Origin of the sequence: Undibacterium sp. JH2W, from assembly GCF_049340425.1 — a bacterium.
GTDB lineage: Bacteria > Pseudomonadota > Gammaproteobacteria > Burkholderiales > Burkholderiaceae_D > Undibacterium.
In genome coordinates this window covers 1-57,671 of the sequence record NZ_JBMPOT010000020.1, presented here as the reverse complement: position 1 = coordinate 57,671, position 57,671 = coordinate 1, and the positions used below count along the sequence as shown (strand labels likewise).

The following is a 57,671-nucleotide window of genomic DNA, read 5'->3' as shown; positions in this document are numbered from 1 at the left end:
GAGCTGCGTGCCTGTCTGTTCGTCGGCCTGTTCTTTGCATCGATACTGATCGTGCCCAGGGCTGGCTTGTTCGGCTTGCCGCGTTATGATGTGCTGTTTGTGATTGCGCTGCTGATACAGGCTGGCATGGTGTGGAGCAAGCTGGAAACCTTGGATGAACTGAAGGCCGTGACCCTGTTCCACATGGTCGGTTTTGCACTGGAAGTGTTCAAGGTATCAGGCCAGATACAAAGCTGGGCTTATCCTGAATTTGGCTATACCAAGCTATGGGGTGTGCCGCTGTTCAGCGGCTTCATGTATGCCAGTATAGGCAGCTATATCATCCAGGCCTGGCGCTTGTTTGATTTGCGCATACGCCATCATCCGCCTTACTGGATGGCTGGCCTGATAGGCATACTGATTTACCTGAATTTTTTCACTCACCACTATATCGGTGACTATCGCTGGTATCTGGCCGCTTGCACGCTGGGCCTGTATGCGCGTTCGTCGGTGGTATTCCGGCCGTTGGACCGTGACCGCAGCATGCCTCTGCTGCTGTCCTTCGTGCTGATCGGCTTCTTTATCTGGCTGGCAGAAAACATGGGGACTTTCTTTGGTATCTGGCGCTACCCCAACCAAATGGGCGCCTGGTCCACCGTGCATTTAGGCAAATGGAGTTCCTGGTCTTTGCTGGTCATCATGACCTTCACCATTGTTGCCCATCTCAAGCATATCAAGCGGCATATCCATATCGCTGAGTGAATCACTTCGCTGATTTCAAAAGTTTCCAGGCAAAAAAATAGCCCGCTATTCGCGGGCTTAAATCCAAACCTTAGGAGGTGTTGGAGGAGACAGGTACTACTTTAATGCGCCGCAACATATTTGTATGCTTTATTATGTAAATATCAGATATTCATTATTTGAATATCTCTTTAGTCTTGCAGACCACTCCATTTAATTTCCTCTATCACAATCAAGAAACTTAAATACCAGTGATACTTTCGCCATGATTAGAGCAGACACTCAAATTTTCTATGGACGAACTTGGCTGACACATCGCTGCTCTCAGACACAGCTTGTACGTCTGTGTCCGAGGTCCATAGGCTTTATTGACGGCCAGGCATACTCTTCAAGAGCAGCAGATCTCCCTGTTTGATGCAGCTGTCGACTATATGCTGGGCCCAGGCGCTGGTCACCAGATAAGTACTGCCATTCATCTGTTCTTCTGTAGCAACTACGTCAGTCTTTAAATCTATCCTGGCTTTGTGATGCAGCCAGGACAATCCTGGTTTATCAGACGGATACTCAAAAAACTGCAGTATCAAGATGGATTGATCTTCTTTCCAGTAGGCATACAAGCCTGTTTCGCCATTCTCCATTTGCACATTGGCGATATGAATATGCTGTAGTGCACTTTTTGTATTTCTTGCGTAGCGAGTAACAAACTGCTGCAAGGCAGTTCGCATGTCTTTTTCTATTTGCAGCTTGTGAATCGGCTTTTGCCTTTGTACACCCGGGGGTGCATCCGTCGCACTTGCGTGCCAGCAAATGGAAGCAAGCAAACTTAAGAGACAGGCACGAAAAATACCCAGTTTTTTCAAACTCATAGAGGCAGGCAGTTTAAGTGAGGAGGAAAGCCAAATATTCATGCACACTGAGTATTTTTACAAGCTGTCAGGAAAATGGCAGGGAGTAGCATCTGCATCAACCTATCCCAAATTGGCAAAAAAAAACCCGCAAAATTTGCGGGTTTAAATCCAAACCTTAGGAGGTGTTGGAGGAGACAGGTATAACTATATCGCAGCGCAACAAATTCACCAAGATCTATTTTGGCATATCCATTATTCATAAATCACATATCGATTGTCATAAATATTTCCTTGCAGAAAAATAAATATAGAAATCACATTAATATTGTGAATGAAGTCAAAAAAAAACCCGCGACCTTGCGGTTGCGGGTTAAATCCAAACCTTAGGAGGTGTTGGAGGAGACAGGTACTACTTTATCGCAGTGCAGCAAATAAATCTTCTTTATTTTTGGTATACCAGTTATTACCAAGACGCATATCTTTGCAGCTTTTGCTTACTTCTTGCCATATCTACCGTGCTGTTTTCGCATACAGCAGGTTTCGCTTCCCATGCACCCCATAAATGCGCAGCAGAATTTATCCGTTTACAATGACAAGATTGAAATTTTTCTTTCATGAAAGATTTCCCCAACATTCAGGAAACCTGGCCATATGTCATCAAGATCATTTCGTGTTTCAAGTTTGTGGTTTCAGCAAATCTGCAAACCATTTCTCCACAGTGGTCTGGTGCTAACTATATGTGGTCTTGCATCTCTCGCCAGCGCAAATGAGCTGGCTATGAAAAATCCTGGTTTTGAAGAATGGCAGGCAGATCAAACACTACCCACAGGCTGGAAAGTCATGGTGACAGCGCATGCCATCAGCGCTGATTGCCAAATCGCCAAAGAAGGCAAATATTCAGTCAGGCTTGAAAGCAATCCACAAACATCAAAAGATAGCATGACTGCTATGGCGCAAACCCTGATCGCCAGTACGATAGACGGCCACCCGCTTATCTTGTCTGGATGGATAAAAACCCAGGATGTCAAAGGCCAAGCTGAAATCTTTCTCCAGGTTGATAGCAAAACAAAGAGTGCAGTCGCTGAATCCTCACTCAACAAACTGGCACCGGCAGGCACCCAGGACTGGCAGCGTTTTAGCATCAAAGTGCCGGTTGCCGCCAATGCTGCAGTAGTACATTTTGGTATCGGCCTCAAAGGCACAGGTACGGCCTGGTTTGATGGCCTGGCGCTCGAAGTCGATGAAAATACTAAAGTAGCTGAGCTGCCAGAAGTGAAACGACCAGCACGACCACAAAAAAACTCACAACTCGATGATGACCACAGCATGGCTCTGGCTGCCGACCTGATACCGAAAATCAAAGCTGAGTGGCAAGCAGGCATACAGCAAGACGCGCATGGCCTGCGCTCCATGTTCAGTGAAGATTTCAGTGACCTGCAATTCCTGAAACCGCTATTAAAAGGCAAAAGGCTTGTGCAGCTCGGTGAAAGTGGCCATGGCATTGCTGAATTCAACTGGATGAAGGTGCGGCTGGTCAAGTTCCTGCATCAGGAAATGGGCTTTGATGTCATCGCCATGGAAGCATCGATGACGACCTCGGATGCAGTGAATCAAAATGTCGCTCAGATTTCAGCGGGCGAGGCCATGACCAGCAGCCAGTTCGCCACCATAGGCACGCTGGAAACCCTGGACTTGTTTGAGTATGTAAAGCAAAGCCAGGCAGGCAAGCATGGCTTGATACTGGCGGGTTTTGATAATCAAAACTCTGGCTGGAAATCCAGCATCGCTATTACTGCCAGATTCAAATCCTTGCTGAGTCTGATAGATACTGATCTGGCAGGACAAATTGATGGCATGGAAAAAGAACTGGAGAATTTGAACAGCAAGAAAAAAATGAGTATGTCAGCAGAGGAGTTGGCACAGCGTTATAAAGCCGTGGCTGACAAACTCGATAGTGAGCGTGCAAAACTCCTGGCCCATGACACAAGCAAGCATGCCGAAGTCTTGATGAGCATACAGGAAGCCAGGGCCAGGGTGAAACTATGCCAGCAACTGGCTACTCCCGGAATGAATAAAACAGGTATGGAAATTCGTGATCTGGCGATGGCAGACAATTTGAATTTCCTGCTTGAGACGATCTATCCACAAAAGAAAATCATGGTATGGGCACACAATACCCACATCGCCAACAACTGGATAGATCAGGAGAGTCCTAAAACCATGGGTGTCTGGATGGCAGAGAAACGCCGTAAAGAGATGTACACCATAGGTCTATATATGGGGCGTGGCACCCTGGGTAGCTACGGCAAGGATACCTATTCAGAAATCGATGCGCCGTCCGCAGGCAGCATGGAAAGTATACTGGCCAATGGCGGTCTCAAAATGAGCTTTGTCGACTTTTCACAGGCAAAGCCCAGTGCAACGAATAGCTGGATGTTTGCCTCCATCAATGCCCGGTTCTGGGGCAGGAACCCGGAAGTCATCGTCCCAGCCAAGGCCTATGATGCTGTGATCTATATTGATACTGTCACGCCTTCAGAGTATTGGAAATGAGATTGAACAAGAGATTAAAAACGAGGCCTCAGGCAGAGCAATCCCCACCGCCTGAACCATAATCCGCAGAACCAGCCGCGCTACCGCCATCAAAATAAAAGTAGTCACTATCACCACTTTGCGGGCGGGGTGCACGTCTGGCCAACTGTTTTTTAAGCTCAGCCGCCAATTCCTCTTCCTGACGCTCGCGCTTCTGGATGGCGAGCAATTCCGGCTTGGGCATGACCAGGGTATCAGGCAGCGCGATGCCACATTTTTCACACTTGGGATAACGCCGGTTAAAAATACCAAAACCACATTTTGGACAAACAGCGGGCTTTTGTAGTGACATGAATAAACCCCGTATAAAGATAGACCACACTAATTTTTACTGCTGCCAAGACGACGCAGCAGCCACTCCAGCGGCCCTTGCCTGAACTTGAGCCGCCATAAATGAGAGCATATTAGCGCAATAAAAAAGAAGCTGCCCGCAGCGGTGATTGCCATGCCCAAGGTCTGGCCTTCCAGATAGCCCAATTCTTCCAGCACGACCATGCCTATCAGCACATGGGCCAGATAAATACTCAAGGCCAGTTGTCCCGTATGCACCAGGGCGCGCAAGCTGAGGGTATCTGCAAATTTTTCTGCGAGGTAAATGCTCAGGATAATGACTATACAGGCACTGCCAGTGGCAGAAATCATATACACGGGCAAGGGTGGCATGGGCTCGGCTTTGCTGAACAGATAGCGCAGACTGGCAGTCAACTCCCAATTGCCGAGAATATAAAACAAGGCCCAGGCCAATACTTGGGCAAGGACTATCGCTGCCACGCCAGCCAGCAAAACCCGCTGCCGCACGACAGGAACATGCATATCCAGACGCCCTATCACTATACCCACCAGCAAGTAGCCCGCCCAGGGAAAGAAAGGGTGGAAGCCATTGAAAAACAGATTCAACAAAAATCCGCGAGCAGTCCAGAAATTTGAATAATGCAGCAAATCCCAGTTCCAGTTCTGGCTATAGTTAAAGCTGAAAAACAGGGCCGTGAAAATCAGGCAAAAAGCTGCCGCCAATATCAATAGCAGGCGGGAAGAGACTGTCAGCAAGACTACTGCCCATGCAATATATAGCCCATAATAATGGAGGATATCGGCAGGCCATATCCAGATATACAGCAAACCAAAACCAAACAAAAAAGCAGCGCGTTTCAACAAACTTATTCTATGTTGACGCAGAGCGACTGTATCTCCCGCCAGCCTGGCGGTATTCGTCATGAGACTGATACCAACACCAGCCAGTATCACAAACAATGCCGAGGCACGGCCATCAAGATGGGCAAAGATGCTGATCCACCACGGTTCTTGGCCCTCTTTTGCAGCTTGCGCATGCATGACGACTTTGAAATTCACGATAATCATGCCCAGGATGGCAAGAGCACGCGCCAGATCGTAACCCAGGATTCTTTGCTGCTTCACCTGCATCCCATTCACTGCTGAAAGCGTAACAAGATAACAATCAAAGATTCAGATGGCAAGCTGAAAAATGCAAGGGAGCAATTTCTCTAAGTTCTGGCTGCTCTGCCACGCACCTGGGCATGGCATGTGGGCAGCGTGGATGAAAATGGCAGCCAGTCGGCGGATTTAGCGGGGAAGGGATTTCCCCCTTGATGGCGATGTATTCCATCTTGCGCACTTCCAGCCTGGGGGCAGATGCCAGCAAAGCTTGCGTGTAGGGATGGTTAGGCCGTTCAAAAATTTCTGCAGTCGCGGCCGATTCCACCACGCGGCCCAGGTACATGATGAGTACGCGGTCAGATACATGCCTGACGACACCGAGGTCATGGCTGATGAACAGGTAAGTCAGCTTCAGTTCGTCACGCAGTTTGATGAACAGGTTCAAAACCTGCGCCTGTATCGACACATCCAGCGCCGCGACTGCCTCATCGCACACCAGCAGTTCAGGCTTGACGGCCAGTGCCCTGGCGATGCCGACACGGGCTCGCTGGCCGCCAGAAAATTGATGCGGGAAACGTTTCAGCACAGCCGGGTCCAGCCCTACTTTTTGCAACAGGTGTTCTACATATTCCTGCTGTTCTGCTGCCTTGATGATGCCATGTACGACCGGTGCTTCACCGACGATGTCTTGCACACGCAGGCGCGGGTTCAGCGAGGCATACGGGTCCTGGAATATCATTTGTACGGCCAGTTGCATTTGCCTGCGTTTGGCATTATCCATGTCTGCCAGGTTTTCACCACGCCACCAGCGAGTACCATCCGACAAACCGTGCAGACCCACGGCCATGCGCCCTAGTGTAGATTTGCCACAGCCGGATTCACCGACCAGGCCGACGACTTCACCTGCTTGCAGACTCACATCGACCTGATCAACGGCGTGGACGATTTGCTGTTTGCTGTCAGCACCGAATAGCTGAGTCAGCTTGTCAGTCAGTGCCACAGGTTTGGCAAAACGCTTGCTGACCTGGCGCAGTTCCAGCAAGGCTGGCTCGCGTATATCAGTCATGCATCACCTCAGCCACGGTTTGCATAGGGTGGAAGCACAATACATTGTGCCCGTCCAGGCTTTCCACCACCGGGTCTTGTTCGCAAACAGAGGTCGCACGTTCACAGCGCAGGCGGAATGCACAGCCTTGCGGCAAGTTCAGCAAGGATGGGGTTGCCCCCGGTATCTGGCGCAGGCTTTGCCCATGCAGATTGCGTGATGGTGAAGAAGCGATCAAGCCGTGGGTGTAGGGGTGCCAGGCCTGTTCCAGTACTTGTTGTACGCTGCCGCTCTCGACTATCTTGCCGGCATACATGACGGCGACCGTATCAGCCAGGCCAGCCACCACGGACAGGTCATGGGTGATCCAGATCAGTGCCGTGCCAGATTCGCGGCAAAGCTTTTGCATTTCATACAGGATTTGTCCCTGTATGGTCACGTCGAGTGCAGTGGTCGGTTCGTCGCAAATAATCAGTTCTGGCTCATTCAAAAGTGCAATGGCGATTGCCACCCTTTGCCGCATGCCGCCAGAAAACTGGTGCGGATAGGCCAGCAGTCTTTCATCTGGCGAAGGTATGCCAACCTTGACCAGGGCTGCGCGTGCCATGTCGCGTGCTTTTTCGCGACTCACATCTTGATGAGCAAAGATGGTTTCCATCATTTGTGTAGCTATGCGCAAGACAGGGTTCAGGGTCATCATCGGGTCCTGGAATATCATGGCGATGCGGTTGCCACGGATTTTCCGCATGGCTTCTGCCGACAGGCTGCGCAAGTCCTGGCCCTTGAACAAGACCTTGCCCGCTGCGACTTTGCCGGGTGGGTCGATCAGGCCCAAGATGGAATAAGCCGTCATGGATTTACCAGAACCGGATTCACCCACCAGGCCCATGATTTGGCCGGGCTGCACGCTGAAGCTGACATTATTCACCGCACGCACAGTACCGGCACGGCTGGCAAATTCAGTCTGCAGGTTTTGTACTTCCAGAGTCGCGATTGTCATGATGTCTGTTCCACCTGTTCCACCTGTTTCACCTGTTGCACCTATTGCGTCTGCAAGCGCGGGTTGAGTACATCGCGCAAATGGTCAGCCACCAGATTGATGGATACCACCGTCAGCAACAAGGCCAGACCGGGATAAAAGCTGATCCAGTATTTACCAGACAACAGGTATTGATAGCCATTGGCGATCAGCAAACCCAGTGAAGGTTCTGTGACCGGCAAACCCAGGCCCAGGAATGAGAGCGTCGCTTCCAGTGAAATCGCCGATGCCACCTGCAAGGCAGCGATGACGATCAGCGGCGGCAGGCAATTCGGCAGCAAGTGACGCCAGATAATACGCGCCGGTGACAAGCCCAGGCCGACTGCGGCTTCTATATATTCTTTTTGTCTTTCCACCAGTGCCGCACTGCGGGCCGTGCGCGCATAGTAGGCCCATTGCACCAGCACCAAAGCGATAATGATCTTGCCCACGCCCTGCCCTGTCAGCGCCAGTAAAATCATGGCAATCAGGATGGCGGGGAAAGATAACTGTATGTCGGCGATACGCATGATGATGGTTTCGACACGACCACCCAGATAACCAGCGAGCAAGCCCAGACTCAAGCCGATTGCCAGCGCAATCGCGGTGCTGGAAAAACCAACGATGAGGGAGATACGCAAGCCGTAGAAGATGGCCGACAGCATATCCCGCCCCTGCTCATCCGTGCCTAGCAAAAACCTGTGCTGGCCATCGGCAGAGAGTTTGCCGGGTTCCAGGCGTGAATCCATGACATCCAGTGCCATCAGGTCATAAGGATTTTGCGGCGAAATCAGTGGTGCAAATATCGCCAGCAAGACCAGTAGCAATAAAATCAAACTACCCAGACTGGCGATACGGCTGGCAAAGAAGTCGCGCAAGAAACGCTGTAAGGGCGTTTCAATTTTTGCGCTGATAGCTTCTGTCGTCGTCAAATTCGCCATAACATCAACCCCGGCTTTCTGACAGACGCACGCGCGGGTCCAGCAATGAATACAGCACATCCACCACCAGGTTGATGAGGATAAACAGGCTGACGATCAACAGCAGGTAGGCAACGATGACTGGCCTGTCCAGCACGCGTATGGAATCGATAATGAGCTTGCCCATGCCGGGCCAGGCGAACACCGATTCAGTGACAATCGCAAAAGCGATGATGGAACCAAATTGCAAGGCAATCACAGTGACGATAGGGATAAGGATGTTCTTGAGTACATGCACGCCTATGATGCGGCTATTGCGCAAACCCTTGGCGCGGGCAAAACGCACATAGTCTTGCAGCAGCGCTTCTTGCGCACCTGAGCGCGTCAGGCGTATCACCATGGCGATGTTGAAAAGCGCCAGGTTAAGTGCCGGCAAGAGCAAATGTTTGAGGCCATCGAGACTCAAGAAACTCACGGGCACACCCAGCAAGAGTGTCGTCTCACCACGCCCGCTGGAAGGCAACCAGCCGAGTTGCACGGCAAACACCATGATCAGCATCAGCCCCACCCAGAAGGTAGGCAGGGAGAAACCCAGTATCGACACCGCCATGATGCTTTTTGCAGCAATGCTGTCTGGCCGCAAGCCAGCCAGCAAACCCAGCGGTATGCCCAGCATGATCGCAATCAAGATGGCAAACACGGCCAGCTCCAGCGTGGCTGGCATGCGTTCTATGATCAGGCCCAGGGCAGGAGTCGCATAAGCAAATGAGCGCCCCATGTCACCAGCCAGGGCATTTTTGAGGAATAACCAGTATTGCTGCGGCAGGCTCTGGTCCAGGCCAAATGCAGCGATGATGCGCGCGCGTTCTACCTGGTCTGCCTCAGGGCTGATCAGGATATCGATGGGATTGCCTATTGCATACACACCGGCAAATACCAGCAGTGACATGAGCAGCAAAACAGCCAGGCTTTGCAGCAGGCGGCGCAAGATGAATCCTGGCATGTATCAGGCCTGCCTTGAGAATATCTGTAGATACAGGGAATCCGCCTGGGCTGGCCCGTGGCTGGTTTTCCGACATGAAAGTTTCATGAGTATCTTCATTGCTTGCTTTTGCGTGGGTTTGTTGAAGTTTTAGCGAATTTTACAGGCTTTGCCACGGACTCGTGCAGGCTGTTGGTCTGCTACACTAGCTCATCGGCGGACTGTGTCTGCAAATCACCTGGCTTATCTGAACTTCCATGTCCGTCATCAAGCGTATTGCCCTGCATGCTTTCCTGATATCAGTCGTGCTGATACTGCCACCTTTGGTTTACGACTCTCTCAGTCATACCAGGCTGGGCTCTGTCCCAGGTATGCTGATGCTCGGTGGCCTTAGTTACCCGACGTATTTTTCCTACCTGGTAACAGGTTTGCAGAGCGCACGTGCACGCTTTATCTGGCTGCACCTGATCGCCTTGCTGACTATCTCTTTCTTTGCGCTTGAGGCCAGTGATCGCTCCACCCCACTGCTCGTGGCCTTGTTACCAGCCATTCTTGGTTTGATCACATTACCCATGGCGGCTATTGCCAAGCTACGCCAACAAAGGCCACTTGCGACCACCTGTCTGTTCAGCAGTCTGGTTTCTGGGCCTACAGGCCTGGTCCTGAGCTTGCTGGCCATCTATAGCATGGGTATGAGTGCCATGTCTGGCATGCGCTGGTAAGATAAGCCTTAACGATAAGTCAGTCAAAGCAGTTTTGGTAGTAAGGATATGAGGAGCGCGGCTGGCAGTTTGCCCGGAATCTGGTATCTTTCTCTATACTGAAGAAAACTGTAGTTAGTGCAGGTATTAAAACAGATACAGCGCTGGCTAGCAATTTTCTTATCATCGGGATAACATCCTAAAAAGAATAGTTTGCACATATTTGCTACTGGCTCACTGCCAGCGCAACGATGCCAGGCAATCCGGAGACAAAAAATGAATCTGATCGACCCTATCGTCCAATTCCAGGCAGAAATCCAGCAAATCCGGCGTGATATCCATGCCCACCCTGAGCTTTGCTTTGAAGAACATCGTACTTCTGAAGTCGTTGCGCAAAAGCTGGAAGCCTGGGGCATACCCATCATCCGCGGCCTGGCTGGCACAGGCATAGTCGGGGTACTCAAGAATGGTAGTAGTGAACGGGCCATAGGTTTGCGTGCCGATATGGATGCCTTGCCCATGCAGGAAATCAATACCTTTGCCCATACCTCAAAACATGATGGGAAAATGCATGCCTGCGGCCATGATGGCCACACGGCCATGTTGCTGGGGGCGGCGCATTATTTGTCCAAATACAAGGAATTTGATGGCACGGTTTACCTGATTTTCCAGCCTGCCGAAGAAGGCGGTGGCGGCGCGCGTCGCATGATAGAAGACGGCATGTTCGAGAAATACCCCATGGATGCAGTCTTTGGCATGCATAACTGGCCAGGCGTCGCGGTAGGCAGCTTTGGTGTCACCCCTGGCCCCATGATGGCCTCATCAAATGAATTTGAAGTCATTGTCAGAGGCAAGGGTGCTCATGCGGCGCAACCGCACAAGGGCATAGACCCTATCATGGTCGCGATACAGATGGCGCAAAGCTGGCAAACCATCGTCAGCCGCAATGCCAGCCCGCTGGAATCAGCTGTTTTGTCGGTCACGCAAATCCATTCCGGCAGTGCCACCAATGTCATCCCGGATGAAGCGACACTGATAGGCACGGTGCGTGCCTTCAGCACCGAGATGATCGATCTCATAGAAAAACGCATGCGTACCATTGCAGAACACACTGCAGCGGCTTTTGATGCCCAGGTGGATTTCCACTTCAAGCGCAATTACCCACCCCTGATCAACCATGCCAAAGAAACTGCCTTTGCTGCCGAAGTCATGCGCAGCGTGGTAGGGGCAGACAAAGTCGATGACCAGGTAGAACCCACCATGGGCGCGGAGGATTTTTCTTTCATGCTGCAGGCCAAACCGGGTTGCTATGCCTTTTTGGGTAATGGCGATGGCGACCACCGGGACATGGGTCATGGCCTCGGACCTTGCAACTTGCACAACCCCAGCTATGACTTTAATGATGATTTGCTGCCGATAGGTGCAACTTATTGGGTCAGGCTGGCAGAAGCCTACTTGAAAAAAACTGCCTGAGCAGCCATCTAAACAGCCTGGAATGACCTAAAATCATCCCCTACATTTACCGAAACTCAACCAGATTAGATAAGAAGACTTTCATGGCCGACGAAAAAGAGAATAACGAAGCACAACAACGTAGCCCCTTCCTCGAAGAAAAGGCCTTTAAATCCCGTACTGTGCTGGTATTTGGCACGATCAACGACAAACTGGCATCAGAAGTCTCCCAGCGCCTGATCGCCTTGTCGGCAGAGTCCAAAGAACCTATCACCATCCTGGTCTCGTCACCTGGCGGCCATGTGGAATCTGGCGATGTCATTCATGACATTATCAAGTTTATCGATGCACCAGTGAATATCGTTGGCACGGGCTGGGTGGGCAGTGCTGCTGTGAATGTGTTCCTGTCGGTACCTAAGGATCGCCGTGTCTGCCTGCAAAATACCCGCTTCTTGATCCATCAACCGAGTGGCGGTTTTGGTGGCCAGGCATCGGATATCGCTATCCAGGCGCGTGAAATCGTCAAGATACGCGAGCGTATCGCCGCACTGATCGCCAGGGAATCTGGCCAGACACTGGAAAAAGTCACTGCCGATATAGACCGTGATTACTGGATGAGTGCCACCGAAGCGATGGAATATGGCCTGGTCTCCCGCATCATCGTCAAACAAAGCGAACTGTCTTAAGTTTTCAAAGCTTAGACTTACAAAAAATGCCACAGTAAGCTGTGGCATTTTTTTCAGCAGGGAAAATCAGGCTTTGCTAAAACTCTTCCCAGTCATCTGCCGCGGCCGCCACAGGTTCTTTTCTGGCTGTTGCCGGTTTTCCGGTTTTAGCCGCGGGCTTGGGCAAGGCGCGTACCAAAGGTTTTTCACTGGCCGTTCTTACCGGTGCTGATTTGCTCACAGGCACAGGTTTGCTGGCGGCAATCGGGGTGTGATCAAGTTTGAAGACACTGACAATACGGCTCAAATTTTGCGCCTGATCTTGCAGAGCACCTGCTGCTGCGGCGGCCTCTTCCACCAGGGCAGCATTTTGCTGTGTCATCTCATCCATCTGCGTCACAGCAACATTGATCTGCTCTATGCCTGCACTTTGTTCTGTACCCGCTGCGGTGATTTCGCTGATGATATCGCTGACACGCTTGACACTGTCGACCACCTCCTTCATGGTTTCACCAGCCTGATCGACCAGGCGTGTACCCTGCCCTACTTTATCCACAGAATCATTGATCAATTCCTTGATTTCCTTGGCGGCACTGGCCGAGCGTTGCGCCAGGTTGCGCACTTCGGATGCAACAACAGCAAAGCCGCGCCCCTGTTCACCGGCACGAGCAGCTTCAACCGCCGCATTCAAGGCCAAAATATTGGTCTGGAAGGCAATCCCATCAATGACGGCAATGATATCGACAATCTTTTTAGAAGACTCATTGATGGACCCCATGGTATCGACCACTTGCGAGACTACATCGCCCCCTTTTTGCGCCACTGCAGAAGCAGAATGTGATAACTGATTGGCCTGGCGCGCATTATCACTATTGTGCTTGATAGTGGAAGTGATTTCTTCCATGGAAGAAGCGGTTTCTTCCAGCGAGCTGGCCTGGTTTTCTGTGCGGCGGGACAAATCCAGATTACCGTTCGCAATCTCGGTAGTGGCTGTGGCAATTTCATCTGTACCCTGACGCACTTCGGTCACCACTTGCAACAGGCTCTGATTCATTTCCTTCAGGGCTTGTAGCAACAAACCGGTTTCGTCACGGGTAGTGGATTGAATATTACTGGTCAGGTCACCAGCAGCCACAGTCTGTGCCACTTTGACTGCATCTTGCAAGGGACGAGAAACAATACGGGCAATGGTATAGGCCAGCAACATGCCCAGGGAAACGCTCACAATGAGGATAGTAATAATCAGCGTACGTGAAGTTTGATAAGACTCCATGCCTTTGGTATAGGCATCAATGCCACCATCCACATTGATCTTGACCATCTTGTCGACTATGTCCCGAATTTTGGAATTGAGTTTGGAAGAATCTGTGCGCATCATCGCCATGGCGTCCTTGCCATTACCGTCATGCGACATCGCCGCCATTTTGTCGCTGATCTGCAAATACTCTGTCATGGATTTACTGTAGTCCTCAAACAGTTTTTTCTCTTCGGACTCAGTAATCAGACGCGCATACTCGGCCTCATGTTCTTTCAGTCCCTTGACTGCCTCCTTGACCCGGCCCACGTACTTATCCGCCTCTTCGACATTTTCTGCAGATACCATCTGCGCTTCCTGTGAACGTATGCGCGAGACTCTTTCTTTGATTGACATGGCGGCATTCACACTGGGCATCCAGTTGGTGCCCAGCTCATAGGCATTTTGATTGACCTTGGCCAGCATGGTGATGGAAAACACACCGAGAAAAACTGTCAGCAACAAGAGCAAGCCAAATCCAACAAATAGCTTGGCCGAAATTCTTAGGTTATAAAACATTCTCATGACAGTTCCTTGGAAAAGGCTGACAAAGTACAAATACCAAAATTCAATCCTGCTTAGCGAACAGCGCTTTTAAAACTCTTCCCAGTCATCATTGGTCTTGGCCAGCTCCCTTTCTTTGGTGGCGGCTTTCACAGGTGCAGCCTTGCGTATATTGCTGCTGGTGGCGGCAGGTTTGGCCAGTTGCTTGCTGACAGCCCTGACTGGCCTGGTTGGTGAATTTGAGGCGGGATGACTATGTATCAGCTTGAACACGCCGACCACACGACTCAGATTGGCGGCCTGCTCTTGCAAGGCACCGGCCGCAGCAGCAGCCTCCTCCACCAAAGCTGCATTCTGTTGTGTAACCTGGTCCATCTGTATGATGGCGGTATTGATCTGGTCTATGCCCGAGCTTTGTTCAGCACCGGCAGCCGTAATTTCGGAAATAATGTCGCTGACACGTTTGACGCTTTCCACCACTTCTTGCATGGTGGCACCTGCCTGGTCCACCAAACGTGTACCAAGATCGACTTTCTCTACAGAATCATTGATGAGTGCCTTGATTTCCTTGGCGGCACTGGCTGAACGCTGTGCCAGATTGCGTACCTCGGAGGCCACCACGGCAAAACCGCGACCCTGTTCACCGGCACGGGCAGCTTCTACCGCCGCATTCAAGGCCAGGATATTGGTCTGGAAGGCGATACCATCAATGACGGCAATGATGTCGACGATTTTTTTCGATGATTCACTGATGGAACCCATGGTATCGACCACTTGCGACACCACGCTACCACCTTTTTGCGCCACCGCAGAAGCAGAATGCGATAACTGATTGGCCTGGCGCGCATTGTCACTATTGTGCTTGACGGTGGAAGTCAGCTCTTCCATGGATGAGGCCGTCTCTTCCAGTGAGCCTGCCTGGCTTTCCGTGCGTGCCGACAAATCCATATTGCCATTAGCAATTTCTGTCGATGCTGTGGCGATCAGATCCGTGCCTGTCCTGACTTCACTGACAACCGATAACAGACTGGCATTCATTTCTTTCAATGCCTGCAAGAGCTCCCCGGTTTCATCTGTAGTCTTGACTTCGATATCACTGGTCAAGTCACCTGAAGCCACGGTCTTGGCCACCCTGACGGCTTCTTGCAAGGGGCGGGATACCACCCTGGCTATCCAGTAAGCCAATAGCAGGCCCAGGGCGATGGTGACGACAATCAGGCCGAGTATCAATATTCTGGAATTAGCATAGATTTGCTCACCCATATGGTATTCGGCGATACCGCCGTCGGCGTTCACCTGCACCATCTTGTCGGCCAGTGCCAGCATGTCTGCATTCAGTCTTGATGACTCGCCGCGCAAGGTCGTGCGTGCTTCTTCCATATTGCCGGCAGCTGCCTGGGCTGTCAGTTTTTTTGCCTCGACTACATACAGTTCCCATAGTTTGCTGTAGTCGGCAAAATACTTTTTTTCTATTTCTGTGCTGATGAGTTTGACATAGTCGACCTCATATTTTTTCAGCTCGACAGTATAGTCTTGCCAGCGCTGTTCATATTTTTTTTGAGCAGCCTCATCCCCGACAGATAAGACAATTTGCATTTCCTGGGTACGAAGACGAGATATCCTTTCCTTGATACCCATGGCAGCATTCACACTAGGCATCCAGTTGGTACCCAATTCCAGTGCAGTGCTATTGACCCTGGATAGTTGATAGACTGAAAAACCTCCAAGAAATACAGTAAGTAATAGCAGTAAGACGAAACCAACGAAGAGCTTGGCCGAAATCCTCAGGTTGTAAAACAATTTCATGGTAAGTCCTTTATTAAAAAGAACAACAAAATTGCAGGGACAGGGAAATCAGGAGGGATACTATGAATATATATCTAGTTTTAGATGGATTTGTTGCAGATTGCAAATTTCTCACCAGTAATTTGTATATATCTGGCAAAAGCGTGGCAAAAAAAAAGAAAGCCGACCAGAGGCTTTCTTTTCGGCAATGCAAACTGGAAAATTTCAAGGTAATACAGTTACTACTTTGACAGTCGCATCAACAGCCGAGCGCTCTATATAGCCTATGCCGGTAGGATTGGCCGCTACGGCTTTTTTTACTTCTGCATTGTTGTGCATTTCTTTCGGCGCCGTACCCTTGCCGGTGAATACCAGCTTGGACCAGATAGTCTTGACTTCGGACAAATCCTTGTCGGCCACCTTTTTGTAAAACTCCGCACGCAGGGGAGAGCTTTCTGGTAAATCCACAGGCGTGAACATGGGAGATTTACCCAGGAAAAACTGAGATGCCTGCGCAGCTGTCATGGCAGTTGCCGGATTCGCTGCATTGACGATGACCACCAGTTCCACGGCATTTGCCATGCCTACACCAGTCATGACAGCGGTGGCCAATAATAAATGTGTCAATAGTTTATTCATCACGCCTCCCCTATCAAAATACAAAATCAACAGCTGCTGCAAACACCGTCACCGGGCCTTTGAAACCAGGCTTGGCGTTAATGAAGACGCCTGGGCCATTATCGGGTGACATTCTGTCGAGTTGCAATTTCAGGGCAGCTGACTTATGGAAATCCCAACGTACACCTATGCTATTGCTGCTTTGTATAGGTGAGGAGGATGCCAGTGAATTTGCACCCAGGGTGTAAGGCAACAAAGGACCGGCAGTTGGCAGGCCAGCCACAGTGCGCGGACTATCCTGAGTGGCCGAAGCATGCACCACATAGGGCAGGAAGGCCCCCATGCGGTAGCCAAACATGGTGTACCAGGACGTGCTGTCAGCGATAGACAGGCTGGCAGATTTGCGCTTGCCATATTCAGCCTGCACGACCATGCTCTTCCAGTCCACACCCAGGCCGACAGAAGTGAAGGAAGCCTTGGTATCATTCACGGCAATCGCATTCGCGCCTGAGACAAAACCAAACTTCGTCAAGCCGGCTACCAGGTTAGTCAGGTTGGTGGAATTGTCGACGGTAACATTGGCATCGACGCGTCCAAAACGGAGAGTGAAAGGCCCATTTTCAGCAACGATATTGATGCTCGATACTTTCTTGAACTTGGCAGTAAAGCCACCACGATTGTCAGAATCAGTCACCCCATAGGCAACTTGCGCGGTGAATGCGGTGTCACCCACATTGGTCTGGTAAAGTACATCGGCACCATCCAGGCTTTCCAGCGTGACCTGGGTATACATTTCTACCGGTGGACGCAACATGGTATTGGCATAGCCTACATTGCGATAATCAGAAATCATATACACCGGCAAGCCGACGCGACCCACGCGTATGTTGAGGTTTTCAGATACCTTGGCTTTGGCAAAGGCCCAAGCCAGCTCTGCACCAAAATTGTCCGTGACGTTTTTACGCACCAGACCCTGGCCAGTGAAAGACAACCAGTCATTCATTTTTGCCGTCACCTGCAAACCAAGATTGGAATCCACCCCGGTTTTTGCACCGCTGGTGACACCTGCCAATTGATTTGGACGGGCAAATTCTGCGTCGGAAGTGTTACTGCGTGTCAATGCAGCAGTGCCAAATCCACTGACTGTGACATTCGACGTGTCTTCAGCCCAGGCGGCTGATACTGCGGAAGTCATCGCCAATAAAGTGATAAAAGGCTTCAATTTCATGCTATCTCCTTGAAAGTTTCTTCATTGTAAGTTTTATTTATTAGCCAGATTTAGACTATTTCCTCAAGGAAATCATCAAAACAATTACACAATAACAATTCAGTAGATAGCAATAAAATATGGATTTTTTGATGGTCTCCTAGGCGATGCCTGATAGAAATAGAAATCTCAAGCAGTCTTTTCAAGTTAGATGATGGTCAGACTTACAAAAAGTCATTTCACCATTTCTTGCATATTCCGTGGCGAATTGCAGACAATTTCCATATAAAAAAGCAAAAATGGCAGACCCTCCGGGCCTGCCATCACCAAAACTGTGCACGTAAATTATGTCTAGAAATCCGCTGTCACCGAAAAACTCCAGCTACGTGCGGGTACAAACGTATATTGATCAAAGGCTACACCCTTGCTATTAGGGGCGATGGAAGTAACGTCTTGCTTATCAAACAAATTATTGATACCAAACTGCGTTCTCACATTTTTCAGCATCAAGCCTTCTGTTTTGAGGCGATAGCCAACCGTCAAATCTGTCGTCGTATAAGCAGCTATTTTGTAGGCAGCAGGTTCACCATCCTTGGCATATTGCTGGCCCGTGGTTTTCGCAATCAATGAGCCATACAAGCCATTGGCTTTGTACAATACACCTAAAGCAGACGTAGATTCTGGTGCTTTGGCGACTTGCAAGCCTGTATCTTTTGCCTTGGCACTATTCAAAGAGGCATTTGCATGCAGGGAAAAACCGCTGCCCAGGTAATACGTGGCAGCAGCTTCTATGCCTTTATAGATAACGCCGCCCTGGTTGTAATACACCACATCATTGCCCGTACCAGTAGAAGCAATCTTGTTATTGAAGTCTATGTAATACACATCAGCATCGAGACTCAGGTCTCTGGATTGATGGACCACACCCAGTTGATAATTGGTGGATGTCTGAGGCTTGGGTGTACTCAGGCTGGGTGTGTTGACATAGAACATGGACAAATCAGGCGCCAGGAAACCACGGGCGATTTGTGCATAGGCAGATAATTCCTTGTTGACACTGTAATTAGCAGTCAGGAAAGGCAAGGTCGTCGTATAGGTTTGCTCGGCTGTGGTGGGGATGCGTGTGGTTTGGTTGACTTTGGCATCGAGCGAGCGCTGGAAGCTCACATATTTCAAGCCTGGGGTAATCGTCAAGTCTGGCATGGCTGCCCATTCAAATTCGACAAATGGCTGGTATTGCCTCCAGTTGGAACCCTGCTCATACGAAACATTTTTGGGGGCAGTGGCTTCCTTGGGATTGGCTGCGCCCAGGGTCCAGTCGAGGTCATAGGTATGGCGATTGGTACTGGCATTTTCCAGCCAGATACCGACGCGCAGCAAGCCTGCATCAAGTTGATTGCTGGCCTTGAGGATATCGCCATTCACACGGTAAGCATTGAGCTTGTTGTAACCAGGAACATTCAGATTGCCTGTAACGCCAGACTTGGTACCATTGACAGTCGCACCACTGGCGTCCTGGCCAGAGTAAGTATCATTGGTATAGGAGTAAGTGTAGAGGGTATTGTCGATAGCCCAGTCCGCCAGTTTTGACTGCAGGCGTATGTAATCAAAATCCGTGTTTTTGTTATTGAAGTTATAGCCGTAGAAATTCTGGCTTTTAGGATCATTATTGAGTGCATAGTTTTTGCCGAATTGCGCCACCTGGCTCAAGGTCACACCACCTTTGTCCGGAACATAACTGGTGATCTTGTTGAAGGTGGAAAACACTGTCAGCGTGGTATCCTTGCCCAGGCTGCGCTGCAGTTTGAATTGGTAATTGTCTTCTGTCACACCGCTATACGTCAGATAGCCATCTGTGGTCAGACGCGAGCCATTGAACATGAAGCGGGTATCACCAAAATAGGAACTGATGCCACTGTCAAGTTGCACGCCCAGCATCCTGGTGTTCCATGAACCAAAGGTGGCATAGGGCGTGAAATGAAAATCATGCGACAACTCTTTGGAGTACAGATTGATGGAACCGCCAAAGGTCGCCTGCCCCAGATTGCTGGCATTGCCCGGGCCGCGTTCTATGACCATGCCACCGATGATGCGGGCAGGGAAATACGAAGTCGAATGATGCGTAGGATTATTGGTGTCACCGAAAGGAATACCATCATAAGTCACATTGTATTCACCATCTTGAAAACCACGCAGTGTCACCTTGGTTTCTGCCAGGCCAGGGCCATTTGGAGAAACACCCGCACCTATGCTGGGTGCAATGCGTGCCACGGCATTAAAGTCCGCCAGCGGCGTCACCGATTGTTCTATGAAAGTAGCCGTGATGACAGACTGAGGCTGGGTCGCTTTCAATGAAGTTTGTACTGGTGCCCGGTTACCAACAGAAGAACCGGTGATGACCACGCGCGATTTGATCGCATCAGCATCCAGCGCAGAACTGGATTCTTGTGCAACTTCGCTAGTTGCTGCAGTTTGTGCCTGGGCATTGTGTTGTGCCATGCAAGCCAGGGCCAGTAAAACTTGCGCTGTCATAATATGCATGGAAAATTGAACTTGCTTGCGTGTCATCATTTGCCTTCCGATGTACTTGGTGGGTAGAAAACCCGCAAGTGTAGAAAGACCGTATGACAGGATGGTGTAAGCAGCATGACTGTTTCATGACACGACAACATATCCTGGGATAAAAAGGTAAAAAATCTTGAACTGCTTTGAAATTCCAGTTTATGCAAGGCGGAGCGTTGTATCGTCTTGGTCCTGGTCTATGCCAGATATATAAAAATTATCTTAAAAAATATTTACTACTTATAATAAGTTTAAGTGCGCATAAGTTGATGCACCACCTGGTTTCAAGTACCCGCTCAGAAATGAAATATTAATAAAAAATTTATACAAAATATTAATTTTCAACACCTGCAAATGCAACACATTGCGGTAAAGCTGCTGCGCTTTGATATGGAGTGTATGAATGGCTGCAATTCGGATACCTGGCATGACACTGGTACTGCTACTGTGCCTGACACCTGCGCATGCCGACCAGCAGGCAGCAGAAAAATGGTTGCGTGAAGAATTCAAAGTATCAAGCTTGTCCGCCTCTCAGCAAATCGAAGAAATGCAGTGGTTCATCGCCGCGGCCGACAAACTGAAACGGGCAGGTGTCAGCGAAATCAGGGTAGTTTCTGAAATCATCGATACTCATGCCTATGAATCCACCGTCCTGGCAAAAGCTTTTTTTGAAATTACCGGCATCAAGGTCGCCCATGAAACCATGCCGGAAGGTGACCTGGTGGAACGTCTGCAAAAAGCCATCTATGCCGATAAGAGCGTCTATGATGGCTGGATCTCGGACTCTGACTTGATAGGCACCCATTATCGTTACGGTGTCATAGAAGCGCTCTCTGATTACATGAAAGGCAGGGGCAAGGAATTCACCAATCCCGGCCTGGACCTCAAGGATTTCATAGGCACCAGTTTTACTACTGCGCCCGATGGCAAGCTCTACCAATTGCCTGACCAGCAATTTGCCAATCTCTACTGGTTCCGTGCGGACCTGTTCGACCGCAAGGATTTACAAGAGCAATTCCGGCAAAAGTATGGCTATGAACTGGGCGTGCCGCAAAACTGGTCTGCCTATGAAGACATAGCTGAATTCTTCAGCAAAGACGTGAAAACCATTAATGGCAAGCCCATTTATGGCCATATGGATTATGGCAAACGCGATCCCTCCCTGGGCTGGCGGTTTACCGATGCCTGGTTATCCATGGCAGGTGCGGCAGACCGCGGCATACCGAATGGTTTGCCAGTCGATGAATGGGGCATACGCGTGGCCAGCGACAAATGCACGCCGGTAGGTGCCAGCGTTGCCAGGGGTGGTGCCACCAATTCACCGGCGGCTGTGTATGCACTCAGCAAATACCTGGAATGGCTGAATAAATATGCACCGCCGCAAGCCCGGCAATTGAATTTTACCGAGGCCGGGCCAGTCCCCGCGCAGGGCCAGATTGCCCAGCAAATATTTTGGTACACCGCTTTCACGGCATCCATGATCAAGACAGACTTGCCAGTCATGAATGCTGACGGCAGCCCAAAATGGCGCATGGCCCCTTCACCCCACGGTGCTTACTGGAAAACCGGCATGCAAAATGGTTACCAGGACGTCGGCTCCTGGACCTTATTCAAATCAACGCCAGAACATCGCAAAGCTGCTGCCTGGTTATATGCTCAGTTCGTCACCTCAAAAAGCGTCTCGCTGAAAAAATCCATCGTCGGCCTGACCTTCATACGCGAATCCGATATACGTCATGAGTACTTCACAAAAAATGCCTATCGTTATGGCGGCCTGATCGAGTTCTACCGCAGCCCGGCCAGGGTTGCGTGGACACCGACCGGGAATAATGTACCGGACTATCCCAGACTGGCGAGTTTATGGTGGAGCAATCTCGCCCCCGTAGTGCAAGGAGAGATCAGCCCACAAGCCGCACTCGATAAACTGGCCGGACAAATCGACCAGGTCATGGCTGAACTGCAAAGCAAGGGCATGAGAAATTGTCCGCCCAAACTCAATCCTGTGCGGGATACCAGCAAGTATCTCACCGATAAGGGCGCACCCTGGAAAAAAATGGCAGTTGAAAAACCCAAGGGTGAAACCATCGCCTACGACAAATTATTGCAAGCCTGGCGTGAAGGTCGTGTCAAATAATATCCACTACGGATCAAACTGGTGATGGATAGAGAAATGAGAGGAAAACAGTGTTCCTGCGTAAAAATCTGAGCCTGATTACCGTCACGATACTGATCGTGTCGGCCATTCTGGCACAGTCCTACTGGAGTGCTCAGCAAGACAAGGAGTTGACGCTGGAAGCAGAACGCAGCAATGCCCATGTGGCGGTGCGTCTGCTCGAGGAGCATGTCGCCCAGACCATGCAGGACGGTGTACAAAAACTCGATACTGCGGCCATTGCTGCCGCTTCTTTTACGGATGTCGGCGTCGATGTCCAGCACTTCCTCGATAATTATGATGCCCAGGATTACCGTTATATCAAGGCTCTGCGCTATATCGATCTGGATGGTAATAGCTGGGTCAGTTCCCCTGATTTTCCATCGCATCAGATGGCAGTCGCGGACAGGGATGACATCCATTTCCTCATGCAGCATCCCGAGCATAAAGAAGTCGTCATCGGCAGCCCTTATGAAAGCCGCTACGATAGCCAGCTGGTGTTGCCGATTGCACGCAATGTGTTTGACAAACGGGGCAGGCAGGTGGCGATGATCAGCACGGATCTGCGCATTGCCTATTTTGCCGAGCTGTATGCGAATGTGGCAAAAGAAAATAATGCCATGCTGGCCCTGATCGCCAATGCAGGTTTTGTCATCGTTCGCTCTCCTTTTGAAGCACGCTATGTGAACCGCGATATCAGCAAGGAGCCCGCGACAAACAGGCTGTCCAGCGAAGATAAGGAAGGCAGCTTCACAGACCCGGATTGGCTGGACGATGAATTTGAACGCCTGTATGCCTATCGCAAAGTCAACGGTTTCCCGCTCAGCGTGGTGTATGGACGTGATATAGAAAGCATATTGGCTCCCTGGTATCAGCGCCTGCAAACCAGGATCATGTTCACCACCGTGGTCGTGTTACTACTGCTCTGTGTCATGGCCATACTGGCCCGGCAATTTCATAAATTGCGGTTGTCGGAAGCCACGCTCAGGAACGCCGAATATAAATTCTCTGAAATTTTTGAACGCTCACCACTGGCTATTTCTCTGGTCAATCTGCACACCAGGAAAATTGATGCTGTCAATGATGCCTGGATAAGATTATTTGGCTACCGTCACGATGACATCGTCGGTGCCGGTGAAGAATACCAGAAATATTTTTGGGTAGATAAAGAGGAGATGCGCAAGTTTATCGCGCTCTTGCGTACTGAGCCTCAGGTAGATCATTTCCAGGCCAGGTTCAGGCATGCCGATGGCAGCATCAGGGTCTGCCTGCTGTCCTCACGCACCTATATGTCTGATGGTGAAGAGCGCTTTATCATCACCCCTCAGGACGTGACACGCCAGCTCGCAGCAGAACAGGACTTACTGAACCTGAATGCCTCGCTCGAAGACCGGGTTGCCAGGCGCACGGAAAACCTGGAGCGCTCGAATGCAGAGCTGGCAGAAGCCCTCAATTCCCTGCAACTCATGCAAGGAGAATTAATACGGCAAGAGAAACTGGCCTCGCTGGGTTCACTGGTGGCTGGCGTCGCACATGAGCTCAATACGCCCATAGGCAATAGTGTCACAGTTGCCAGCACCTTGCAGGACCAGGCCAGGACACTGCAAGGCGAATTGCAACAAGGGACGATCAAGCGCAGTGTCTTCAATGCCTTTCTTGAGAGCAGCATTTTTGGTTCTGAGGTTTTGCTACGCTCCTTGCAGCGCGCTTCTGAATTGATACGCAGCTTCAAGCACGTAGCAGTCGATCAGTCCAGCGATATGCGCAGGCAATTTGAGTTAAGCCAGGTGATCGAAGAAATCTTGCTGACCAACTCATCCCTGTATGCCAAGACCGGCTTTGAAATGCAAACCCGGCTACAGGCAGGTATCCAGATGGATAGTTTCCCTGGGGCCTTTGGGCAAATCATAGGGAATTTTTTGACCAATTCCATCAAGCATGGTTTTGATGGCCGAGTTACAGGTGTCATGCAACTGAGCACCACATTGATAGACCAGCATCATGTCAAGCTGGAATTCATGGATGATGGCGCTGGCATCGCCAATGAACATCTGTCAAAAGTCTTTGACCCATTCTTCACGACCAAATTCGGCCAGGGTGGTTCTGGCCTGGGCATGAATATCGTCTATAACCTGGTGACCAAAATACTGGGTGGAAAAATACAGGTGCAAAGCGACACCGGCCAGGGCTGCTGCTTCACTGTCATCGTGCCTTTAAGCGCACCAGATACAGAGGAAAAAATCAGGCCACAGTCTTAGTCCTGAAAGAAGGCAGGGACTGTGGCGGTATAGCGTAAAGTGGATACTCCAGCTTTATTTATTTGTTGCTACACTCCGTTTTCTTGCCCTGCATGCGGCATTCAGTGATGAGCTTGCCCTGCTTGTTCCAGGCCTGGACTTTCCAGCTTTGCTGCTCACGCTCCATGGTCATGAAACCAACTTCATTGGAGTTGCTGAAGTAATCCAGCTTCGCCTCAGTATACGGCGTGGAATTCGCTGCCAGCGGCACAGGTAGTGGCGTATCAAGGGAAGAGCCACCATTGCCGGAGACAAATTGCACTGGATGATCTGTACTGAAAGTCAGGGCTTCAAACAAATGCACATGGCCGGACAAGGTCGCCTGTACTTTAGAGGGGAACAGACGCGTGGTGTTCAAGGTTTGCATAATGTCTTGCATGGCAAGATTGCCAGGGAAGATATTCAGCGGGCCGTCTTTCTTACGTTCGGCAGCAAAGGCCAGCACAGGATGGTGGTCTATGAAGATATTGAAATCTGCATTTTCTGCCAGCGTGTTGACGGTCTTGAACTGCTCCATATAGGACTGGTAAGCCACATCAGTTTTTGCCAATGGCTTGATAGGTACTTTGGCAGAGTCGAAAATGATCAGTTGCGCCTGCTCGCTACCTATGCGCCCCAGCGGCACGGCATAAGGGTCGCTATAGTCGCCACGAATGTCATTTTCTTCATCTACACAGTCACGCCCTCTCTTCAAAGGACGCGGGTCCATCAGACGCCACCAGCCCTGGCCTGCGCGTACACAGGTTTCATGATTACCGCGCACGACTACCCAGGGTGCCGCCTTGAGCAAAGCCTGTGCGGGTGTGAAAAAATCTGCCTGCCAGGTATCCCAGCCATAACCCCAGGGGCTGCCTGCACATTCCTTATTCCCTTCAGGGCAGGCATTTTCGCGGTAGTGATAATCACCGACATGCACGACCAGGTCAGGTTTGAAGCGTGCTGCGGTTTCCACCATTTCGCGAAAAGCCCATTTCTCGCTGTCATTACAAGACTGGAAGTAATTGTCACCCACTTTAAGACGGCAACCGGTATCGCCAATGACAATGATTTTTTGCGCGATAGGTTTGGGGATAGGTAAATCCCGTCCGCCGACACTGGCTGTTTTGGTAGCAGGCAGCAAGGGTGCTTCACAAGTCAGCACAGGGAAAGCGGAAGGCTTGCTGTCTTCCTGCTTGCTAGCTGTCTTGCGCAAAGGCAGGGTGCTTGCTCCAGCCCTATGGTTCATCGCCACCATGTTGCCATCCTGCACCAGGGAAGGACAGATATTGTCTGTCGTGACAGCACGGGCTATGGCCTGGCCATTTTCGCCTAGCACTACCCAGGCAGCCTGTATTTTTGCATCGTGTTGTGTAGTCAGGCTGCTACAGGCCGCCAGCAAACTGCTGATGGTCAGCACTGTGAGCCTTTGCAGCCCGGGCATCTTGTTGAATCCCATGTTTTTCCCCTGTATTTACTTCAATCCCAAAGCTTCATAGGCCAGCCGCTTGAAATCAAAAGAAAACGGATGCCAGAAACTCATTAATCTTTGTGTCATCAATATCCCGGCGATATTGTGACGTGGTGATATCCACCAGTGTGTACCAGCAATACCGCCCCATTCAAACTCGCCTAGCGATGCTGGCGGATCTATGGATGAAGGCTTAAGCGTTACCGCACCACCCAGGCCAAAGCCCTTGCCGGGTACATCACCCACGCCAGGAAAAGCTATGCCTGTACCAACGGGTAAATGGTTTTGCATCATCAAGCGGATTGTTTCTGGCCTCAGCAAGGTGTCGCCTTCAGGCATGAAGCTGCGCATCAGTGCCAGCATATCCTGCATGCTCGATACCAGGCCACCACCGCCGGACAGGCGTGCCACTGGCGTCACGAAAGCGCCGGGGTAAGGTGATTTGTCGAGTTTGCGCAAGCCACGCTGCAGGATATTTTGCGGGTCAGTACCGGCATAGTAAGAAGCCAGCCTGTCCAGTTTATGTTCAGGCACGACAAAGCTCGTGTCATGCATGGCCAGGGGATTGAGTATGCGCAATTGCAGGAAGCGGTCAAAGCTCATGCCACTGACCACTTCGACCAGGCGTGCCAGTACATCGGTGGCTATCGAATATTCCCAGGCTTCACCAGGATGAAAACTCAGTGGCAATTCTGCCAGCACATCCATCATCTCTGCCAGGGTAGTGAAGGCATTCATGACTCGCTTTTCATTGTAGGCCTTGTACATGACCGTGCCATGATCCAGCAGACCATAACTGAGACCGGCGGTATGGCAAAGCAAATGCCTGATCGTGATCTTGCTGCGTGCCGGTTCGGTATCGTCAATACGGGTCGCACCGGGTTTGAGTACCTGCAAGTGTGCGAGCTGGGGCAGGAATTCTTCTGCTGGCTGGTCTAATTCGAGTTTGCCATCTTCCATCAACAACAAGACTGCCACCGAAGTGATCAGCTTGGTATTGGAAAACACGCGAAACAGATGATCATCGCGCATAGCCGTCTGGCTCTCGCGGTCGGCCCAACCTGTGCAGTGCTGGTGCACCAGTTCACGCCCGACCAGCACCGCAGTCGAGACACCGGACAGGATTTGCCTGTCCACATATTTTTGCATTGCTGCGTTAACTGCGTTGAAATCGTAAGTCATTTGCTAAATGCTGAAAGCGACAAAGCATATATCCTACCCTCAACTCAACATATACTGCCAGCTAAAGAAGACTGTTAATCCAGCGATGATGGTTGCCAGTTGATGTTTTGTAACTACACACAGCAAGGCTGCCACAGTTGCCGCCACCAGTTGCGGATTGCGCCAGCTCAATTCCAGCTCCTTGCCATGCGGCGACAAGATCATGGGGACGATGATGGCAGTCAGCACCGTCACAGGCACAAACTCCAATGCCTTTTTGAGGTTACCGGAAAATGCCACGCGGTCACCGAGTATGAAGATCAGGGCTTTCACCAGAAAGGTGATGACAGCCATGCCAAGGATGGTCAAAGTGATATTCATGCCTGCTCCGCGGTGATTTGTTTTTCCTTATTATCTTGTCTGGTGAAGCGCGATGCCAGCATACCAGTCGCCACCCCCAAGGCAATCGCTACCAACAAACCCAGCTTATAGGGCAGGTGTTGCAAGGCATAGGCGGTGCTGCCAGCGGCGATGGCGGCCAGCAAATGCGGGCGCTTGAACAATTGCGGCACGACTATCGCAATAAAAGTTGCCACCATGGCAAAGTCCAGGCCCAGGGTCTGCAATTGCGGGAATATTGCTCCAAACATCAGACCTATCAGCGTCCAGACTTGCCAATTGGCATACATGGACAAGCCCGACCCCAGGAAATACCAGTGCCCCAGGGCATCTTGCGGATGCTGGCGGTAATAGCCGTCAACCACGGCAAAAGTTTCATCCGTCAACAAGAAGCCCAGCCCCCAGCGCCAGCGCCGGGGCAGATGCCTTACGTGTGGCATGAGGGCTGCCGCATACAGCATGTGCCGCAAATTAACGATAAAAGTCGCCAGCCAGATCACCAGCATGCCAGTGTGGCTGGCCATCAGACCAGTAGCAATGAACTGGCTGGAGCCGGCAAACACCGCCAGCGACATCATCTGCCCCTGCCAGGCTTGCATTTGTGCGGTAGCAACCAGGGTGCCAAAGATCATGCCGAAAGGGGCTGCACCGACCAGCATGGGGACGGTGTCGCGGATACCAGTGGTGAAGTGCTTCATTCTTGTGGAGGGGGGCATGGGGTGATTCCATATTGCATTGCGATTGAATGGGATCTTGCCTGTTAATTGGGGATGGGGCTTGTACGTTCTTGCGGTTTGGGGGCGTTATTTGAAATAAGCTTTCGACTATCTAAAACGAAGCTAGATTCACAATTATCCAGCAGCAATCTCAAAAACGTCATTCCAGCGTGCTTTTGGCTGGAATCCACCGGGCTGGCGCTCCAGCGGCGTTCGCGGCATATCGTGAACTACATTAATTCAGATTCGTGATGTTTTACGCATCTATTTTTGAATGACTTTTATCAGTCATTCACGATTGCAGGCCGGGGGTAGCCCGGCAGCTACTCCCTTTTCTTGCTTTCGCCAAGAAAAGGAAGCAAAAGAAGGCGCCCCAGGCATCGTCGCCCCCTGAAGGGGGTGCCCGTTTGTGCAGTACAAAAAATGGGAATATCCGAAACTCGCCTGCAGCTCAGACAACGGCTCTTCTTTTTCCATTTTCTGTACTGCACAAACGGCGCCGACACATGGGAACTGCGAAAGTCAAAAGCAAAGGTCAACAATAACCCCAACGTCAATATGACCGCTAATTGCTTTACTTAATACACGACTGATCAAACCGCCAAAATCCACTCAAACCCGCCATCTCCCAGGCGCCACTCCAAACGCCCGTTTAAAATGCCGCGTGAAATGACTCTGATCCGCAAACCCTGTCATGGTCGCAATCTCAGTCACAGTCAGATTCTGCCGCAACAAACTCTGGGCGCGGTTCAGTCTCAGTTGGTTACGCCATGCATGTGGTGGCATGCCAGTCATGCGGGAAAACAGACGGGCGGCGTAGAAACTTGACAGGCCTACCTCTTGCGCCAGTTCGGTCAGGCTGATTGCTATGCTGAGATCTTCACTCAGCCGGGATTTCATCATTTCCACCCTGACAGTGTCTGGCAAGATGGCTTGTACAGTGGGCCGGGTGCGGGCGTAGCGCGACAGCATCAGGGCAAAGCCTGCGGTCAGGGCGTTTTCGGCGGCAAGTGGATCACTACCGGCTTCCAGCAGGCGATGCGCAAAGGCCAGTTGAGCGGATACTTCGGCATCCTCAATTACGCCATCCGGCAACCACGGGACACCGACTGTGCTGCCTGCCATGTCGTTGGCGAGTTGTTGCATCCACTCAACCGAGGGGTAAAAGGCGCGGTAAGCCCAGCCATGCTCAGTTGCTCTCTCGCCGGTATGCACTTCACCGGGGTTGATGGCAGCGATGCAGCCAACAGAAGCCAGGCAACGGCTGCCGCGATAACGGTAGGTCTGCGCGCCTGACTGTATGACGGGGATGGAAAAGCCTTCATGCCAGTGCGGAGCAAACTCTTGCGCGAAGTATTCCGCCGTCAGCAACTCAGCATCCGGCAGCAGCGGGCTGCGCCAGAAACGGGCGTCGTCGCGGAAGGTGGCTGGTTTTTCCATACACAAAAAGATGCTGTAAAGGTTTGATTATTAAGGGCTATTCTATACTTAGTCAGTTAATCCTACATTCAGCACCACCATACATTTGCCTGAAAACAATTCATCCACAGAATTTTGTATGCAGTCTCGTAAGCGGTTTTTTTTCTGATGCTGGAAAACAACGCAAAACAGTCACATGAAAAATTTAAATGATTTCTTCCAATTTGATATCAGGCAAACAAATTCCATCTTGTGCCAAATGATAAATAGATTTTGAATTTGCGCAGAGCTGCCACTTATAATGATGGGCAAATGTCCAGCATGTCGCCAGCGTGATGTGCAGTCAGGGACTTACTCTCTACTCTAAAAGATCAAACACCGGATGGAAAGGTCAAAGTGACTTCTGCTGCTTCACCCATATTGCCCAGGCTGGAACTGAGCGACATTTGTAAACGCTATCCGGCGGTCATCGCCAATGATGGCGTCAGGCTGCAAGTGGCCCCGGGTGAAATTCATGCCGTGCTGGGTGAGAATGGTGCGGGCAAATCGACGCTGATGAAAATCATCTTTGGTGCCGTCAAGCCTGATTCGGGCACGGTACGCTGGAATGGCCAGGAAGTCAGAGTGGCGACACCGCAGGATGCGCGCAAGCTAGGCATCGCCATGGTGTTCCAGCATTTTTCTCTCTTCGATACCCTGACCGTGGCCGAGAATATTGCCCTGGGCCTGGACCAGCATGTGAATATGCTGGAACTGGCCGAGCAAATCGCCCAGACTGGCGAAAACTATGGCCTGGAGCTGGAACCGCACCGCCATGTGCATACCTTGTCTGTCGGTGAAAGGCAGCGTGTGGAAATCGTGCGTGCCTTGCTGACCAAGCCACAATTGCTGATACTTGATGAACCAACTTCAGTATTGACGCCGCAAGCCGTACAAAAACTGTTTGTCACCCTGCGCAAGATTGCCGCTGAGGGTTGCAGCATCCTGTATATCAGCCACAAGCTTGATGAAATCCGTGAGCTATGTCATAGCGCCACCGTCATGCGTGCGGGCAAGGTCACCGGGCATTGCGACCCGGCACAGGAAACTGCTGCCAGCCTGTCGCGCATGATGATAGGCGAGGATTTACCGCCATCGGCACATACTGAGCCCGTGACCCTGGGCGAATCTCGCTTGCTGATCAGCCAGTTGAGCCTTCCGAAGGCACATGCCTTTGCCACGGCCCTGGAAGACATACAGCTGGAATTGTTTGGTGGTGAAATCGTCGGCATCGCCGGTGTATCTGGCAATGGCCAGCAAGAATTGCTGGCTGCATTGTCAGGCGAAGACAGGCGCGCCGCGCCACAAATGATAGAGCTCAAAGGCAAGCCCGTTGGCAATCGCGGCCCTGAGAGCAGGCGCAAGCTGGGCCAGAGCCTGGTGCCGGAAGAGCGCCTGGGCCGGGGGGCTGTCCCCGAGATGAGCCTGACTGCCAATATGCTGTTGTCGCACCAGCATGAACCCTTCGTCAACAAGGGCATGATCAGTTTTCGCCATACGATACAGGCGGCGGCAGACATCATCGCCCGCTTCCGCGTCAAGGCGGGCGGGCCTGAGTCACTGGCGCGCAGCCTGTCAGGTGGCAATCTGCAAAAGTTTATTGTTGGCCGTGAAATCACGCGCCGGCCAGATGTCTTCATCGTCGCCCAACCCACCTGGGGGGTCGATGTGGGTGCGGCAGCACAAATCCATGATGAGATACGCAAGCTCAAGCAGGCTGGTTGCGCAGTATTGGTGATCTCGGAAGAACTCGATGAATTGTTTGAATTATGTGACCGCATGCATGTCATTGCCAAGGGCCGTTTGTCGCCTTCGATAGCAACTGCGAGCGCGACCAGGGAAAAGATAGGATTGTGGATGAGTGGTTTGTGGGAAGAATGGACAACGGCAGAAACCGTGTCCCTGGGTAAAGCTGGTGGCAGCCGCAAGAAAAGAAATGCGCAAAATGAGCGGGGCGAGCATGCTTAAGCTGGAATTGCGTGCCGCCAGCTCGCGCAGCATGGCGTACTTTTCTCCTGTGCTGGCCTTGTTGTTGACCATCTTTTTCGGTGCCCTGTTATTCATGGCACTGGGCAAAAACCCCTGGACTGGCCTGCAGGTATTTTTAATAGAACCTATACGCAACAAGGCAGCCATCGCCGAACTATTGCTGAAGACCACGCCGCTGGTCTTGTGCGCACTGGGGCTGTCGGTCTGTTACCGCGCCAATGTCTGGAACATAGGTGCCGAGGGGCAGTTGATCGCCGGTGGCCTGGCCGCTGGCAGCACCATATTATTTTTTGATACTGGCACGCCAGGTTTGTCGGGTGGCATGGTCTTGCTGCTGGCAACTTGCGCGGGTGTACTTGGTGGTGCTTTGTGGGCGTCCATCACTGCCTTGCTGCGTGACCGCTTCAATGCCAATGAGATTTTGGTATCGCTGATGCTGACTTATATCGCGCAATTGCTGCTGATGTATGCCGTCAACGGCCCGTTGAAAGACCCGCATGGCATGAACTTTCCGCAGTCCAAGGTGTTTTCCAGTGATTACCTGTTACCACATCTATTCTCGGGCAGCCGCCTGCATATAGGCTTTATCGTCATGCTGGTCGCCAGTGGCTTGATGACAGTGTTTGTGTATCGCAGCTTTGCTGGTTACCGCTTGACTGTCGGTGGGCTGGCACCGCTGGCAGCGCGTTATGCAGGTTTCTCCAGCCGCCGTGCCTTGTGGACCTCCTTGCTGATCTCCGGTGGTTTCGCTGGCATGGCGGGTGCTTTTGAAGTGGCCGGACCCATAGGTCAGGTCTTGCCTTCCATCTCGCCGGGTTATGGTTTTGCTGCCATTATCGTGGCCTTCATAGGTCGCTTGAATCCCATAGGCACTATCTTTGGTGGTCTGGTGCTGTCGCTGTTTTATCTCGGTGGTGAGATGGCGCAATCGCGCCTGGGCCTGCCTTCTGCCATCACTGGCCTGTTCCAGGGCATGCTGCTGTTTTTGCTGCTGGCTTGCGACACCCTGATCAATTACCGCCTGCGTTGGCAGAAATAAGCGAACATGGAAAATTTTGCTGCACTTATCGCCGCCTCCATCAATTCCGGTACACCACTACTGATCGCAGCCCTGGGCCTGTTGATCAATGAACGTGCAGGCGTGCTCAATCTTGGTGCCGAGGGCATGATGCTGGTGGCTGCCATCACCGGTTTTGCCGTGGCCCACCAGACCCATATGCCCTGGCTGGGTTTTGTCGCAGGCGCCGTTGCTGGCATGTTGATGGCCACGCTGTTTGCCTGGCTGGCACTGGTGCTGGTGACCAACCAGGTGGCAACTGGCCTGGCACTCTCTATCTTTGGTGCTGGCCTGTCGGCCTTCATAGGGCAGTCTTTCGTTGGGCAGTCCCTGCCTGCGGGGCCGCATGGCATACCGTTTTTATCGGATATCCCTTTCCTTGGCAAAGCCTTGTTTGACCAGCATCTGGCGGTGTATTTTGGTCTTTTACTATGCGGCGGCATTATCTGGTTCCTGTACCGTAGCCGCGCTGGCCTGGTATTGCGGGCCGTGGGTGAATCACCGGAATCTGCGCATGCGCTGGGTTACCCGGTGCGTAAGATACGTTATCTGGCCTTGCTGTTCAGCGGTGCCTGTTGCGGTATCGCTGGCGCTTATCTGTCTGTTGTCTATACACCGATGTGGGTAGAGGGTCTGGTCGCAGGGCGCGGCTGGATCGCCCTGGCATTGACGACGTTCGCCACCTGGCGTCCGGCACGGGTCTTGCTGGGTGCTTTACTGTTTGGCAGCGTGACGATTTTGCAGTTTCATTTCCAGGCGATAGGCATTGCTATCCCATCGGAAATTTTATCCATGCTGCCCTATCTGGCAACGATTATCGTGCTGGTACTGATCTCGCGTAATCCTGACTGGATACGCCTGAACATGCCTGCCTCCCTGGGTAAGCCTTTCCGCCCAGGGTCTGCGTAATCAGATATCTATGTAATTTGCTGTGCGTTTTTTGATTAACACTGAAAATCAAACCAAGGAAGCTATCCATGAAAATCACTCGCAGAAAAACCCTGGCAGCCGCGCTGTCCCTGGCTATTGTCGGTCTTGCTGGTTGTGGCCAGAAAGAAGAAAGCAAATCCGCCAGCGCCAGTGCAGCAGCGCCTGCGCCAGCCAGCAGCGCTGCAGGACCAGCGGCAGCAGCAGCCGAGCCTTTGAAAGTCGGCTTCATCTATGTAGGCCCGGTGGGTGATGCAGGCTGGACTTATGCCCATGATGCTGGCCGCAAGGCAGTGGAAGCCAAGTTTGGCGACAAGGTCAAAACCACTTTTGTCGAGAACGTGCCAGAAAGCGCAGCAGATGCAGAGCGCGTGATCCGCGACCTCGCCAATCAAGGTAACAAGGTCATCTTTGGCACCACCTTTGGCTATATGGAAGCCATGCTGAAAGTCGCCAAGGATTTCCCGGATGTGAAGTTTGAACATGCGACTGGCTACAAAACTGCCGACAACCTGGCGCAATATGATGTGCGCACGTATGAAGGTGCTTATCTCGCTGGTGTAGCTGCAGGCAAGTTGAGCAAGACTGGCAAGCTGGGTGTGGTTGCCTCCATCCCTATCCCTGAAGTGCTGCGCAATATCAATTCCTTCACCCTCGGTGCCCGCTCAATTAACCCCAAGGCCACCACCAGGGTAGTCTGGGTCAATAAATGGTTTGACCCAGGCAAGGAGCGCGAAGCCGCCACTACCCTGATAGGCCAGGGTGTCGATGTGCTCATGCAAAATACCGACTCAGCCGCGGTCGTGCAAACCGCGGAAGAAAAAGGTGTCTACGCTTTTGGCTGGGACAGCGATATGAGCAAGTTCGGCGCTAAAGCCCACCTGGCGGCATCGGTTATAGACTGGGGCGTGTACTACACCAAGCGCGTCGATGAAGTGCTCAACAAAACATGGAAATCAGACACCACCTGGTGGGGCCTGAAAGAAAACATGATAGACCTGAAAGCCTTCAACGCCAGCCTGTCAGACGAAGTCAAAAAACTCATCGCCGACAAACGCCAGGGCGTCATCGACGGCACAGGCCCGATCTGGAAAGGTCCTATCAAGGACAATACCGGCAAGGAAGTGCTGGGCAAAGATGCGGTGGCAGATGACAAGTTCTTGCATGACATCAAGTTTTATGTGGAGGGTGTGGAGGGGAAAGTGCCGGGTTGATTTAGGGCGCCAATACAAAATTGATCTGTAGGTTGGGCCGGGCCTCGCTAGGCTACGTTTTATCAGCCCAACACTCGGCGCTTAAATAGCGTATACGTTTGCAGATGCCCAGTGTTGGGCTGATACCCCGTAGCCCAGCGAGGCCCGGCCCAACCTACATCTTTTTTACACCATCACCTTGGCCGAAGCCTCGGCCACTATCCGTCTCAACCACTGCACCTCTGCGGCCGCATGCGCGCGCTCATGCCAGAGCATGTAGAACTTCATCTTGGGTACGGTGATCGGCATGGGCAAGACTTCTATCGGCCAGTCTCTGGCGCATTGCACGGCAAAACTGCGGCTGGTGGTGAAGATCAGGTCGGTGCGTGAGAGTACGTAAGGAACCATGCCAAAGTAAGGGATGGTCATTTGTATCTTGCGCTTCAAGCCCTGTTCCGCAAGTGCGCTATCGATGATGCTGCGGTGGCCCATCATATAAGGTGTGGGGGCCAGGTGGGCCATTTCCAGATAGTATTTGATCGACAAGCCCTTGCTGACGACCGGGTGTTTGCGATTCACCATGCAGACCACTTCATCTTCAAACAATTGCGCCAGATGCAGGTGGGGTGGCAGGTCGGGCCAGTTGCCGATGACGCAATCGAGCTCACCACTTTCCAGGCCAGCAGCATAATCAAAACCGGCATTCAGGGCATGTACAGTCAAACCTGCATTGGGTGCCTGCTCACGCAGCTTTTCTATGATCAGGGGAATCAGCAAGGCGCTCAGGTAATCCGGTGCGCCGAGCTGAAAGATGCGCTGGCTTGAGGCAGGCATGAATGCCGGTGCCGGGCTGGCGATGCTTTCCAGCACATTCAAAGCCTGGCGCGCCAGCAATAAGAGTTCTTCACCCCGCTCAGTCGCGGTCATGCCATTCTTGCCGCGTACCAGGATGGCATCCCCGGTGATTTCACGCAGGCGCTTCAGCATATTGCTGATGGCGGGTTGTGATTGTCCCAGCTTCATGGCGGTGCGGGTGACGCTGCGCTCAGTCAGCAGGGTATGCAAGACGCGCAAGAGATTGGTGTCGAGCTGATCCATCAAACGCTGGTTCATGCTACTACCTCTGGCAAAGCCAATACATCACCATCGACAAACACCAGCATCTGGCCAGATGCACACTGGGTCCAGCTTTCATTGGTGGTCAGTGGTTCGGTGACGATGATGGCGACCTTGTCGGCAGGCGTAGTGACCTGAGAAAAATCGACGGCCACGTCTTCATCCGTCAAGGCAGCGGTACTGAAAGGATGCTGGCGCACGATGTAGTAAAGCTTGGTCGAACAATGGGTGAACAGGGCTTCACCATTCGACAGCATCATATTAAAAGTGCCATAAGTGGCAATCTCTGCCGTGATCTCTTGCATGAACTGCGCCAGTTGTTGCACCGATGGCAATTGCTCGCCAAAGTGACGGCGCATGCGTTGCAGCAAATAACAGAATGCTCTTTCGCTATCAGTATTACCAACCGGCTGGAAGCTGCCATCCAGCACGGGTGCAAATTCTTTCAAATCACCATTATGGGCAAATACCCAGTAACGCCCCCAGCATTCACGCACGAAGGGATGACAGTTTTCCAGGCTGACCTGGCCCTGGGTAGCCTTGCGGATATGGGCGATGACATTCCTGGACTTGATGGGATAGCGCTTGATCAGCTCGGCCACCGGCGATTCCACCGCTGACTGGTGATCGACAAACAGGCGCACGCCACTGCCTTCAAAGAAAGCGATGCCCCAGCCGTCCTTGTGCTCGTCCGTCAGACCGCCGCGTGTTGCAAACCCGGTAAAACTGAAGACAATATCAGTCGGGGTATTGCAGTTCATTCCTAGTAATTGACACATGATGCATATAGTGAAAACAGTTTGTCCATACCTTAACATAGGCAAACCCGCTTATTATTCCCATCTTTATAAGATTTTTGAGTTTGCTTATGTTATTTGCCGTCAGATTTACCGACAAAACAACGATGCGCCATGTCCGCACTGAATATATGGCTGCCCACATAGACTGGCTGGCAGCGCGCCAGACGCAAATCAAGGTAGCAGGATCACTGCGCCATGATGCCAGTGAACACCCCATAGGCGCTTTATGGATCATAGAAGCCCAGGACAAGGCCGAAGTGGAAAACCTGTGGCAAACTGACCCTTTCTGGGTCCATGGCATGCGTGAAAGTGTGGAAATTTTGCAATGGTCCAAGGCCTTTCCAGACGTCATCGCCGAAATCTGAGGCTGCCTCCGGGGTTTGATACCATGCCTGTGGTAAATGTTTTACATTTTGACCGTAGACTAAGCCCCTATTGAAGCAGATAATATTTCCCACAAGACCTGATTGCAGGTGAATAAAGGATGGATAATCATGCAAAACTTCAGCACTGACGCCTTATTGCTGGCAGTCCCTGAATTAAAGGATGTTGCGCCCAAACATTACCCTGAGCTGGTGTTACTGGCGGCGCAGAAAACCTTCAAGACGCGCAAGCCACTCTGGCGTGAATTCATGACGGGTTTGACAATATTCGCAGCAATTTATCTGTCTAACCGCATCGCTGCCCCAGACTCGATATGGATAAGCTGCGTGCTGACTGTAGGCCTGGCTCTTGTTTCCATGTTTGCGATTGATCTGGTGTACTTCCGCAAGTTAAAGCCAGCGATCATAGACCGCCTCGCCAAGATCAAGCTTGGTACAAAAGAATAAGCGCAGCCCGGGTATCAAGTCTTAGGTTTTTATGGCAAACACTTTTTGAAACTCACGTTTGCCCTTGCTGGTCAGTGCCAGTGCGCGGCTATCGAGATCACGCTCCAGCCAGGCATGGCTGATCAATAAATTCAACAAAGCAGCCCCCAAAGCGCCACCCAGATGCGGAGTGCGCTCACTCCAGTCCAGGCAGGAACAGGCGAAACGCCGCCTGGCCTTGCGGGTAGTGGCAATATCCAGACCCAATTCCTCCAAAGACTTACTGCCTGTTGCCGTCAACTCATAGGCAGTTTCTTCACCGTCCACCGGCCTGATCCAGGCTTGCTGCATCAGATAATCATGCACCCCCACCGCCACCTCACCCGCCATATGGTCATAGCAGGTACGCGCCTTGCGCAGGCGGTCTGGCGTATTTGGCACAAAGCGTGATCTTGGTAAGCCGGCGATTAACAGCAGCGATTCCAGTGCAATCGCTACTTCATTACTGGCGAGCTGGTAATAGCGGTGCTTGCCCTGCGCCACCACGGTCACCAGATGTTGTTCCAGTAATTTACTCAAATGCACACTTGCAGTGGAAGGGCTGACTTCGGCCACGACGGCCAGCTCAGTACTGGTGCGTGCGCGCCCATCCATCAGGCTGCACAACATGCGGGCACGGGCAGGCTCGGCAATGGCCCCGGCGAGCTTGGCTAATTGGGTATCGGCGTATTCTATATTGGTGTGATTATCTGCATTCATAGTTTGATGGTAGACGAATTGTTCAATGCGAACAAGCCCTATACTGCATTTCATTACTTACTCACCAGTCCTAACCTGCCCTGCTATGACACAGCAAATCACTATATTGAATGCCGCTTGCCACCCTGACCCTTACCCGTATTACGCCAGCCTGCGTACAGGGCCAGCATGGTTTTTTGATGTCGAACTCAAATGCTGGATAGCCAGCCGTGCCGACATCGTGCAGCTGGTGCTGGAATCCCCCGCTTGCGCTGTCAGGCCAGTTACAGAACCTGTACCCCGTAATATTGTGGGTGGTACAGCGGGAGAAATATTTTCAAACCTGATACGCATGAATGAAGGCCAGGCCCATGCCCTGCCTAAACAGGTAATACAAAGCTCACTGCGCAAGCTGGACTTGTCTGGCATCGCCGCCTATACGCAGCAACATGCGACCCAACTCGCGAGCGCATATGATGTACGAACAGGAGATGGGCTGACACAATATCTGTTCGCCTTGCCCATCCATGTCATGGGCAGCGTATTGGGATTTGCAGAAGAAGCCCTGCCCGCTCTGGCAAGCTGGATGGCAGATTTCGTGCGCTGCCTCTCCCCCTTGAGCACGGCAGAACAAATCGATGCCGCACATGTGGCTGCAAAGGCTTTGCAAAATAGTTTTCGCCAACTGCTGCAAGACAGTCAGGCGAAACCAGATGGATTTCTGGCAGGTCTGCAAAGCGAAGCGGAACAACTAGGCTGGCAGCATGCTGATGGCATCTTGTGCAATCTCATCGGCTTGTTATCGCAGACGTATGAAGCAACAGCGGGTCTGATGGGTAATAGCATCATCGCCTTACAGCAACAACAAGGCCTGTTGCAGAAGCTGCGTGAAGAATCAGCCAGTCAGCCACAGAGAATAAAAGACCTGATTGCAGAAGTAGCCCGCTACGATGCACCGGTACAAAACACCCGCCGCTTCGTCACACAGGCATGCGAAATTGCAGGGCAGGCTTTGCAAGCTGGTGAGGTAATCGTGGTTTTTCTGGCAGCCGCCAATCGTGATGCGTCAGCCAACCATGATGCAGACAGTCTGCAACTGGACAGACCTGACCGCAAGGTATTCAGCTTTGGCCATGCGCGCCATGCCTGCCCCGGACAGCCGATTGCCGAACAGATCAGCGCCAGCAGTCTTCACCATTTGTTAGCTGCCTCCGAGCTTGGATGGCATAGATTGAGCTGGACTTATCGCCCTTCCCTGAATGGCCGCATTCCGGTATTCAATCATCATAGGGGTCTGTCATGACTGAGGTCTGCATTGCCGGAGGCAAGAAAAACAATCCTGCTACAGAACTTGCGTTGTTGCTCGCACTTTCTACCTTGTGGGGGGCGTCATATACCTTTATCAAAATTGGTGTTGTGACTATCCCGCCTATGAGTTTTATCGCGGCGCGCACCTTGATTGCCAGTGCTTTGTTGTTGATGATCATGCGCTGGCGCGGAATCCGTCTGTCACGCGACACAGTCGTATGGCGCCGTTTCATGGTGCAGGCATTGCTGAATAGCGTCATGCCATTTACCCTGATTGCATGGGCAGAGCAGTCAGTCGATGCCGGTCTCGCCACTATCCTGAATTCTGGCGCACCCATTCTGACGTTTCTGGGAACATGGATGATCACCCGACATGAATCCGTCACTGCCCGCAAGCTGTTTGGTATCGTCACGGGACTGGCAGGAACCTGCCTCATCATCGGCATGGAAGTCTTGCATGGCCTGGGCGAACAATTGATGCCACAACTTGCCATTGTCCTGGCCACTGTCTGTTATTCATGTGCCGCCATCTACGGCAAGAATTTTAAAGGCCTGGACCCGATGCAGCCCGCTGCCGGATCGTTGATCTGCGGCGCAGCCGTCATGCTGCCTTTAAGTCTGCTGCTTGATCACCCATGGACAATCACGCCTTCGCATGCATCGGTCTTTGCCTTGCTTGGACTTTCCGTATTTTCGACAGCGCTGGCATTAGTTATTTATTTTCGCCTGATGCGAACTCTGGGTTCCGTCGGCACGACTGCCCAGGCATATTTACGCGTGCCGATTGGTGTCCTTATCGGTGTGGGCGTCTTGCAAGAAAACATGACACCTACCGTCTGGACAGGTTTGGCCTGCGTGGTAGCTGGCGTGGCGGCGATGACCATCCCGGCACGCGTTGCCATACCTGTCAAAATAGAACCTCTCAATCAGATACCCCATAACAATCAGGAGACACCATGATCGCCGTTATATTTGAAGTCATCCCCCATGCAGACAACAAGCAGGAATACCTGGACATCGCCGCCGGACTGGCCCCCTTGCTAAAGGAGATGGATGGATTCATCTCGATAGAGCGTTTTCAAAGTCTGGTTGATCCTGCCAAGATTTTGTCGCTGTCTTTCTGGCGTGATGAAGCTGCTGTCGCCAACTGGCGCAATACCGAAGAACACCGGGCTGCGCAGTCACAGGGACGTGGTCACATCTTTGCGGGCTACCGTTTGCGCATCGCATCTGTCGTGCGTGACTATGGTTTACTGGAGCGCGAACAGGCACCGGCAGACAGTCGTCATGTACACGGTTGACACTCATAAGTGCACCCCAGATTTATGACGTAGTATGCCGCCAGACCAGCAGCAATTTTCATCTCAAGAGAGAATATCAACATGTCTGAATTACAGCTCTACCTGAATAAATACTTTTTGACCAAGGCACAATTCGCCGCAGCCTGCGGCATTCCTGAAGCAGAATTAAATGATTTGCTGGCAGCACAGATACTGCCCGGTCCTTCTTATGTCATCTCAGAAAAAGCCACCATTAACTCTGCCGTATTTGGTGAGTCAGATGCTGCCGATACCATAGCTGGTGATTATTTTCGTGCCAGCCATACTGTCTGGTGTGACAGGGCAAAACAATTGGTGGTCGAACACGGCCTGGCCGCAGCATCAGAGAAAATGAAACAAGAATTCATGCGTGACTACATCGCTGCGCTGACTGAATTGAATGCCAGTGTATGGCATATGCAAGACTGCTTCGAACAGGATGGCACGGCAAACGCTGTTGATCTTGTAGAAAATGCAGAATTCCACTGGCAGCATTTCTTGCTGGGCACCTTTGGCATCTGTACTGCGAACCCAGTTTCTGCAACCAAGATTGCGCGCAAAGGCGTTTTGCAGGTAAAGCTGAGCTCCTTGACCGGGAATGGCAGCAAGATGGAATTCAGCCATGCTGAAGCAAACGATATCCTACCCATAATCGATGCCTTTGCGGATGCAGTCATGTGGTTTTCACCGGCTGAGTATGCACGTTCCAGCCGCAAGCGCCTCGTCGATGATATGCGACCGCGTTTGCAAGCTGCCATGACTGCATAAACATGGTCAGGCTGCCAGCCTCACCTGCTACCTGCTCTCTGCTTCTTTTAAAAAATGAGCAGGAGCAGCTTAGGCTTGTAGTCTTATTTACCTATACAAAATCGCGAGAAAATCACGCCCAGCAAATCATCAGAAGTAAATTCACCAGTGATGCTGTTCAAGCGGTCTTGTGTCAGGCGCAGTTCCTCTGCAAACAAATCCAGTGACTGATCATTTTGCGCGGCATACTCTGCGGCGTTTTGCAAATGTTCATGCGCATGCTTGAGAGCAATCAGATGACGTTCACGGGCCAGGTACAGCGATTCACCAGTTTGCTCCCAACCAGCGATACGCAGTAATTCCTTGCGCAGCAAATCTATGCCTATGTGTTCATGTGCTGACAGATAAATATGCGTCGCATCTGACATTTCATCGACGCTGGCATGGTGGCCGGACAAATCTATCTTGTTCCAGATACGTATGACTGGCACGCCATCCGGGAAGCGCGCGACAATAGCCTCATCAGCACGCGTAGGGCCACGGCTGGCATCCAACAGATGGAGGATGACATCGGCCTTGTCGACTTCTGCCCAGGTACGTTCTATGCCTATGCGCTCTACCGTATCGATGGCATTGAGCACTTGGCCTTCTTCAACCTCATCATGCTCATGGCGTATACCTGCAGTATCGATGATATTGAGGGGTATGCCTTCTATATGGATGGTCTCAGTCACTTTGTCGCGGGTGGTACCGGCAATCGGTGTGACGATGGCGACATCATCGCCTGCCAGCACATTCAGCAAAGATGATTTACCGACATTCGGCTGGCCTGCCAGCACCACATTCAAACCAGCGCGCAGCAAGGCCCCCTGGGCTGCCTGCTCAAACACTTTTTGCAGGGCAGCCTGTATGGTGAGCAACTGACCACGGGCATTGGATTTTTCCAGGAAGTCGATTTCTTCTTCCGGGAAATCCAGGGTTGCTTCCACCAGCATGCGCAGGTGCACGACTTTTTCTACCAGTGCATGAATGACTTTGGAAAAAGCACCGGACAGCGATTGCGATGCTGACTTGGCAGCCGCCTCGGTTGAGGCTTCGATCAGATCTGATACCGCTTCTGCCTGCGCCAGATCAAGCTTGTCATTCAAAAAAGCGCGCTGGGTAAATTCACCAGGCTCTGCCAGCCGTAAACCGGCATCCTTGCCCGCTTCCAGGCAACGCGACAGCAGCATTTGCATGACCACAGGGCCGCCATGGCCTTGCAGTTCCAGCACATCTTCACCGGTATAAGAATGCGGTGCCTTAAAATAAATCGCGATGCCCTGGTCAATGACAGTACCGTCAGCCTGGGTAAACGGCAAATAACTGGCATGACGTGGCTTGAATTGGGTAGTGCCAAACAGAGCAGTGACGACAGGCGCAAGGTCCTTGCCGGAAATGCGCACTACACCTATGCCACCACGTCCGGGGGCGGTGGCAATGGCAGCGATGGGAATGGGTTCGTAGATCATGTTGAAATTCTATCTGTGCTTGCACACTATGAGTGCAAATTAGTCTGTTGGTTTGTGACGGAAATGCGACAGGGCGTGTATGAATATCGTAGGTTGGGCCGGGCCTCGCTAGGCTACGGTTTACCAGCCCAACACTCAGCCTCAACATTCGTATACGTTAATTACACGCCCAGTGTTGGGCTGATACCCCGTAGCCCAACCTACGATTTAAAACACAAATGCGACAAGGTTTTGTTTAACAAATCACATCATAAAAAAAGCCCGCAAGCAAACTTGCGGGCTTTCTCATTTGCTCAATCTTTACGCTTGAGCCTTATGCTCTGGCGGTATCAATTTATTATTGATGACCCATTGCTGTGCAATCGACAAGATATTGTTGACTACCCAATACAATACCAGACCGGATGGGAAGAAGAAGAACATGACCGAGAATGCCAGTGGCATGAACATCATCATCTTCGCCTGCATAGGATCAGCCGGGGCTGGATTCAGCTTGGTGGTGATGAACATGGAAATCGCATACACCACAGGCAAGATATACCAAGGGTCAGGTGAAGTCAGGTCAGTGATCCAGCCCACCCAAGGCGCGCCGCGCATTTCTACGCTGGCTTGCAAGACCCAGTACAGTGCCAAAAAGATAGGCATCTGGATCAGGATAGGGAAGCAGCCGCCGAGAGGATTGATTTTCTCGGTTTTGTACAACTCCATCATGGCCTGGTTCATTTTTTGCGGATCGTTTTTGAAACGCTCGCGCACAGCCTGCATCTTTGGTGTAACGACCTTCATTTTTGCCATGCTGCGATAACCGGCAGCCGACAAGGGGAACAAAGCCAGTTTGATGGAAATCGTGAAGACCACGATAGTCCAGCCCCAGTTACCCAGCATTTTATGGATTTGCTCCATAACCCAAAACAGCGGCTTGGCAATCAGTGTCAATACACCATAATCCTTGACCAGTTCAAAGCCAGGGGCAATTGCTTCCAGCTTGGCAGATTCTTGCGGACCTGAATACAGGTGGGCATTCATGCTCACTGTTGCACCTGGTGCCACTGTGCCCATAGGCAAGACATTACCAACTGCATACAGATTGGTATCGACCTTCTTGGTGAAAATTTCACGCTTGGCCTTGTCTTGCGGAATGAAAGAAGACACAAAGAAATGTTGCAGCATTGCTACCCAGCCATTGTCTGATTCTTTGGCATGGCTATCTGTACCCTTGGCGATTTTTTCAAAATCCAGTTTCTGGAATTTTTCTGCTTCTGTGTACACAGCAGGTGCATAGAATTCACCGCTGCCAGAGAACATGCCGCCGCTTTCCGGCTTGGTGCCGTCATGCAACAATTGCAGATACAAGGAAGGTGTGATCGCCGCTGTACCAGTATTGGTCACATCATGGCGCACATCGATCAGGTACTCACCTTTTTTAAAGGTATAAGTCTTGGTCAGCTTGACGCCGCCTTGCTCGGATTCCAGCACCAGTTGTACCTGGTTACCACCTTCCAGAGTACGTACACCTGGCTTGGCAACGAAACCAGACTTGTGATTAGGGAAAGCACCACCCAGCAAGCCCGTTTGCGCCAAATAAGTACGCTTCTCAGATTTGTTGAACAAGAGCACATTTTTAGTATGGTCTGTGCCGTCTTTATGTTTCAGCAATTCCAGTTTTTTCAGCTCGCCACCGATGGTATCAATTTCTGCCTGGATGACATCGGTAGTAATGGTAATGGTTTCACTCTTGATGACAGGCGCCGAGGCAGCTGCAGCATCAGTACCTGCCACTGCGGTCGTACTGGCAGCAGCACTTACACTAGCTGCTGCACTGCTGGCAGAGGCCGAAGCGCTGGCCACTTTTGGAGGAGGCGCAGCAAACATAGACGGCTTGCCGCTATATACACCCCAACCATTCCAGAGCATGATCAGCGAGAAAGAGAAAATTACCCACAGGACGGTACGTTTGATATCCATTTGTGTATGTCAGGAAAGGGGAGAAGAATGTCCAGTATGCTTGCCGTCATGGCAGCACTGGGCAGATGTGGGGGCGGTTTGTGATTTTTCACTAGCGGGCGGCACATGATCCACGCCACCTGGGTGCCATGGATGACATTTGCACAAGCGTTTACCTGCCAGCAAGCTACCCTTGGCAGCACCATGCAACTTGATGGCCTCTGCCGCATATTCAGAGCAACTGGGATAAAACCGGCAGTTCTGCCCCAGCATGGGACTAATTGCCAGCTTGTAAAATCTGAGCAACAGGAGCAGCAAGGTTTTCATCTCAAATGCCCTAGGTTAGCTTAGGTAGAACTTGCAGGTGGCTTATGACTAACAGACGCGCAAGCAGGTGCTGCAAACAGACGCAGAATTTCCGCCCTGAGCTCACGCTTGAGCTGGGCGGTCGTCGCTGGCCCGGCCTTGCTGTTAACAGGGCGGGACAAGCGCACTATGCAGTCCACGTTGAGCAAAGCTGCATGCCTGAAAATCTCGCGGGTGACACGCTTGATGGTATTGCGCGTCACTGCACGTGGCGCAAAACGCTTGGCGGCCACCACACCCAGACGGGCATGCGGCAAATCATTGGTTCTGGTATAGAGCACAAAATGCGCTGTCTTTTGCACGGGGCGCAAACGAAAAACGGATGAAAACTCATCCGTTTTAACGATGCGCCTGACGCGGGCAAAATCTGCGCCGCCTGCACCTGCCTGAACTGGCTCAGTTGTATGCTCAGTTACGAGATTGATCATGCAAATTCAGCAAAGCTGCCGCAGATCAATGAACTGATAATCAAGCTGCCAGGCGTTTACGGCCTTTGGCGCGACGTGCGTTCAGAACAGCGCGGCCACCGCGGGTTGCCATGCGTGCGCGGAAACCGTGAGTGCGCTTGCGGCGAACGACGGAAGGTTGGTAAGTACGTTTCATGTTGGTCTCGCTAATTGAGCAATAAAAAAAATCGGAATTACGGATAAAGGCTGTCTTGGGTGCGACTTCGGCTTGCACATTTTCGTCAGGCCTTTCGCCTTTACTGCCCCAAAACCGCTGCTCATGGTGTTATGCGTCAATCCATCAAAAAACTGATAATTAAAGCCGCACCAATAAAAGAGGGGTAGGGAACCCACAATTAGACACCATTTTTGCTTTGCGTGTCAATCACTTAGCGCAAAAATTAATCAATCAGGGCACATCTATTGGTGCAATGCAAAGAATAAATTTAAACCCAAACCTGTGGATAACTCGGTCAAGCGGGGTTAAAATAGCGGATTAGCGCGGCACCGTTTTATGTCTTTAAGACAACTTACCCAGCGATAGAGGCTTAGGTCTTACTAAATATATCGCACCGGTAGAATTTAATTCGGCACCGCGCATTTGCATTTAATAATTAAAGTCATACATGGAAAATTTCTGGCAGGCCTGTTCTTCCCAACTTGAGCAAGAGCTTCCACCACAGCAATATAGCGCCTGGATCAAACCGCTAGTACCGCTTGACTTTGAAAACGGCAAGCTGCGTATCGCTGCGCCTAACCGTTTCAAACTCGACTGGGTCAAGGCCCAGTTTGCCAACCGCATCACCGACCTGGCTAACCAGTACTGGGATGAAGAAGTAGAAGTACAGTTCGTGCTTGATCCACGTGGCAACAGAAAACCTGCTCCAGCAGCGGCAGCCCCACGCCCTCAGGGTTTGAATGCCGACCTCGATGCCCAGGGCAGCGTGCCAGAAATGATGTCCGAACCTGCTGCGCCAGAAGTATCACCGCGCCGTGAACAAAGCCGTATTAATTCCGACCTGACCTTTGACAGCTTCGTGACCGGTAAGGCCAACCAGCTGGCGCGCGCTGCTGCCATCCAGGTGGCAAATAATCCAGGCGTATCGTACAACCCGCTGTTCTTATATGGCGGCGTAGGCCTCGGTAAAACGCATTTGATCCACGCCATAGGCAACCAGATCCTCGTTGATAACCCGAACGCCAAGATACGCTATATCCACGCTGAACAATATGTGCGCGACGTAGTGACTGCTTACCAGCGCAAGGGTTTTGATGAATTCAAACGCTATTATCATTCGCTGGATTTGTTGCTGATCGATGATATTCAATTCTTTGGCGGCAAGAGCCGTACCCAGGAAGAATTCTTTTATGCCTTTGAAGCCCTGATCGCGGCCAAGAAGCAAATCATTATCACCAGTGATACTTATCCCAAAGAAATCACCGGCATGGATGACCGCCTGATTTCACGCTTTGACTCTGGCCTGACAGTCGCGATTGAACCGCCAGAGCTGGAAATGCGCGTAGCGATTCTGCTCAAGAAAGCCCATTCAGAAGGTGTGAATATTTCAGATGACGTGGCCTTCTTCGTCGCCAAGCATTTGCGCTCGAATGTGCGCGAACTCGAAGGTGCATTGCGCAAGATTCTGGCGTACTCACGCTTCCATGGTAAAGAAATCACCATCGATGTGGTCAAGGAAGCCCTGAAGGATTTGCTGTCGGTACAGAACCGCCAGATATCCGTAGAAAACATACAGAAGACAGTTGCCGACTTTTTCAACATCAAAGTCGCCGACATGTATTCGAAAAAACGTCCGGCCAATATCGCCAGACCACGCCAGATTGCCATGTACCTGGCCAAGGAACTTACGCAAAAGAGCCTGCCAGAAATCGGCGAACTCTTCGGCGGCCGCGACCACACCACGGTCTTGCACGCAGTCCGCAAGATCACCGCAGACCGCACCAAAAACCCCGAATGCAACCATGAGCTACATGTATTAGAACAAACGCTCAAGGGTTGATGGGCTGGATGTTGTAGGATGTGCAATTGGGATGGTTTTGTGCCCAGTTGCGGGTAAGAAATGTTGTAGGGTTTTAGCCCCTTCCCCTTCAAGGGGAAGGCAGGGATGGGGATGGGGTTCTATCGTAATTTGATTGAAGATTGATCAACCGAAACCCATCCCCACCCTAACCCTCCCCTTGAAAGGGAGGGAATGAAAAATTTGTAAAGTGCGCCATGCGCACCAAAGTAACAAGCATGACCGCAGCAAATATGTGAAGCAATCTATAAAAGCAGCAAGAAATAGTTAAGTTCCTTGTCACCATACAAAGTGAGGATATTCAAATGCAATTGGTTAAAACCCACCGGGACACCCTGCTCCGGCCTTTGCAAATTGTGAGTGGTATTGTCGAGCGTCGGCACACATTGCCGATTCTGGCCAATATCCTCATTCGCAAAGACGGTGAACAGGTATCGTTCCTGTCGACAGACATAGAAGTGCAGATCACGACCAAGGCGGCCATAGGTTCTGGTGGCGACAGCATAGCCACGACAGTAGCAGCCCGCAAATTGCTGGATATTTTGCGCGCCCTGCCAGATGACAATGATGTGGTCCTCAAGCTTGAAAACAAAAAGATGAGCGTGCAGTCAGGCAAGTCACGCTTCTCCTTGCAAACCCTGGCAGCAGAAGAATTCCCTACCGTGGCCCAGGCCGAGCATTTCAATGCCAGCGTCAACCTGCCACAAAAAACCCTGAAGCACCTGTTCAACATGGTGCATTTCTCGATGGCGCAACAAGACATTCGCTATTACCTGAATGGCTTGCTGCTGGTCGTTGATGGCAAGAACGTCATCGCCGTGGCGACTGATGGTCACCGTCTGGCGTTTTGCCAGGTCGAAGTCGAGCAAGAGTTCCCGCGTCACGAAGTCATCATCCCGCGCAAAACCATCATCGAGATGCAACGCCTGCTGGAAGACAAAGAAGACCCGGTACAGATCGACATCGCCAACAACCAGGTCAAACTGACTTTTGCCGATATCGAACTGATCTCCAAACTGGTCGAAGGCAAGTTCCCTGACTTTAACCGCGTCATCCCCAAAGGCTATAAAAACAGCTTCACTTTGGGCCGCGAACAATTGCTGCGTTCATTGCAGCGTGCCGCGATCATGACGTCAGACAAGTTCAAGGGCGTGCGTTGCGTCATCACTCCTGGCCTCATGCAGATTTTGTCCACCAATGCCGACCAGGAAGAAGCGATAGAAGAAATCGAAATCGACTACGGTGGCGACAGCGTGGACATCGGCTTCAACGTCAGCTATCTGCTCGATGTATTGAATAACCTCAAATGCGACCAGATATCGGTCTCTTTGGGCGACTCCAATTCATCCGCACTGATCACTATCCCCGACAACACCGACTTCAAATATGTCGTCATGCCGATGCGGATATAGTTTTTTTATTTGCTGAATTGCCGTGAAAGTAGTGCGTTAAATTCACGGCAATCTCATTACCGTCATTCCAGCGCAGGCTGGAATCCAGCGTCGTCAGTCGTTATGCCCTGATGCATCAACACCCAAGACACTGAATCCCACCTGCACAGAAATGACAAAGCAGTTTCTGAATATGTTTCACATTGGGCGATTTACAAAATTGTCCAAAACAGTTCGTTTTTTTAGAAGGTAGCCATGTCCGATAACACCCAAGACAACACTCCAGCGCAGCCCAATCAATACGGCGCGTCTTCAATCCAGATTCTGGAAGGCCTGGAAGCCGTGCGCAAACGCCCCGGCATGTACATCGGTGACACCTCGGACGGCACCGGTCTGCATCACCTGGTCTTTGAAGTGCTGGATAACTCGATTGATGAATCTCTCGCAGGTCACTGTACCGAGATCAATGTCACCATCCATAGCGACAACTCCATCTCCATCACTGACAATGGCCGCGGCATCCCTACCGGCATCAAATGGGATGACAAGCACGACCCCAAACGCAGCGCCGCAGAAATCGTCATGACCGAGCTGCATGCGGGTGGCAAGTTCGATCAAAACTCCTACAAAGTATCCGGCGGTCTGCATGGCGTAGGTGTGTCCTGCGTGAATGGCCTGTCCAAGTTGCTGAAGCTGACTATCCGCCGCGATGGCAAAATGTATGCGATGGAATTTGTCCGTGGCGTACCGCAAAACCGCGAACTCGAAACTGTTGATGGCGTTGTCACATCCCCCATCAAAGTCCTGGGTGACACTGACAAACGCGGCACTGAAGTCCACTTCTGGGCTGATGAAGAAATTTTCACCCATGTTGAATTCCATTATGAAATCCTGGCCAAGCGCATACGCGAATTGTCCTTCCTGAATAATGGCGTACGTATCAAACTCAACGACCACCGCACCGGCAAAGAAGAATTGTTTGCGTTTGAAGGTGGCACTCGCGGCTTTGTTGAATACATCAACAAAAACAAAAGCATACTCAACCCGACGATTTTCCAGGCTACAGGTGAACGTCAGTCTGACCAGAACACCACCATCACCGTCGACGTCTCCATGCAATGGAACGACGCCTACAATGAACAGGTATTGTGCTTCACCAATAACATCCCGCAGCGCGACGGTGGCACCCATTTAACCGGCCTGCGCGCCGCGATGACACGCGTCATCAACAAGTATATTGAAGAACACGAATACGCCAAGAAAGCCAAGGTAGAAGTCACTGGCGACGACATGCGCGAAGGCCTGACCTGCGTCTTGTCTGTCAAAGTGCCAGAGCCAAAGTTCAGCTCCCAGACCAAGGACAAACTGGTCTCCAGTGAAGTACGCGGCCCGGTAGAAGAAATCGTCGCCAAGACCCTGTCTGACTTTTTGCAAGAAAAACCAAACGACGCCAAAATCATTTGCGGCAAAATCGTCGAGGCATCCCGCGCCCGTGAAGCAGCCCGTAAAGCCCGCGAACTGACACGCCGTAAAGGTGTCATGGATGGCCTGGGCCTGTCATCCAAACTGGCAGACTGCCAGGAAAAAGACCCGGCCCTGTGCGAACTGTACATCGTCGAAGGTGACTCTGCGGGTGGGTCAGCCAAGCAAGGCCGCGACCGCAAGTTCCAGGCTATCTTGCCATTGCGCGGTAAAGTACTCAACGTAGAAAAAGCCCGCTTTGAAAAAATGCTGTCCAGTGAACAGATCACCACCCTGATCGCCACCCTGGGCACCAGCATAGGCCCGGACGAATTCAATGCCGACAAACTGCGCTACCACCGCATCATCATCATGACCGATGCGGACGTCGACGGCGCCCACATCCGCACCCTGCTGCTGACCCTGTTCTACCGCCAGATGCCACAACTGGTAGAACGCGGCCACATCTACATCGCCCAGCCACCACTCTACAAAGTCAAGGCAGGCCGCGATGAACGTTATCTCAAGGATGATGCAGAAGAAGCCACCTACATGATGACCGTGGCCCTGACCGGCGCATCCCTGACACCAGGCACAGGCGCAGCCCCTATCACTGGCGAGGCCCTGGGTGAACTGGTACGCCAGTACAACCTGGCCAACGCCATCATGATGCGCCTGACCCGCGTCATCGACCGCGCCGCCCTGACCGCCATCATGACCGGCGTCACGCTGAAACTGGATAACGCAGAAAACGCAGAAGCATCCGCCATCGCCCTGACAGCCGCCATAGGCGACAATGCCGTCAAAGCAGTAGTACGCAGCGATGAACTCTCAGGCGCCTTCAGCCTGCGCATAGAACGCCTGTACCACGGCAACATCAAGGTCAGCAGCATCGATGCCGACTTTGTTGATGGTGCCGATTATCAGGTACTGGAAAACGCTGCCACCACCTTCAAGGGCCTGCTCACAGAAGGCGCATTCATCCGCCGTGGCGAAGGCGAAAAAGCTAAGGAAATCGCCGTCCACGACTTCCACCAGGCCATGCTCTGGCTACGCGACGAAGCCGAACGCGGCGTCAGTAAGCAGCGCTATAAAGGTCTGGGCGAAATGAACCCAAGCCAACTCTGGGAAACCACCATGGACCCCACAGTCCGCCGCCTGCTCAAAGTACAAATCGAAGACGCAATTGCCGCAGATCAGATCTTCACAACACTGATGGGCGATGACGTGGAACCACGCCGGGCGTTTATTGAATCGAATGCGTTGAGGGCGGGGAATATTGACGTTTGATTTTTGCCAGCTAACTTAAATATAGAGAAGCCGTTCATCATTGAATGGCTTTTTTTATTTTGGCGAATTGGATTGTCGATAATTTCGTAAGTAATGCGATAATAAAATTATGGCTTAACACTAACAAAATAACTCACAAAATAAAATCATGAATCAAATTACTTTGCACAATGATTTGCCTACTCTTGACGATAAACTGGAATGGACTTCTGAGTTAAGTCGTATTAGTAAGAGAATTTTGGACTTTCCAACGCCACATGTGCTGGGTATTCACGGTGACTGGGGAAGTGGAAAAACTAGTTTCATGCGCCAAGTACAATTTCAATTGGGTGGAGATATGCCAGCTGATGCCTCAGTCGTCAGTTCAATTAATCCGCTTTCCAAACCAAAGAAAAAAGAATTAGAAAAGAAAGTCGTCACTATTTGGTTTGATGCTTGGCGCTATCAAAACGAATCTACACCTGTAATTGCGTTGATACAAGAAATGCGCACTCAGATGGCAGCAATTCCCGCCATTAAGGAGAAATTTAAAAAACTAGGTGAAATTGCTGTTTATAGCGTGCTCGACAGTTTGTCTGATATTGGCAAGGCGATCAGTCTTGAAGTAATTCCCAGTATAGAAAAAATTGAAAAACGTGGTGAAAAATGGGAGAAAGAACATTACTCGGAAACGCTTACAACCAACTCAATTCGCGAGCATTTACATAAAACCATTAAATGTTTACTTCCCACTACTGAAGCTAGAGTTGTAATTTTTATTGACGATCTAGATCGCTGCAATCCCAAGGCAGCAATGCGATTATTAGAAGGCTTAAAAATTTATCTGAGCATCCCGAATTGTATTTTTGTTTTGGGAATGAACGAACGCATCTTGGTCGACGCTATCAGAGATGAAATTTCAGCACCAAAAGATTGCACGCAAGAGGAATTAAAGCTTCGAGCAAACCATTACTTGGAAAAAATTTGCACCGATATTTACCGCTTGCCTTTACCGAAGCAAGCTTCCACTCTTTTAAGTAGCTGGGTTCAGAATACTGAGCAAAAAATATCGCTCCAATCTGCGTTAGTAGGAATAAACTGTCTTCCACCCAACCCACGCCGACTGAAAGCTTTGGCAAATCAGTGGTCACGTTTCGCTGATTGTTACACATTTCCAAGCGGTATCGAAAATCAAAAAATATGGGCAATAAGAGTACTAGTTACGGCGTATATTCATCAATTCCACAGAGATCTTTGGGAACGTTGGCATTTCAATTCGAACTTCTGGAGTGAAATTCAAGCTTGGTGCATTGGAAGCCGGGAAGCGGCTAATCCTGCGGCAAGTGAAGCAGTAAAAACTAAGTCTCACTGGTCAGACTCTTTAAAACTGCCTCACCTAATCGGTAGTTACGACGAGGTCTCAGGGCAACCGATCATAAAGCCTGCATTTCCCAATCCAGGAGATATCGACATTTTTTGGATTGGATCGCTGGTGTACCAATATCGTGATCAGCTAAAACCGATTGATTTTGAGGCACTACTAAACGTGTCTGGAGTAACCGCATGAAAAAAAAGATCCGTTTGACAGATGACTTACCCAAGCTTTGGGAAGATAGTAGGTTACGTGGCTACTTGGGAGAAATTAACCGTAGACATGGGGTTGTAGATACTCTTGCGCTACCTAATATGCGTGATCTTCCACCTATTCGGATTGAAAATTTATTTGTACAACCAATGCTATCAAATACACCTGTATCTTCTAGTAGCAATCCGGAAGGTTGGCCTGAAGGACTGAGTTTATTCAATACACTCAAATCCATACCGCGAGTGGTATTGCTAGGCGACCCTGGCTCTGGGAAAACAACTTTGGTCAATTGGTTAGCATGGAGATTATCTGGTGGATTCACTACTCCATTACCAAAAATTTTAGATAATTGTTTACCAATACCATGTGTTTTGCGCGAGATGAAATCGAACGTCTTCAATAAAACCGTGACGATTGCTGACCTTGCAGTATTTGTAGCAGAACGTCTTTTTGGGAAAAAAATAACGGACACACTTGAGACAAGCTTACGTGCTCATGTTGCCAACAAAAAATATGTGTTAATTTTAGATGGTGTAGATGAAATACCACGCAACCAGAGAAGCACCGTTGCTGCATGGATGCAGCAAGCAGCAAAAGATGAAGCATGTGCACTTGCAACCTCGAGAATTGTGGGTTACGAAGATAGTCCTATCTGTAGTTCAATCAATCCAAGCCAGCGGCTGATAATATCTGAAGCAGTAAAATCAATAAATTTAAATAAAGCGCAGGCATATGACTCTCAAATCACATCGAAATTCGAGTCAAATTTAACCGAAAGACTCTATCAAATCTCAGACGATGATTACGTACAAACGATAAAAAAAGCCGAAAAAATAACGGCCGATATACAAAGACAAATAGGATTTATTTCTCAAAAACTTCAATGGGCGGATATTCGCTATTTAATGCCATTTGATCAGCAACGTATAGCTGCCTTTGTAGAAAATTGGTATTTGCAGCGCAATACAAGTGAGCAAGAAGCGAAAAAAAAGACAGGAGATCTAATTTATGTACTTAGTCAATCCGAAACCACTCAAGAATTAGCACGCACACCTAATTTATTGAGTTTGATGGCTATAGTTCACCGCGAGCGTGCTCATTTACCGGATGGAAAAGCCCTACTTTATAAAGAGATCGCAAATGCATATATCAATACGATTGATCAGCATCGAAATATAAATATTGATGACGCATTAGTTCCATTCGGGTGGGAGACCCGCGAAAATTGGCTTGCATACGTCGGTTTTCAAATGCAATTAGAAAGAGATACCAACACAAGCGACAGTGCCTCGCTAGACCATGAAAAGGGCGTGCTTGTAACACAAGAAAAGGTTCTCAACTGGCTAAGTGATGCTATGCACGAATCAGGTGTAACCAAGTCGCAACTCAGTGCACAAATGTTTTTAGATTGGGTCGCTAGACGTAGCGGCTTGTTATTGCCAAGGGGGGAGGGACAATTTGCGTTCGTTCACCTTAGTTTTCAGGAGTATTTTTGTGCTCGCTATCTAACCAGTCGGATTGTTAGCCCCAAATTTATTAAAGATCAACTCGGTAAAAACGCACCTGTAACCAAAGAAAAGCTATTTACTTGGAGCCAAGAAGCAGTCTGGCATGAGAGCTTGATATATGTATTAGAACTTATATCAGGTGAACGAGATAGCACTTGGGTCGAAGATTTAGTAGAAATTCTTTTCAATACATCTAAGAGAAATTCTGACATAAGATTAGGAATCGTCACACTCGCAATGCGAGTATTGAATGATCGCCATATCCATTTAAGTACAGAATGGAAAGGTAAATTAGCAAAGAGCCATTCGCATTTAGTTTATTCTGGCTGGAAATATGGTATCACAGGCGATATCGATTTCCAAAACTTGTTGCGTTCAAACTATGCGGCGATATTTACATCTCCGTCAAAACAAGATGAGGATGAATATCATGATCTTCCTGTAAGGGGCATCAAGCAATTAAAAGATATACAAAATGCCCCTGATCTATTTGTATTAATAATAGATAGTAATAATGTCTCAGACCTCTCTATATTAAAAAAAGTGAATAAGTTAATTGTCTTATCAATTCACGCACCCAAATTGAAAGATATATCGTCACTTTCTGAAATGCGATTTCTAGAAGAACTCAGCTTGACGTATCTAAAAATCCAAGATATTTCTGCCTTGGAGAAAATAAATACACTCAAACATTTAGAAATTGACTTTACAAAAGTTTCTGACATTTCACCGTTAAAGAACTTAAGAAAACTACAGGATTTAAGTTTGGTACAAACTGATGTTAAAGATATTGCGCCAATACAGAACCTAAACAATCTTTTGACTCTGCATCTAGCTGGTACAAAAATCGAAGATATTGAACCTTTAACAGGTTGTAAAAAGCTAACTTCATTGCATTTGAGTAACACTCTAGTGAAAAATATCAGCGCACTAAAGTCCTTAAGAAATTTAAGAACTTTGGACCTAAGTAATACATTAGTTGAAGATATTAGTGCAATAGCTTCACTTAAAAATTTACGTACTTTGCGCCTACGTAATACACGAATTAACAACATAAGTTCATTAGCTTCGCTAAAGAAACTAACAAGCTTACACTTGGAGCATACTAGTATCAACGACCTCACCGCACTGTCCAAAATGACTCAATTACGTTCGTTGTATTTAGACAATACAAACATTACCAATATCAAACCAATAGCTAATCTTACTGATTTAAGTATATTGACTTTATCTGACACAGCTGTAAGCGATATTTCATCAATATCTGGGAATAGGGGCCTAGAGTATTTGAAATTAAATAGCACTAATATCCACGACATTTCTTCGTTGACAAAACTAGAAAATTTGACCCGCTTAGATATGAATAGAACAAAGGTGACCGATATTTCCGGCTTGGCTGAAATCATCCAATTGCGGCATCTCAATTTAGGTAGCACTCAAATAACAGATATTACGCCGCTAAGAAAATTAGAGCAGTTAAGGTATATAAATTTAGAGGGTTCAAGCGTAAAAGATTTTTCTGCTTTGAATGAGTATGTAAAAAATGATGGGGCTACATTCTTCAGAAAGAATAGTAAAAAGCCATAAAGATAGATGCGTTGACATGTAAGTTTCATTGATCAGCACGACCACTCTGTCAATTTTAACCAAATTGATCTGAGTGAATCAGTATTCAATGAAACACATGCTGTTATGGTTGGTATTGTTATCGCTCCTACACTTTCGCGAAAACATAGGCCTGGCTATAAGAACGTGGTAACAAACTAGCGCTGGTAAGCAACGACGATGCGACATATGAACGCAAGCAGTCTTGGCTGCCATCACTGTCATTACTTTTCATGAATTCTTTCGTTCATTAGTGCCTCACGCCAGTATGCGAGAGGATGGAACTCTCTAGAGTATTTGCGAGTTGCTCACCGCTACTGCCGCGCAAAAAACTCCCAAATCATTTCCGCCCCATTAGGTGCCATCGGCGATGGCCCTAGCAAGCGTGCACGTCGGTAGTAGGGTTGCGGCAAGCCATGTCCACCGCCATGAATGGCGACGAGTTCGACTTCGGTTCTGGAGTCATGCTTCCAGCTTATGCGTAAGCACCTCATCAGCCCCGTCTGTACACCGGCATAAAAAACCCTCAAAGTAGTTCCCGTTACATTTTAGCGGGAGCTACTTTGGAGTTATTAGACACACCGGTCCGCAGGAAGCGGCGCCCTAAC

At 50.5% G+C, this 57,671-nt stretch carries 48 protein-coding genes (1 of these 48 running past the window's edge); 22 read left to right on the top strand and 26 right to left on the bottom strand.

Annotation, left to right across the window (positions count from 1 at the left end):
- On the top strand, window positions 1–741 hold the 3' portion of the coding sequence (locus tag ACO0LC_RS24445) for a DUF817 domain-containing protein (RefSeq protein ID WP_423008069.1). 105 nt of this gene lie to the left of the window's left edge; the window shows 741 of its 846 coding nt (coding positions 106–846); its start codon lies beyond the left edge, outside the window; it ends in the stop codon at window positions 739–741.
- 344 nt (window positions 742–1,085) lie between these two features.
- Here ACO0LC_RS24445 and ACO0LC_RS24440 read toward each other — a convergent pair whose 3' ends face one another.
- Together ACO0LC_RS24440 and ACO0LC_RS24435 are read right to left on the bottom strand one after the other, a co-directional pair.
- Window positions 1,086–1,445, bottom strand: coding sequence for a hypothetical protein (locus ACO0LC_RS24440; protein WP_423008067.1), 360 nt, complete (start codon window positions 1,443–1,445; stop codon window positions 1,086–1,088).
- Between the two features lie 586 nt (window positions 1,446–2,031).
- A complete protein-coding gene (locus ACO0LC_RS24435) occupies window positions 2,032–2,184 on the bottom strand; it encodes a hypothetical protein (protein ID WP_423008065.1) in 153 nt (50 codons plus the stop codon).
- Window positions 2,185–2,345: 161 nt separating this feature from the next.
- Here ACO0LC_RS24435 and ACO0LC_RS24430 point away from each other — a divergent pair, with 161 nt between their 5' ends.
- Window positions 2,346–4,121 (top strand): erythromycin esterase family protein, encoded by a 1,776-nt coding sequence (locus ACO0LC_RS24430; RefSeq protein ID WP_423008063.1) that lies wholly within the window; start codon window positions 2,346–2,348, stop codon window positions 4,119–4,121.
- A gap of 28 nt (window positions 4,122–4,149) precedes the next feature.
- On the opposite strand, the gene ACO0LC_RS24425 is transcribed toward ACO0LC_RS24430, so the two are convergent.
- The 6 genes from ACO0LC_RS24425 to ACO0LC_RS24400 are packed head-to-tail and all read right to left on the bottom strand — an operon-like array spanning window position 4,150 to window position 9,541.
- Window positions 4,150–4,452, bottom strand: coding sequence for a hypothetical protein (locus ACO0LC_RS24425; RefSeq protein WP_423008060.1), 303 nt, complete (start codon window positions 4,450–4,452; stop codon window positions 4,150–4,152).
- Window positions 4,453–4,481: 29 nt separating this feature from the next.
- Window positions 4,482–5,576 carry a DUF418 domain-containing protein gene (locus ACO0LC_RS24420; RefSeq protein WP_423008058.1) on the bottom strand — a complete coding sequence of 365 codons (1,095 nt, stop codon included), beginning with the start codon at window positions 5,574–5,576 and terminating at the stop codon, window positions 4,482–4,484.
- Window positions 5,577–5,616: 40 nt separating this feature from the next.
- Window positions 5,617–6,621 (bottom strand): ABC transporter ATP-binding protein, encoded by a 1,005-nt coding sequence (locus ACO0LC_RS24415; RefSeq protein WP_423008056.1) that lies wholly within the window; start codon window positions 6,619–6,621, stop codon window positions 5,617–5,619.
- Window positions 6,614–7,600: an ABC transporter ATP-binding protein gene (locus tag ACO0LC_RS24410; protein ID WP_423008054.1), complete on the bottom strand. Its 987-nt coding sequence runs from the start codon at window positions 7,598–7,600 to the stop codon at window positions 6,614–6,616. Before ACO0LC_RS24410 ends, ACO0LC_RS24415 begins: the two co-directional genes overlap by 8 nt.
- A 41-nt stretch (window positions 7,601–7,641) precedes the next feature.
- Window positions 7,642–8,559: an ABC transporter permease gene (locus tag ACO0LC_RS24405; protein WP_423008052.1), complete on the bottom strand. Its 918-nt coding sequence runs from the start codon at window positions 8,557–8,559 to the stop codon at window positions 7,642–7,644.
- Window positions 8,560–8,563: 4 nt separating this feature from the next.
- Window positions 8,564–9,541: an ABC transporter permease gene (locus tag ACO0LC_RS24400; RefSeq protein ID WP_423008050.1), complete on the bottom strand. Its 978-nt coding sequence runs from the start codon at window positions 9,539–9,541 to the stop codon at window positions 8,564–8,566.
- Between the two features lie 236 nt (window positions 9,542–9,777).
- Between ACO0LC_RS24400 and ACO0LC_RS24395 the strand changes: the two genes are divergently transcribed.
- The 3 genes from ACO0LC_RS24395 to ACO0LC_RS24385 all read left to right on the top strand — a co-directional run bounded on the left by ACO0LC_RS24395 (window position 9,778) and on the right by ACO0LC_RS24385 (window position 12,359).
- Window positions 9,778–10,242, top strand: a complete 465-nt coding sequence (locus tag ACO0LC_RS24395; RefSeq protein WP_423008048.1) for a hypothetical protein — start codon at window positions 9,778–9,780, stop codon at window positions 10,240–10,242.
- 255 nt (window positions 10,243–10,497) lie between these two features.
- Window positions 10,498–11,694, top strand: a complete 1,197-nt coding sequence (locus ACO0LC_RS24390) for a M20 aminoacylase family protein (protein WP_423008046.1) — start codon at window positions 10,498–10,500, stop codon at window positions 11,692–11,694.
- 83 nt (window positions 11,695–11,777) lie between these two features.
- Complete coding sequence (locus tag ACO0LC_RS24385; protein ID WP_423008044.1) at window positions 11,778–12,359, top strand: ATP-dependent Clp protease proteolytic subunit; 582 nt, start codon at window positions 11,778–11,780, stop codon at window positions 12,357–12,359.
- A gap of 76 nt (window positions 12,360–12,435) precedes the next feature.
- Here the strand turns inward: ACO0LC_RS24385 and ACO0LC_RS24380 are convergent, their stop codons facing one another.
- From ACO0LC_RS24380 to ACO0LC_RS24360, 5 genes are all read right to left on the bottom strand, one after another.
- Window positions 12,436–14,157, bottom strand: coding sequence for a methyl-accepting chemotaxis protein (locus ACO0LC_RS24380; protein ID WP_423008042.1), 1,722 nt, complete (start codon window positions 14,155–14,157; stop codon window positions 12,436–12,438).
- Between the two features lie 69 nt (window positions 14,158–14,226).
- Window positions 14,227–15,942 (bottom strand): methyl-accepting chemotaxis protein, encoded by a 1,716-nt coding sequence (locus ACO0LC_RS24375; protein ID WP_423008040.1) that lies wholly within the window; start codon window positions 15,940–15,942, stop codon window positions 14,227–14,229.
- 204 nt (window positions 15,943–16,146) lie between these two features.
- Window positions 16,147–16,560 (bottom strand): hypothetical protein, encoded by a 414-nt coding sequence (locus ACO0LC_RS24370; protein WP_423008038.1) that lies wholly within the window; start codon window positions 16,558–16,560, stop codon window positions 16,147–16,149.
- Between the two features lie 13 nt (window positions 16,561–16,573).
- Window positions 16,574–17,767, bottom strand: a complete 1,194-nt coding sequence (locus ACO0LC_RS24365; RefSeq protein ID WP_423008036.1) for a hypothetical protein — start codon at window positions 17,765–17,767, stop codon at window positions 16,574–16,576.
- 330 nt (window positions 17,768–18,097) lie between these two features.
- Entirely contained in the window at window positions 18,098–20,278 is a 2,181-nt protein-coding gene (locus ACO0LC_RS24360; RefSeq protein WP_423008034.1) for a TonB-dependent receptor, read from the bottom strand.
- Window positions 20,279–20,735: 457 nt separating this feature from the next.
- On the opposite strand from ACO0LC_RS24360, the gene ACO0LC_RS24355 reads away from it, so the two are divergent.
- Window positions 20,736–22,442 (top strand): ABC transporter substrate-binding protein, encoded by a 1,707-nt coding sequence (locus ACO0LC_RS24355; protein WP_423008168.1) that lies wholly within the window; start codon window positions 20,736–20,738, stop codon window positions 22,440–22,442.
- Window positions 22,443–22,492: 50 nt separating this feature from the next.
- Window positions 22,493–24,718 (top strand): ATP-binding protein, encoded by a 2,226-nt coding sequence (locus ACO0LC_RS24350; RefSeq protein ID WP_423008032.1) that lies wholly within the window; start codon window positions 22,493–22,495, stop codon window positions 24,716–24,718.
- A 58-nt stretch (window positions 24,719–24,776) separates the two neighbouring features.
- On the opposite strand, the gene ACO0LC_RS24345 is transcribed toward ACO0LC_RS24350, so the two are convergent.
- From ACO0LC_RS24345 to ACO0LC_RS24325, 5 genes are all read right to left on the bottom strand, one after another.
- Window positions 24,777–26,192, bottom strand: a complete 1,416-nt coding sequence (locus tag ACO0LC_RS24345) for a metallophosphoesterase family protein (protein WP_423008030.1) — start codon at window positions 26,190–26,192, stop codon at window positions 24,777–24,779.
- Window positions 26,193–26,207: 15 nt separating this feature from the next.
- The gene (locus tag ACO0LC_RS24340) at window positions 26,208–27,386 is read right to left on the bottom strand and encodes a serine hydrolase domain-containing protein (RefSeq protein ID WP_423008027.1); all 1,179 of its coding nucleotides are present in this window, start codon (window positions 27,384–27,386) and stop codon (window positions 26,208–26,210) included.
- A 39-nt stretch (window positions 27,387–27,425) separates the two neighbouring features.
- Window positions 27,426–27,746, bottom strand: a complete 321-nt coding sequence (locus tag ACO0LC_RS24335; RefSeq protein WP_423008025.1) for an AzlD domain-containing protein — start codon at window positions 27,744–27,746, stop codon at window positions 27,426–27,428.
- Window positions 27,743–28,480 carry an AzlC family ABC transporter permease gene (locus ACO0LC_RS24330; RefSeq protein ID WP_423008023.1) on the bottom strand — a complete coding sequence of 246 codons (738 nt, stop codon included), beginning with the start codon at window positions 28,478–28,480 and terminating at the stop codon, window positions 27,743–27,745. Before ACO0LC_RS24330 ends, ACO0LC_RS24335 begins: the two co-directional genes overlap by 4 nt.
- A gap of 612 nt (window positions 28,481–29,092) precedes the next feature.
- Window positions 29,093–29,920 (bottom strand): AraC family transcriptional regulator, encoded by an 828-nt coding sequence (locus tag ACO0LC_RS24325; protein WP_423008021.1) that lies wholly within the window; start codon window positions 29,918–29,920, stop codon window positions 29,093–29,095.
- Window positions 29,921–30,295: 375 nt separating this feature from the next.
- On the opposite strand from ACO0LC_RS24325, the gene ACO0LC_RS24320 reads away from it, so the two are divergent.
- The 4 genes from ACO0LC_RS24320 (at window position 30,296) to ACO0LC_RS24305 (ending at window position 35,125) form a co-directional block, all read left to right on the top strand.
- Window positions 30,296–31,906 carry an ABC transporter ATP-binding protein gene (locus ACO0LC_RS24320; RefSeq protein ID WP_423008019.1) on the top strand — a complete coding sequence of 537 codons (1,611 nt, stop codon included), beginning with the start codon at window positions 30,296–30,298 and terminating at the stop codon, window positions 31,904–31,906.
- Window positions 31,875–32,966, top strand: coding sequence for an ABC transporter permease (locus ACO0LC_RS24315; RefSeq protein WP_423008017.1), 1,092 nt, complete (start codon window positions 31,875–31,877; stop codon window positions 32,964–32,966). Before ACO0LC_RS24320 ends, ACO0LC_RS24315 begins: the two co-directional genes overlap by 32 nt.
- Window positions 32,967–32,972: 6 nt before the next feature.
- Window positions 32,973–33,893 (top strand): ABC transporter permease, encoded by a 921-nt coding sequence (locus ACO0LC_RS24310; protein WP_423008015.1) that lies wholly within the window; start codon window positions 32,973–32,975, stop codon window positions 33,891–33,893.
- Window positions 33,894–33,961: 68 nt separating this feature from the next.
- The gene (locus tag ACO0LC_RS24305) at window positions 33,962–35,125 is read left to right on the top strand and encodes a BMP family ABC transporter substrate-binding protein (RefSeq protein ID WP_423008013.1); all 1,164 of its coding nucleotides are present in this window, start codon (window positions 33,962–33,964) and stop codon (window positions 35,123–35,125) included.
- A gap of 165 nt (window positions 35,126–35,290) precedes the next feature.
- On the opposite strand, the gene ACO0LC_RS24300 is transcribed toward ACO0LC_RS24305, so the two are convergent.
- Together ACO0LC_RS24300 and ACO0LC_RS24295 are read right to left on the bottom strand one after the other, a co-directional pair.
- Window positions 35,291–36,217, bottom strand: a complete 927-nt coding sequence (locus ACO0LC_RS24300) for a LysR family transcriptional regulator (protein ID WP_423008011.1) — start codon at window positions 36,215–36,217, stop codon at window positions 35,291–35,293.
- Window positions 36,214–36,999 (bottom strand): class II glutamine amidotransferase, encoded by a 786-nt coding sequence (locus ACO0LC_RS24295; RefSeq protein ID WP_423008009.1) that lies wholly within the window; start codon window positions 36,997–36,999, stop codon window positions 36,214–36,216. The genes ACO0LC_RS24300 and ACO0LC_RS24295 overlap by 4 nt, the downstream gene beginning before the upstream one ends.
- A gap of 89 nt (window positions 37,000–37,088) precedes the next feature.
- On the opposite strand from ACO0LC_RS24295, the gene ACO0LC_RS24290 reads away from it, so the two are divergent.
- Window positions 37,089–37,385: a YciI family protein gene (locus ACO0LC_RS24290; RefSeq protein ID WP_423008007.1), complete on the top strand. Its 297-nt coding sequence runs from the start codon at window positions 37,089–37,091 to the stop codon at window positions 37,383–37,385.
- Window positions 37,386–37,514: 129 nt separating this feature from the next.
- Entirely contained in the window at window positions 37,515–37,850 is a 336-nt protein-coding gene (locus tag ACO0LC_RS24285; RefSeq protein ID WP_423008005.1) for a hypothetical protein, read from the top strand.
- Between the two features lie 21 nt (window positions 37,851–37,871).
- Here the strand turns inward: ACO0LC_RS24285 and ACO0LC_RS24280 are convergent, their stop codons facing one another.
- A complete protein-coding gene (locus ACO0LC_RS24280; protein WP_423008003.1) occupies window positions 37,872–38,588 on the bottom strand; it encodes an ArsR/SmtB family transcription factor in 717 nt (238 codons plus the stop codon).
- Between the two features lie 85 nt (window positions 38,589–38,673).
- Between ACO0LC_RS24280 and ACO0LC_RS24275 the strand changes: the two genes are divergently transcribed.
- From ACO0LC_RS24275 to ACO0LC_RS24260, 4 genes are all read left to right on the top strand, one after another.
- Window positions 38,674–39,870, top strand: a complete 1,197-nt coding sequence (locus ACO0LC_RS24275; protein ID WP_423008001.1) for a cytochrome P450 — start codon at window positions 38,674–38,676, stop codon at window positions 39,868–39,870.
- Window positions 39,867–40,835, top strand: coding sequence for a DMT family transporter (locus ACO0LC_RS24270; protein ID WP_423007999.1), 969 nt, complete (start codon window positions 39,867–39,869; stop codon window positions 40,833–40,835). Before ACO0LC_RS24275 ends, ACO0LC_RS24270 begins: the two co-directional genes overlap by 4 nt.
- Window positions 40,832–41,176: an antibiotic biosynthesis monooxygenase family protein gene (locus tag ACO0LC_RS24265; RefSeq protein ID WP_423007997.1), complete on the top strand. Its 345-nt coding sequence runs from the start codon at window positions 40,832–40,834 to the stop codon at window positions 41,174–41,176. The genes ACO0LC_RS24270 and ACO0LC_RS24265 overlap by 4 nt, the downstream gene beginning before the upstream one ends.
- Before the next feature lie 81 nt (window positions 41,177–41,257).
- On the top strand, window positions 41,258–41,962 hold the full coding sequence (locus ACO0LC_RS24260; RefSeq protein WP_423007995.1) for a DUF6058 family natural product biosynthesis protein: 705 nt from the start codon (window positions 41,258–41,260) through the stop codon (window positions 41,960–41,962).
- 83 nt (window positions 41,963–42,045) lie between these two features.
- Here the strand turns inward: ACO0LC_RS24260 and mnmE are convergent, their stop codons facing one another.
- From mnmE to rpmH, 5 genes are all read right to left on the bottom strand, one after another.
- Entirely contained in the window at window positions 42,046–43,452 is a 1,407-nt protein-coding gene (gene mnmE, locus ACO0LC_RS24255) for a tRNA uridine-5-carboxymethylaminomethyl(34) synthesis GTPase MnmE (protein WP_423007993.1), read from the bottom strand.
- 300 nt (window positions 43,453–43,752) lie between these two features.
- Window positions 43,753–45,417, bottom strand: coding sequence for a membrane protein insertase YidC (gene yidC / locus ACO0LC_RS24250; protein ID WP_423007991.1), 1,665 nt, complete (start codon window positions 45,415–45,417; stop codon window positions 43,753–43,755).
- A gap of 9 nt (window positions 45,418–45,426) precedes the next feature.
- Entirely contained in the window at window positions 45,427–45,723 is a 297-nt protein-coding gene (gene yidD / locus ACO0LC_RS24245; RefSeq protein ID WP_423007989.1) for a membrane protein insertion efficiency factor YidD, read from the bottom strand.
- Between the two features lie 20 nt (window positions 45,724–45,743).
- On the bottom strand, window positions 45,744–46,190 hold the full coding sequence (rnpA, locus tag ACO0LC_RS24240; RefSeq protein WP_423007987.1) for a ribonuclease P protein component: 447 nt from the start codon (window positions 46,188–46,190) through the stop codon (window positions 45,744–45,746).
- 40 nt (window positions 46,191–46,230) lie between these two features.
- A complete protein-coding gene (gene rpmH / locus ACO0LC_RS24235; protein WP_061535510.1) occupies window positions 46,231–46,365 on the bottom strand; it encodes a 50S ribosomal protein L34 in 135 nt (44 codons plus the stop codon).
- 469 nt (window positions 46,366–46,834) lie between these two features.
- Between rpmH and dnaA the strand changes: the two genes are divergently transcribed.
- The 5 genes from dnaA (at window position 46,835) to ACO0LC_RS24210 (ending at window position 57,045) form a co-directional block, all read left to right on the top strand.
- On the top strand, window positions 46,835–48,226 hold the full coding sequence (dnaA, locus tag ACO0LC_RS24230) for a chromosomal replication initiator protein DnaA (RefSeq protein WP_423007985.1): 1,392 nt from the start codon (window positions 46,835–46,837) through the stop codon (window positions 48,224–48,226).
- A gap of 323 nt (window positions 48,227–48,549) precedes the next feature.
- On the top strand, window positions 48,550–49,656 hold the full coding sequence (gene dnaN, locus ACO0LC_RS24225) for a DNA polymerase III subunit beta (RefSeq protein WP_110254682.1): 1,107 nt from the start codon (window positions 48,550–48,552) through the stop codon (window positions 49,654–49,656).
- Window positions 49,657–49,890: 234 nt separating this feature from the next.
- Window positions 49,891–52,386 carry a DNA topoisomerase (ATP-hydrolyzing) subunit B gene (gene gyrB / locus ACO0LC_RS24220; protein ID WP_423007983.1) on the top strand — a complete coding sequence of 832 codons (2,496 nt, stop codon included), beginning with the start codon at window positions 49,891–49,893 and terminating at the stop codon, window positions 52,384–52,386.
- Between the two features lie 148 nt (window positions 52,387–52,534).
- On the top strand, window positions 52,535–53,932 hold the full coding sequence (locus ACO0LC_RS24215; RefSeq protein WP_423007981.1) for a KAP family P-loop NTPase fold protein: 1,398 nt from the start codon (window positions 52,535–52,537) through the stop codon (window positions 53,930–53,932).
- Window positions 53,929–57,045, top strand: coding sequence for a leucine-rich repeat domain-containing protein (locus ACO0LC_RS24210; protein WP_423007979.1), 3,117 nt, complete (start codon window positions 53,929–53,931; stop codon window positions 57,043–57,045). The genes ACO0LC_RS24215 and ACO0LC_RS24210 overlap by 4 nt, the downstream gene beginning before the upstream one ends.
- Window positions 57,046–57,671: the final 626 nt, after the last annotated feature.

Coding starts and splice junctions, on each gene's coding strand:
- ACO0LC_RS24440 (WP_423008067.1), bottom strand. CDS start 1,445: ATGCGAACTGCCTTGCAGCAGTTTGTTACTCGCTACGCAAGAAATACA.
- ACO0LC_RS24435 (WP_423008065.1), bottom strand. CDS start 2,184: ATGAAAGAAAAATTTCAATCTTGTCATTGTAAACGGATAAATTCTGCT.
- ACO0LC_RS24430 (WP_423008063.1), top strand. CDS start 2,346: ATGAAAAATCCTGGTTTTGAAGAATGGCAGGCAGATCAAACACTACCC.
- ACO0LC_RS24425 (WP_423008060.1), bottom strand. CDS start 4,452: ATGTCACTACAAAAGCCCGCTGTTTGTCCAAAATGTGGTTTTGGTATT.
- ACO0LC_RS24415 (WP_423008056.1), bottom strand. CDS start 6,621: ATGACTGATATACGCGAGCCAGCCTTGCTGGAACTGCGCCAGGTCAGC.
- ACO0LC_RS24410 (WP_423008054.1), bottom strand. CDS start 7,600: ATGACAATCGCGACTCTGGAAGTACAAAACCTGCAGACTGAATTTGCC.
- ACO0LC_RS24405 (WP_423008052.1), bottom strand. CDS start 8,559: ATGGCGAATTTGACGACGACAGAAGCTATCAGCGCAAAAATTGAAACG.
- ACO0LC_RS24400 (WP_423008050.1), bottom strand. CDS start 9,541: ATGCCAGGATTCATCTTGCGCCGCCTGCTGCAAAGCCTGGCTGTTTTG.
- ACO0LC_RS24395 (WP_423008048.1), top strand. CDS start 9,778: ATGTCCGTCATCAAGCGTATTGCCCTGCATGCTTTCCTGATATCAGTC.
- ACO0LC_RS24390 (WP_423008046.1), top strand. CDS start 10,498: ATGAATCTGATCGACCCTATCGTCCAATTCCAGGCAGAAATCCAGCAA.
- ACO0LC_RS24385 (WP_423008044.1), top strand. CDS start 11,778: ATGGCCGACGAAAAAGAGAATAACGAAGCACAACAACGTAGCCCCTTC.
- ACO0LC_RS24380 (WP_423008042.1), bottom strand. CDS start 14,157: ATGAGAATGTTTTATAACCTAAGAATTTCGGCCAAGCTATTTGTTGGA.
- ACO0LC_RS24375 (WP_423008040.1), bottom strand. CDS start 15,942: ATGAAATTGTTTTACAACCTGAGGATTTCGGCCAAGCTCTTCGTTGGT.
- ACO0LC_RS24370 (WP_423008038.1), bottom strand. CDS start 16,560: ATGAATAAACTATTGACACATTTATTATTGGCCACCGCTGTCATGACT.
- ACO0LC_RS24365 (WP_423008036.1), bottom strand. CDS start 17,767: ATGAAATTGAAGCCTTTTATCACTTTATTGGCGATGACTTCCGCAGTA.
- ACO0LC_RS24360 (WP_423008034.1), bottom strand. CDS start 20,278: ATGACAGCGCAAGTTTTACTGGCCCTGGCTTGCATGGCACAACACAAT.
- ACO0LC_RS24355 (WP_423008168.1), top strand. CDS start 20,736: ATGACACTGGTACTGCTACTGTGCCTGACACCTGCGCATGCCGACCAG.
- ACO0LC_RS24345 (WP_423008030.1), bottom strand. CDS start 26,192: ATGGGATTCAACAAGATGCCCGGGCTGCAAAGGCTCACAGTGCTGACC.
- ACO0LC_RS24340 (WP_423008027.1), bottom strand. CDS start 27,386: ATGACTTACGATTTCAACGCAGTTAACGCAGCAATGCAAAAATATGTG.
- ACO0LC_RS24335 (WP_423008025.1), bottom strand. CDS start 27,746: ATGAATATCACTTTGACCATCCTTGGCATGGCTGTCATCACCTTTCTG.
- ACO0LC_RS24330 (WP_423008023.1), bottom strand. CDS start 28,480: ATGCCCCCCTCCACAAGAATGAAGCACTTCACCACTGGTATCCGCGAC.
- ACO0LC_RS24325 (WP_423008021.1), bottom strand. CDS start 29,920: ATGGAAAAACCAGCCACCTTCCGCGACGACGCCCGTTTCTGGCGCAGC.
- ACO0LC_RS24315 (WP_423008017.1), top strand. CDS start 31,875: ATGCGCAAAATGAGCGGGGCGAGCATGCTTAAGCTGGAATTGCGTGCC.
- ACO0LC_RS24310 (WP_423008015.1), top strand. CDS start 32,973: ATGGAAAATTTTGCTGCACTTATCGCCGCCTCCATCAATTCCGGTACA.
- ACO0LC_RS24305 (WP_423008013.1), top strand. CDS start 33,962: ATGAAAATCACTCGCAGAAAAACCCTGGCAGCCGCGCTGTCCCTGGCT.
- ACO0LC_RS24300 (WP_423008011.1), bottom strand. CDS start 36,217: ATGAACCAGCGTTTGATGGATCAGCTCGACACCAATCTCTTGCGCGTC.
- ACO0LC_RS24295 (WP_423008009.1), bottom strand. CDS start 36,999: ATGTGTCAATTACTAGGAATGAACTGCAATACCCCGACTGATATTGTC.
- ACO0LC_RS24290 (WP_423008007.1), top strand. CDS start 37,089: ATGTTATTTGCCGTCAGATTTACCGACAAAACAACGATGCGCCATGTC.
- ACO0LC_RS24285 (WP_423008005.1), top strand. CDS start 37,515: ATGCAAAACTTCAGCACTGACGCCTTATTGCTGGCAGTCCCTGAATTA.
- ACO0LC_RS24280 (WP_423008003.1), bottom strand. CDS start 38,588: ATGAATGCAGATAATCACACCAATATAGAATACGCCGATACCCAATTA.
- ACO0LC_RS24275 (WP_423008001.1), top strand. CDS start 38,674: ATGACACAGCAAATCACTATATTGAATGCCGCTTGCCACCCTGACCCT.
- ACO0LC_RS24270 (WP_423007999.1), top strand. CDS start 39,867: ATGACTGAGGTCTGCATTGCCGGAGGCAAGAAAAACAATCCTGCTACA.
- ACO0LC_RS24265 (WP_423007997.1), top strand. CDS start 40,832: ATGATCGCCGTTATATTTGAAGTCATCCCCCATGCAGACAACAAGCAG.
- ACO0LC_RS24260 (WP_423007995.1), top strand. CDS start 41,258: ATGTCTGAATTACAGCTCTACCTGAATAAATACTTTTTGACCAAGGCA.
- mnmE (WP_423007993.1), bottom strand. CDS start 43,452: ATGATCTACGAACCCATTCCCATCGCTGCCATTGCCACCGCCCCCGGA.
- yidC (WP_423007991.1), bottom strand. CDS start 45,417: ATGGATATCAAACGTACCGTCCTGTGGGTAATTTTCTCTTTCTCGCTG.
- yidD (WP_423007989.1), bottom strand. CDS start 45,723: ATGAAAACCTTGCTGCTCCTGTTGCTCAGATTTTACAAGCTGGCAATT.
- rnpA (WP_423007987.1), bottom strand. CDS start 46,190: ATGATCAATCTCGTAACTGAGCATACAACTGAGCCAGTTCAGGCAGGT.
- rpmH (WP_061535510.1), bottom strand. CDS start 46,365: ATGAAACGTACTTACCAACCTTCCGTCGTTCGCCGCAAGCGCACTCAC.
- dnaA (WP_423007985.1), top strand. CDS start 46,835: ATGGAAAATTTCTGGCAGGCCTGTTCTTCCCAACTTGAGCAAGAGCTT.
- dnaN (WP_110254682.1), top strand. CDS start 48,550: ATGCAATTGGTTAAAACCCACCGGGACACCCTGCTCCGGCCTTTGCAA.
- gyrB (WP_423007983.1), top strand. CDS start 49,891: ATGTCCGATAACACCCAAGACAACACTCCAGCGCAGCCCAATCAATAC.
- ACO0LC_RS24215 (WP_423007981.1), top strand. CDS start 52,535: ATGAATCAAATTACTTTGCACAATGATTTGCCTACTCTTGACGATAAA.
- ACO0LC_RS24210 (WP_423007979.1), top strand. CDS start 53,929: ATGAAAAAAAAGATCCGTTTGACAGATGACTTACCCAAGCTTTGGGAA.